Here is a 56,640-nt window from a genome sequence, read left to right on the forward strand (position 1 = left end):
CCGCTTCTAATTGCCGGGTGGTGTGGGGGGGTTTCTCGACGCCGCCACAGCGACGTGTTTCATCGACGCGTCGCTCAGAAGTACCTGCTGCGCGCGCGACGCGCGCAGCATTTTCACTCACCTCACGCGTCCGCTTCGGACCACAAACGCCCACCTGTTGCCCAGTTTTCGCGTTTAACGTCGGTGAGGATGATATCCACCGAGTTCGGCTCGACGCCCAGCGATTCGCAGGTCGTTTTGGTAATGGCTTCGACGAACTGGCGTTTCTGCTCCAGCGAGCGGCCTTCGAAGAGTTCGATATGAAACGTGGGCATTGCGTGACTCCGTGATGAGTGACGTTAAAAAGTGAATTTAATCGCGGTACGTACGGTCCAGACGATCAAGCTTGCGTAGCAAGGCGGGCCATTCCAGCGCGCCTTCGATCGCACCGCCGTCGTAGAGTTGGTCGGCTGTGCGTGCGGCTACGGCATCGCCCGGCACAACCAGTTCGCTGCCGCAAGCCTGCGCCTGCAACTGGATTTCGCAGGACTTGATCAGCGTTGCCATCAACACATAGGCTTCGGCGACGGTGCGACCGGCGGTGAGCGTGCCGTGATTGCGCAACAGCATGGCCGGTTTATCGGCGAGATGCGCGACGAGGCGCTCGCCTTCGGCCGGCGTAAAGGCGAGGCCTTCGTAATCGTGATACGCGAGGTGGCCGTAAAAACGCAACGCATGTTGCGACGCCGGCAGCAAACCGGCCGGCTGGGCGGAAACCGCTACGCCCGCCGTATTGTGCAAGTGCATTACGCAGAACGCGTCGGCGCGGGCCGCGTGCACGGCGGCGTGCAGCGCGAAACCGGTGGCGTTCACCGGATGTTCGCTTGTGCCGACGATATTGCCTTCGATATCGATCTTCACCAGGTTCGACGCACATACTTCGTCGAACGCGAGACCGAACGGATTGATCAGAAAGTGGCCGGGTTCGCCGGGAACGCTGGCCGAGATATGCGTATAGACCAGATCGTCCCAGCCATTGAGCGCGGCGAGGCGATAGGCGGCGGCCAGATCGACGCGCGTTAGCTGCTCGGCTTCGGACCTCGGTCCCGCGTCGGCGACACGGCCGGCGGGCGTGTGGGTGAACGACATGTGTGTCTCCTGAGATTGCCGGGTGGGTGGTGGTTGATGGCCCGGGCCTACGGACCGAACCCGTGGGCTACGTGCGTACCCGCACCTACGGCGTAAGCCTGCGGCCCAAATGTGCCGCCTAACCCACGCGCCTCGCCGACGCCGACGTGACGCGTCGTCCGGTTTCGGCAGGCTGAGCCGCTTCGGGCACTGCCGCACCGCGCGTGAGCCGGCCGGCGAACCACTGCATGCTCCACGTCGCAAGTACGAACGGTGCGGTCATGGCCGGTAGCGCATAGTAAGTGGCCAGCACCTGCAGCGCCACTGAAAGCACAATACCGCCCAGCGTTGCCGCGATGCCGAAATCGGCCAGTGCGATAGCGGTCAGCACGCCGTTGAATCCTAACAGGCCCGCATCGAGCGAGCTTGTACTCGCGCCGAACAGCAGATGCACGGAAGTCGCTAGGGCCGCGCCGATCGAGGCCCATAGCGCATGCCGTCTCGACGCTGCGGCAATGCCGATCAATACAAGCAAACCCGGCAATGCGCCGGACGCAAAACCGGTTTGCGCGAATCCGGCGAGTACGCCGCCGCTCAATTGTGCTGCGCCAGGCACGTGCTCAGCGAGGGGACTCGCTGGTTGCGCGGCCCGCGTCACGAGCGGCAGCCAAAGCCACGTGACGATCAAACAGGGGCTTGAAAAATAGCCGAACCCACGCGCGCGCAGCCAGCGCGACCACGGTTCCAGCAGCCATGCAGTGCCGGTCGCGGCCAGAATGGCCACAGCGGCAGCTGTTGCGTTGTCGGCGATGAAACTGAATGCGGCGAGACCGGCGAGCGCGCCGTTAAAGCCATGGAGTCCGGCCTGCGTGTCGTCTTCTGGATAGCCGGCCAACACCGCGCTCACGTTGGCCGCGATCGCACCCAACAGCGCCGCGCATGCGAGGCGCGGATCGCATAGCAGCCACGCGGCGAGGAGGCACGCGCCGGTGAGCGCATTCGGCTGCAGCACGATCTGGCCGAAACTGCGCAACAAGGTGCGCAAGGCGGCGGAGTGTGCTTCGGTTGCAGGAGCGTGCATGGTCTGGGATACGGCGAATTCGATGCGGCGCGACTTTGCCGCGTGCAGTTCGGGCGCACGCGGCGGGTCAGGTTGAGGGTGAACCGCGAGCATAGGCCACTTGTCCCGCGCCGGGCATTGCGAGGCGTTGATAGTGGCTATTTGCGACACACGCGCAGCATCGCTGCCATGAGCGAAAAAGCGGTGTGTCGGCAAACCGAAAGCTTTCGCGCTACGATAAGAACCCGGCGCGCTTGCCGTGCCGTTCCGTTTCGTTTCGTTCCAGAAGGAGACAGACTGATGCGTGAATTACGGTGGGCATCGGAAGAGGGCGACGGTTTCGAACATCTTATGTTCGACGCGCGCGCGGATGGCTTTGCGGTGGAAAGCGTGGTGGTCGGACAGCGCTACGGCAAGCCGTATGGTCTGCATTACAAGGTGCGCAGCGATGCGCAATGGCGCACGACCTATGCGTGGCTGAAGATCGTCGGCGGCGGTGAGGTGGAATTGCATGGCGACGGCGCGGGCCATTGGCATGATGGTCACGGTCACGTGCTGACGGCGGTCGAAGGATGCATCGATATCGATATCGCCGCTACGCCCTATACAAACACCTTGCCGATCCGTCGCCTGCAACTGGCCGAAGGCGAGCGCGAGCCGATTTCCGTGGCCTATATTTCGACGCCGGATTTGCAGGTCACGCGCGCCGAACAGGCGTATTCCTGCATCGAATTGAATCGCGTGTATCGCTACGAAGGCATCTTCCGCAATTTCACCGCGGATCTGACGGTGGATGAAGACGGCCTCGTGATCGACTACCCGACGCTGTTCACTCGCCTGCCGCTCGCGCGTTGACCGTCGAGGCGCCGGCGCCACCGCCTTCTGCCGGCCGCTGTGCCCGGTGCAGCTCGACAAAGCGCTCGATGTCCGCCGCGATACGTTTGGGGTCGCGCAATACGACCCAATGGCCGGCGTCGATTTCGCTGCGGCTAACCACACCGAGCCAGCCTTCGAGCCCGATGGAGAGTTCGGGCCCGACGTAGCGATCGCGCAGCGGCACGATGAACTGCACCGGCGCATGCGCATGGCGTGCGCGCGGGTGCAGCAACCTGTCGATGAAATTGGCGCGATAGAGATTCAGACCATTGATGGCGTTGCGCATTTGCGCGGGATCGCGTTCAGGGCGCACCCGTTCGGTCAGGCGCAGCCATAACGGCCACATGCGTGCGCCGCCGGCGCGCCATACGAGCTCCGGCAGCAACGGCAGGTGAAAGAAGACGATGTACCAGGATTTGAGCGTCTGCCGAAGACGACTGCCGAACGGACGCTTTGCTGCCTGACGGGCTAGTGGCTGTTCAACCAGATCGCCGTCGGCGGGGGCATCGGCGCCGCGTAGACCGAACGAAGCGTGATCGAGGCACGGCCCGGAGATCGACGTATACGATGCAATCCGGCCTTTGAAGGCCGGCTCGGTGACGGCTTCCCAGCTTTGAATCGACCCCCAGTCGTGACCGACCAGGTGAAACGGCCGCGCGCCGCACGTTGCCTCGGCGACGGCCGCGAGATCAGCGGCCAGCCGATCGAGCCGGTAAGCCGCGCGCGATTCCGGCGCGCCGGACGCTCCCGCGCCGCGCACGTCATAGCTGATCACACGGTAGCGCGCGTCGAGTTGCGCGCGTACCGGTTCCCACACTGCCGCCGAATCCGGATAACCGTGCACCAGCACGATCGGCGGCGCGTCGCGTGGTCCACTCACGTAGACCGCGAGCCGCACGTCGCCGGCGTCGACCGACAGCGTGTCGCGTATCACGCAGCCGCCTGCACGCCGCGTCGCGCGGCTTTGCGTGCGCTCGGCGTGGCCGCGTTGGTGGCGTCGACCGCGGCGACGAGGCCGTCGATACGCGACAGTTGCGCGCGATTGTCGTGATCCCACGGGTGGAAGCCGGGCCGGAAAAAGCTCAGCCATTCGCCGGCAATACGCGGAAACACGCCGTGACGCGGGCCGTACAGATACTTCACGACGCGCCACATGCCGCGAATATGGCCGCCGCGTTTGCGATCGGCGATGAGCAGACGCACGTGGAAGTCGAACACGATCAGCCAGAACATCAGCGTAGTGGTCAGCATCGTGCCGGTGCGCAGCAGGTAGCGGCCAAGGCCGGGCTTGAGCACGGCATTCCACACATCGTATGAAACCGATTTGTGTTCGGTTTCTTCCAGTGCGTGCCACGTCCACATCTGCGTATAGCCTTCGACCGAACCGCCGATGCGTGACGCGTCTTCCAGCAGCAAGCCGGCCAGCATCGCCGTGTAATGCTCGAGGCAGACGGTCATCGCGAGCTGATACGAATGAGGCAGAATCCTGCGGCTGAAGTTGAGAATCGCCCACAGCCGCTTGTCGAGCTTATGCGCGGGCAAGCCGGCTTCCCGCAGCAGATCGTTGTATTCGATGTGCTCGCGCGTATGCATCGCTTCCTGGCCGATGAAGCCGAGCACCTGCTTCTTGAGCACGGGGTCGTCGATCTGGTCGCGGTAGTTGCGCACGCTGTCCATGAAGAAACGCTCGCCTGCCGGGAACAGCAGCGAGAGCGCGTTGAAGAAGTGGGTCACGTGCGAACCCTGCACGTGCCAGTCGCAGGCACGTTCCTGCGGTAAGTTGAAGCGAAGGTCGCGGCGAACCGGCATCATGGCCTTTCTCCTTGTGATTCCCGATGTGCTGCTGCACTTGCTGATTGGACGGTCTGCATGGCGCGTTGCATGGTGCTAGATGACGGGCTGGGCATCAGGCACGCCGTGCGTCCACCTGGGCGGCGCGGCGCGCGCGCTTTTCCGCAATGCGCTTCATGCGGCGCGTTTGCATCACGACCAGCGCCTGGTAGGCCGCCGGCAACGTACGCGCCAGCCAGTCGGCGGCGCGGGCATCGCGGCCGATCAGCACACGCCGTTTGTTCTTGCGCACGCCGTCGAGAATCACACGTGCGGCTTCGTCGGCGGTGGTAATGAAAAACTTCTCGAAGTCGTCCTTGCCTTGCTGTTCGTTTTCCAGCATGAAGCCGACCATGTTCGACGAGATGCGGCTCGACTGCGCGATGCCCGTGCGAATGCCGCCCGGATGCACGCAGGTTGCCGACACGCCGCACTTCATCAGATCGAGTTCCTGGCGCAACGCCTCGGTGAAGCCGCGCACGGCGAATTTGGTCGCGTTGTAGCCGCTCATGCCGGGTTGCGAGAAAAGCCCGAACACGCTCGACGTATTGACGATGTGTCCCGCACCCGACGCCTTGATATACGGCAGAAACGCCTTCGTGCCGTGCACCACGCCCCAGAAATTGATGCCGACGATCCACTCGAGGTCGGCGTACTCCATCCCTTCGATGGTGCTCGACAGCGCCACGCCCGCGTTGTTGAACACGAGGTTTACGCGCTGATGCTGCGCGGCCGTTTCGGCGGCCCAGTCGAACATCGCGGCGCGATCCGACACGTCGAGCACACGCGTGGTGATACGCAGCGGCGAGCCGACGATATGCGGTGCGGCGGCCTGTGCGAGTTGTGCGGTTTCGGCGAGGCTCGCGGCGTTGCGGTCGGCAAGAGCGAGGTGGCAGCCTTCGCGCGCGAGCCGGATCGCAAGCGAACGGCCCATGCCTGAACCCGCGCCGGTGATGGCGGCCACTCTGTCGGTAAAGTTTTTCATTGCGTTGTCTCCGATCCTCTCTGAACGGTGCCTGTCGTTATGTTTTTCAGGTTATGTTTTCAGGTGGCTTCCGCGGACGTCGCGGCTGCGTTGCCATGCGCGTGCACCGGCTGCTGCGAGCCCGCATGGCCGCCCAGAGGCTGCGCCGTGGGCGAGTAGGCGAGGTAGTCGTCCATGCTGAAGGTGCGGGTCGCCTGGCGGAATTTGTAGGCGAATCCTGGCCACAGCGTGGTGTTCTTGCCGGTCTTCGGATCGAGATACCAGCTCTTGCAGCCACCCGTCGACCAGATCGCGCGGCCGAGTTTCTGCTGGATCTGTTCGTTATAGGCGCGCTCGACATGCGGACGCACCTCGATCGCATCGGCGCGCTCGGCGTTCATCGTTTTCAAGGCGCGCAGGACGTATTCGACCTGCGACTCGATCATGAACACCATCGAGTTGTGACCGAGGCCGGTATTGGGGCCAACGATCATGAAGAAGTTCGGATAACCAGGCAGTGCCGTACCGAGATACGCGTGCGCGCCATCGCGCCACGTATCGACGATATCGACGCCGCCGCGCCCGCGCACCACGCCCGCCGGAAACGGATCGGCCACCTGAAAGCCGGTGCCGAAGATCAGGCAGTCGGCCGGATGGCGGGTGCCGTCGGTCGTGATCACCGCGTCTTCTTCCACACGGGCGATGCCGGTGCTTGTCACCGACACATTCTGGCGCGACAGCGCGGGGAAGTAGTCGTTCGAGATCAGGATGCGCTTGCAGCCCATCGTGTAATTCGGTGTGAGCGTGGCGCGCAATTGCGGATCGGGCACCTGGCGGCGCAGATGCCGCTCAGCGACTTTCTGCGCGGTTTTCATGAGCGAAGGATGAATCGCGAAACCGAAGGCGCGTGATTCGAGCATGCAATAGAGCGCCGAACGCATGATTTTCTGCGTGAACGGCAGATGCTTGAACAACCACTGTTCAAACGGCTTCACCGCCCGGTCGGCCTTCGGCATGATCCATGGCGGCGTGCGCTGGAACAGGTTCAGATGCGAGACGCGCGGCGCGATCTGCGGCACGAACTGGATCGCGCTCGCCCCGGTGCCGATCACCGCGACGCGTTTGCCGTCGAGTGGATACGTGTGGTCCCAGTGCTGCGAGTGGAACGCCTTACCCTTGAATGTCTCGATGCCCGGAATGTTCGGAATGGCCGCGCGCGAAAGTCCGCCCATGCCCGAGATCAGCACGCGCGCCGACCACCGCTGGCCGTTTGCGAACGTCAGTTGCCAGCGGTGGCGGGCTTCGTCGTAGATTGCGGAGGCAAGTTCGTGGCCAAAACGCAGATGACGCTGGATACCGAACCGTTGCGTACACCCTTCCAGATACGCGCGAATTTCCGGCTGACGCGCGAACATGCGGGTCCAGCGCGGATTCGGGGCGAAGGAGAACGAATAGACGTGGGATTGCACGTCGCAGGCGCAACCGGGATAGTGGTTGTCGCGCCAGGTGCCGCCGACCGACTCGGCCTTTTCAGCAATGATGAAATCGGTCATGCCGGCTTGCCGCAGCCGGATCGCCATGCCGAGGCCGGCAAAGCCCGAGCCGATGATGGCGATATCAGTGTCGATGGGCGCGGATGCGTTGGGCGCCGCGTCGTCGAGGGGCATCATGCGTGCGTTCATCCGATCCGTCTCCTTTTTGTTCGCTCTTAACTGTTACATTGGTTGATGTAACAATAAGGGCTGTCAACGGATGACGCAAGCAGCGGGTTAGACGGGTAACTCTATGGCGCGGAGAAGGTCGTGGTGGAAGGTCCGAACGGCTATGCCGCTGGCCTGGGAGGGCTTCAAGACTGACGTGGAAGCGGATTTCATTCCATTATGTGAAAAATGCCGGGCGGATTCACGTTGCAACCCCGCTTCGCAAATCCGCCCGGTTGATGCCTGTCGCAGCGTTACTGCACTGAAGCTCGCGGCGCGGCAGTCACGTGAGCCGCTGCAGACTCGTCCGTACCGATGTTTTGCACGATATGCAGTTCACGTGTGCGAACCGGTAAGCCACATTGCGCGTTGTTGAGCGTTTGGCGCACCTGACGGGCGAGATCCCAGCGCATATCCCAGAACACGTCGATATTGGCCCACACGCGAATGTTCAGGACCACGGTGCTGTCGTCGAAACGGGCCACCATCACCTGCGGCGCCGGTTTATCCAGCGCACGCGGGTCGGCAGCGGCGAGCTTGCGCAAAGCGGCCAGCGCCGCGTCAACGTCGTCGCGCACCGAGATTTCCACTTCCAGATCGAGACGGCGGGTCGGATTACGGTTGTAATTGCGAATCGAATTGCTCCACAAGGCGCTGTTCGGCACGTATTCGCAGACGCCGTCGGACTTGGTGAGACGCGTCGTGAACAGGCTGATTTCATCGACGGTGCCCGAGACGCTGCCGGTGCCGGAGTCGATGTAGTCGCCTACCTTGAACGGTCGCAGCAGCAAAAGCATGATGCCGGCCGCGATGTTCTGCATCGTGCCCTGCAACGCGAGACCGATAGCGAGGCCGGCGGCGCCAAGCACGGCGACAATGCTTGCTGTCTGGATACCCAGTTGCGACAAGGCGCCGATGATCGAGACGACACGAATGCTCCACAGACAGGTGTCGCTGATGACCGGGCGCAGGGTGGCGTCCATGCGCGACTGGCTCGTGAGCAAGCGGTTGAGTGAACGTGCGGCGCGGCGGGCGACCCACCAGCCCACCACCAATATCAATGCGGCTGCGCACAAGTGCATCGTGATCGTGGTGAGTGCGTCCCAAAGGAAGGTCCACCGGGTGGGGTGAATCTCAGCGAGTAAATTCTGCATGGCCTTGACGGTCCTGATTGTTTCAGCGGCGGCGTGTTGTTCGCCGCATGGTTGATGAAAAGCATGAGACCCGCGCGGTCGTGCAACGCGGGTGACGAGCGGGTATCGGGAGAGTGACGCGAGTAAAGCGTGCAGAGAAGAGACTGTTTCGCAAAAAGAAAGTTCTACCGGTGCAAGCTTTTTGACAGATTGGCTTGCCGGATGCGAAAGGACGAGCGCTGCGAGATGGGGGCGAGAGGGGTGGGTTGTTGTGGCCCCGTCGCGGATTGAATGACGGGTGGCCAGTGAAATGTGACGTCGGCTTGAGAAATTATTCCTCAAGCCGACGTAGCATCATGATAGGTATTTGATGCGGATAACGAAGCAATACACCACGCTTCGTTTTCGAACTCCTGGCACCTATTTTTTCGCCAGACTGGCTGCCACGTCACGGTTCTGCCAGACGTTGTCTTTCACGGTGATCTTTTGCGGAATCAGATGCGCGCCGTAGAACGCATCGGCGACGATCTGCTGCGAGCGCACGATTTCGTCGGTAACGGCCGTTGTGCCGTACGGATAGCGGCGCACCCAGGTTTCGACCAGCTTCTGATCCAGCCCGACCTTCGGCGCGATCAGCGCGGCGGTTTCCACCGGATGGTCGTTCACCCACAGGCCGGTGATGCGCAATTGCCCGAGAATCGCGCCGATCACGTCGGGATGCTGCTGGGCGAAGTCGCGCGTGGCTTCATAGAAGTTATAGGGACTGTTGAGGTCCGAGTAATCGACCAGCGCGCGTGCCTTCAGCGTTTCTTGTGCTGAGGCGTAGTAAGGGTCCCAGATCACCCATGCATCGACGGTGCCGCTTTCGAAGGCGGCGCGCGCGTCGGCGGGCGCGAGGTACACCGGGCGAACGTCTTCGTAACGCAGGCCGGCTTTCTTCAGCGCTTCGAGCAGCAGATAGTTCGAGCTCGAGCCTTTTTGCAGCGCGACGCGCTTGCCCTTCAATTCCGCCACGCCATGCAGCGTCGAGTCGCTTCGGACCAGAATCGCTTCGGCATGACGTCCCGACGGCTCGGCGCCGACGTACACGAAGCGCACGCCGCCAGCCTGCGCGAACACAGGCGGCGGTGCGCCGGTGTAGCCGAAGTCGAGGCTATTGGCGTTCAGTGCCTCGAGCAATTGCGGGCCGGCCGGAAATTCGAACCATTTGATGCTGTAGCCGAGCGGCTTGAGCTTTTCGTCGAGCGAGCCTTGCGCCTTGAGTATCGCGAGCAGGCCCGACTTCTGATAACCAACGCGCAGCACGTTGGCCGGCTCGCTGCCATTGGCATTGCTGCTCTGCGCGGTCGCGCTCAAGGTGGTGAGCGCCGCCAGCAACGCGGCGGCGACGTGAAGCGAACCAGGGGTATGACGGGCCATCCTGCGAATCTCCATTGCGTTCGATCGGTCGACGATCGTCGCATGGACGTCGCGCCGATCAAACGAAGCAATGCAGATTTGAATATGACGCGTGCGCGAACCCGGCGTGACTACTTTCTGGATTTGTCTTTCTTTGCCGCAGCGCCTTCGGGAGGATGGCCGAGCTTCTTTTCCATGATCGCCGCGACGCGATCGCCGAGATAATCGCCGGAGGCTTCTTCCAGCGCACGGTTCATTTCGCTTTCGACCAGCACCATCGCCAACGGCCGCACACGCCAGATCGCGTCAACCAGGGCGGGCACGTCGGCGGGCGGCGGCAATGCGTCGGCGTCGTAACGGTCCAACTGGCGGACCACCAGATCGACCAGCGCCTTGGCGACCGCATTGAAATGCGGTCTTGCGATGCCCACGGCGTCGAGCAGGTCGGCGAGCGGAATGCCTTCCTTGGCCATGGTCGCGCCGGCGGCCAGCGCGGTGGGGTTGCCGGACACGAAGGAGAGCCCGTCGCGTTCCAGCAAACCGAGATCGACCGCTTTGCCGAGCGCGCTCGGCGAGGCTTTGTCGCCGAACATTTGCAGCAGTTCGAGCAGCGAGTATTTCTTCGGCCGTTCGCGCGACCAGCGCCCGCCGATCGCGGTTTCAAGGCCGAGGATCGAGCGCAGATCGTGGCCTTCGTCCACGGCCATGATCAGGTCCTGGATGTTCGCGAGCGTATAGCCGCGCGCGAGCAAATGGTTGATCAGCTTCAGACGCGACACATGCGTGTCGTCATACACGCCGACGCGGCCGCGCTTTTCCGGCGGCGCCAGCAGGCCGCGATCCTGATAGGCGCGCACGTTGCGCACGGTGGTATCGGTGACGCGCGCGAGTTCGTCGACCGTGTATTCGTTGCGCGGCGCGGCGCTCGAGGCGTCGGGCAAGGGCGGAAAGGGGGGCGGCGTATTGGGCATGGGGGGATTTTAACGCGGCTGGCCGCTTTATCCGCGTCCCGGCAGGATGTCGTCCGGCACGGATGAGTCGCCGAGCCCCAGGGTCCGCTGCATCAGCGTGGTGTCGAGCCAGCGGCCGTGCTTGAACCCGACCGCCTTTAACGTGCCGGTCAATTCGAAGCCTAGTTGTGCATGCAGGGACAGCGAACCGCCGCTGCCGCCGTCGGCGATCACGGCGACCATCTGGCGCCACGGCCCGGTTTCGCAGCGTTCGATCAGTGCCTGTAATAACACACGGCCCAGGCCGCGTCCGCGAAACGCGTCGCTCACGTAGATCGAATCTTCGATTGTGTTGCGATACGCGGCGCGCGGGCGGTACGGCGTTGCGTAGCAATAGCCGGCGACTGCGCCGTCGATCTCGGCCACCATGTACGGCAAGCCGTGACTGCGCACCGACGCGAGCCGCGCGCGCAGATCGTCGACGGAAGGCGGGATTTCTTCGAACGAAGCGACGCCGGTCAGTACGTGGTGGGCGTAGATCGTCTGGATCGCGGTCAGATCGGCTTCGGTGGCGTCGCGGATCAGTGGGGCGGTGAGCGGCGTCTGGGTGCTTGTGTCGACGGGATGGGGCGTGGAGGGGGCGGGGCGGGTGGTGCTCATACGTGTTCCTGTCGTGGCCAGTGAGTCTGCGGATACGTTTTACTATGCCCGCCGCGCGCGCGAATTTGAAGCGCGTCAAAAATCGGCACGATTTATAGGCGGTATTGGCGCATGGAGCGGTGATGGGTGCGAACGAGGCCTGGCGTGGCGCACCCGGCCATGCGACCGTGCCGGGCGCTACGGGTTTTCGTCGCGAAGACGCACGCGCGTGGCATGCGTTTCGCGATCAGATCAGTTGTGCGAGTACGTATCCGGCTGCTTCACATGCCCACGGTAATGCCGGTGATGCTTTGCCTTGTGCTTCGGCTTGGTTTTGGCTTTGGCCGGGGCATGCTCCGTAGGTTGCGGTTGCTGCTGCGCTTGCATCGGTTGGGGCTGTTGGGCCTGCGTACCAGGCGCGCCTGCCGGATGGGCATTGCCGGACGGCAGCGTGCTCTGGCCTTCGCCGAAGCGAAAGGTTTGTGAGGTTTGCGCGTACGCGGTGGCGGACAGCGTCAGGGCGGCGATTGCCACGCAAATCGAAAACTTCATGAATCCATCCTCCTTCTGAACGAGCCGGTGAGGATACCGCAATGCAGCCTCTGACTCCTTCGACACGGGCGTGGCCGGCGAGGCTGGACTAGTTGGTCGTTCTGCCCGGGGTATCACGCGCCCGCTTGCGCAAACACGGGTTCGCCAAGCGTGAGCATCAGCCGGTTGGCCCATGCAAAGATTGCGATAGCGTGAGTCAGGTCGAGAATCTCCGCGTGCGTCAGGCCATTCGCTTCGAGCCGCTTGATGGCGGCGGCGTCGACGTTTTCAGGGTGGTCGGTCAATTCGATCGCATACTGGATGATGGCGCGCTCACGTTGCGTGGTGCCGGCAGTCGACGGGTCGTCGAAAACCTGTTCGATCGCGTCGGTCCGTTTCGCGAGCTGGCCGAATCGTTGCGCATGCACCGAAGCGCAATACACGCAGCCGTTCACGCGCGATACCACGGTGCTGGCGAGCTCACGCTCGGCACGAGGCAGCCCGCCTGGCGCATACATGATTGCGTTGAAAACGCCGGAGCGTTGCCGCAGGATTTCCGCCTGCTGGACCAACAGCAGATAGTAGTCCGAGGTCCTGGCCTGCGGATGGCTCGCTTCGAGCACGGCGATCTGCTCGGGCGTGGCGTCGTCGAGGCTGACCGTGTCGAGCCACGCGCGCCAGCCGAGCGTATCGAAGGTGAAGCCGTTGAGCCGGTCAAGCGGCGATGCACTGGTATTCACTTGACTCATGCTGCCTCCTGGGCGGCGCGCAATGCTTTCAGGCCCGCTACCACGCGTAATTGATAAGTGACGAACGCAATCAACTGCGACAGCGCGACGATGCCGCGTGTCGTGATACCGGCTTGCTGCAGCGCTTGCAAATGTTCGGGGCGTGCTTCGACGGGCTGGAGAGTCAGCAGCTTGACGTGAGAGAGGATGGCGATCAGGCGCGCGTGGGTAGCGGGGTCGAGTGTGCCCGTTTCGATTTCGTCGAGCGTGACCGGCTGCGCACCGGCGGCGATGAGTTTCGCCGTATAGGCGTCGGCGAGATCGTCGGCCAGCGAGAGGCGCGCGGCATACCATGCGGCAAACAAACGCTCGTGCAGGGAAAGATCGGGCAACGCAGGATCGAACAATGCGTCTTCACTACGTTGCGTGTGCAGCACGACTTTGTCACGGGCGTGGCGGATGGCGGCGAGCGGGCTGCCGGCTGGCAGGCCGGCGAGGATGTCGACGGTATCGATGGTGTCGGCGTTTTCTTTAGCTGGAATAGCGGACGATTCTGTCAGTGGCGCGAGGTCGGTCATATCTGCTCCGGCGGGTTAATCGGTATTTTGGGCCGTGTTTTCAGCGGTATTTTCAGCGGTGTTCTCTGCTTGCAGGCGAACGCGCGAAGCGTCGGACAATGCATCCGCATCGGTCCATTCATCCCCACGCAGCTCCGCTGTATCGAAAGCGAGCAGCGCCTGATAGTGGCGCTCGCGATCCGCGTCGAACAGGCGGCTCGCGATACCTCGTGCAAGGCGCTGCGCGCCGTCGCTGATCGCCGGGATGTCGCCGGACAGCTTGCCATGGCTGAGGCTCGCCGCATGATTGAAGCAATGAATCTGCGTCAGCGCCGCACACGTGCCTGGCTCGCGCTCCTGAAACGCGAATGCGGCGCCGAGATCCGGCGACTCGGCCAGTTCGTGCGAAGGCAGCGACGGATCCGCCCGATAGCGGTCTTTCCAGCGCCGTACCAAGCGGGCGAATGGCGCGAATTCGGCGCGCGTGGCGAGATCCGAGTGAAAGCCGGTCGCGAAGATCAGAAAATCCACCACGTAGCGGCCTTTGGGTGTCGTTACCGCGAGCGCGCCGTCGAGTTCGTCGAGCGCCGTCACCGGACTGCCGACATGAAAACGCGCACTGGCATGGCGTGAAACCCGCAGCACGCTGTCGCGCGGCGGCGGCGTTTGCTCGCTCTGGGCGTAATGCAGGAAACGCCACCTGGACGAATCGTCGAGATCGGCGAAACCATGCACGAGCCCCGGACTGCCGATACCGGTCAGCTTGTTCACGCGTGGAATGTCGTCGCGGCGGATAAACAGATCGACACTGGCCGCACGCGCTTCGAGCGCGGTCGCGGCATTGTCGAAGGCGGACGCCCCTGCGCCGACGACACCGACGCGCCGGCCGGCCAAGGCGGCGAAATCGATTGCATCCGCGGAGTGCGCCCAGTAGCGGCGTGCAACCGTATTGGCGATCGCCGGTACGGACGGGCCGCCCAAACCGTCGCGCCCGGTGGCGAGCACGACGTGCCGCGCCAGCACCGTGCGTTGCGCATCTGCATTCGCACCTGCACCTGCACCTGCTGCTGCGAGATCGAGCAGGTCGAGTTCAAGCAGGCCGTCGTCGCGCGGGCGCAGCGAGCTCAGAGCGATGTCGTTTTGCACCGGCAGATCGAGCACCTTGCGATACCAGCGCAGATAGTCCATCCACTGCGTGCGGGGAATCTTGTAGAGCGTGTCCCATGCGGCGCTGCCGAATTGCGCTTCGTACCACGCGCGAAACGTGAGGGCCGGCATGCGCAACGCGGGACCCGTGAGTTGCTTGGGCGAGCGCAGCGTTTCCATGCGCGCGAACGATACCCACGGGCCTTCGCGCCCTGACGGCGCGCGATCGAACACCTGCAGATTGTCGATGCCGAGCCAGCGCAGTTCCGCCGCCGCGGCGAGTCCCGCCATGCCGCCGCCGATCACGGCGACATCGAGTACGCGTTCAGCAGCGGTGAAACGCGGCGGGACCCACGAGGGCGCGGGCAATTCCAGCCAGCGCAGATCCTCACGCAAGCGGGCTTCGAGTGCGGCAAGACGATTCATGCTGTGTGTTCCGGATGTTTGATGCGCGCACGGGGCACGCGCGTTTCGCGCTGCAACAGCGCGTCGTGTTGCTGGGCCGGATGCAGGACCACGCCGTCGAGCAGTTCGCGGGTCGCCTGTTCGATGGATTGCAGCAACGCGTCGACAGCCGCGCGGCGCGGTTTGCCCGCCGACGTCACCACACCGAAGAAAAACGGAATCGCGCAGTCGAGCGGCCGCGCCGTCACGCCGTCGATCGGCAGGCCGAGTCCGGTGGCGGGGTCCACGATCGCGACGCCGGCGCCCGCGCGAGCGGCCATCACGGCGTTCAACGATGCATTGGTTTCGAGAAACACGTCGGCGGCGATGCGCGCGGCCGCGAACGCCGCGTCGATCCGATGCCGCAGCCGAAAGCGATTGGCCACGGTCACAATGCGCCGGTTCGCCAGATCGCGCAGCGTGATGTGCGGCAGGCCGGCGAGCGGGTCGCCGCTCTGCACGAGCACGACGCAGGGCGCTTCGGCGATCCAGTGGATGTCGAGGCCCGCATGTCCGATCGGCAACGTGACCAGGCCGATATCCGCGGTACGGGTCAGGACTTCATGCACGACGTGTTCCGCGGACAGGCTGCGTAACTGGAATTGCGGTGTGTGGCCGAGCGGCGGCAGCGCGGCGATGGCGGGCGGCACGATCGACGCGGCCAGCGCGGGCGTGGCCGCCACGCGCAGCGGTTCCGCTTCGCCGAGACCGATGGCGCGCGCCCGTTGCTCGATGGTCCTCAGCCCGACCAGCGAACGCTCGACTTCTTCGTAAAGCAGAAACGCATGATGCGTCGGCGTGACACGCGGTCCATTGCGATTGAACAGGGCATAGCCGAGATCTGCTTCGAGCTCCTGAATCTGACGCGTGACGGCCGGCTGCGAGCGTTCGAGCAGACGACCCGCACCGGTGATGCTGCCGGCGGACATGACCGCCGAAAACGCTTCGAGTTGATGCAGCTCCATGGCGCGCCCTGGCAATTCGATTTGCGCATTGTAGGGTCGTCTGAATGCGTGATTTATATAATGAATTTCGATATCGACAGCGGAAAAAATGCGAAGCGAATCGGCGGGTGAGCACATGGCGTCTCGGGTTTTCTTCTGGCCGGGACCTCTCGAAAGAAGGAAAAATCAATTGCATCAATGAGATGCCTCGATGTGTCTGCGCGTGGCGATGAGCCCGGGCGAAGCATGTCGTCTTGCGCGAACAGAGGCATGCTCGTCAACGTGATAACCATATTCCCAAAACTTCGTTGGGTCGCCGGAATTCACCGTGGTTACATGGCTTCACTTTGAAGATGAGAGTCGGGGCAAACATGAAGCACGTATTCAAATCGTCGCGGACCGGCGGGTCACGCTGGCTGAAAACGCTGCCGGTGATCGCCGCAGTGATGGGTATCGCCGCAAGCTTGCCGGCCCATGCCGGCGCCGCGGCGGGCGAGCCGTATCTGATCGGTGTGAGCGGGCCGCTTACCGGACAGGATGCGCAATATGGCACGCAGTGGAAGCGCGGCTTCGATCTCGCGTTGGAGCAGATCAACAGCCAGGGCGGCATCAAGGGCCGCCCGCTCGCCTACGACTTCGAGGACAGCCGTGGCGACCCGCGCCAGGCGGTGTCGATCGCGCAGAAGTTCGTTGGCGACCCGCGCATCCTGCTGGAGTTAGGCGACCTGTCGAGTACGACATCGATGGCGGCCTCGCCGATTTATCAGCGCGGACAACTCGTGCAATTCGGCTTCACCAATTCGCACCCCGACTTCACGAAGGGGGGCGACTACATGTGGAGCACAGCGCTCAGCCAGGCTGAAGAGCAACCGCTGCTCGCGCACTACGCGACGAAAGAACTCGGCTTCAAGCGCATTGCCGTGCTCTATCTGAACACCGACTGGGGCCGCACCAGCAAGGACATTTTCGCGAAGGCTGCCGCGCAGGATGGCGCGCAGGTCGTTGCGGCGGAAGGCTATCAGCCGACTGAAAAAGATTTTCGCGCGACGCTGGTGCGCGTCAACGAAGCGAAACCCGATTCGCTTGTGCTGATCTCGTACTACGCGGACGGTGCGCAGATCGTGCGTCAGGCGCGTTCGTCGGGTTTGACGCAACCGATCGCGGCCGTGGGGTCGGTCTATTCACCGAAGTTTCTCGAACTGGGCGGCGAGGCCGTCAACGGCGTGTTCACCGAATCGAATTTCTTTCCGGGCGACAAGCGGCCGGAAGTGCAGGACTTCGTGCAGCGTTATCGCGCGAAGTACAACGGCGAGCCCGATACGTTCGCCGCGCGCGCTTACGACGCCATGATCGTCTCGGCGGAGGTCATGCGCCGCTACGGTGTGACCCGTCAGGCAGTGCACGACGGTCTGAAGCAGATCAAGGACGTGCCGAGCCTGATCTTCGGCAAGGTGCAGTTCGATCAGGCGACGCGCCGCGTGGCTGGCGCGCGCAGCGTGTACCTGGTCGTCAAGGACAATCAGTTCACGCAATGGGACGGTGCGAAGCCGCTGGTCGCTTCGAAATAACACTGCGGCAATGCACGAGCAACGTCTGAGCAACGCTTACGGGTCTGCTTTTGCGTTTGCCTTCGCCCCTGCTTTTGCGTCTGTTTCTCACCGGATCTGAATGTTATGGCTTCATGGCTCGACTACACGATCAACGGTCTGATCGTCGGCAATATCTATGCTTTGCTGGCGGTCGGCCTCGCGCTGATTTTCGGCGTGTCGCATCTGATCAACTTTGCGCACGGCTCGGTGTATATGATCGGCAGCTTCATCGGCTGGCTGTGCCTGACGCGGCTCGGCTTGCCGTTGCCGCTCGCCTTGCTGGCGGTGGTGCTCGGCTGCGGACTGCTGGGTATCGCGATCGAGCGCATCGGTTTGCGGCCGCTGCAAGGGGCCGCGCGCATCGCTCCGTTACTCGCCACGATCGGCATCAGTTTCGTGCTCGATCAGTGCGCGCAGTTGCTGTTCGGCGCCGATCCGCGGCCGGTGCCGAGCACGCTGCCCGATTGGCACTTTCGCCTGGGCGGCGCGACGATCGGCTCGCTGGACCTGCTGATTGCCGGCATCGGCGTGACGGCGGCGGCCGTGCTCTATGTGTTTTTGCGTTTCACGCGTTTGGGTTGGGCCGTACGCGCCACCGCGCAGGACCGGGACGCGGCGCAGCAGATGGGCGTCAACGTCAATGGCGTCAATCAGGCGGTGTTTGCGATCGCGTGCGCGCTCGGCGGCGTGAGCGGCCTGCTGGTCGGCATGTACTACAACAGCATCGATCCGGCGATGGGCTTCCAGGCCACGCTCAAGGGCGTGGTGGCCTTGCTGATCGGCGGTCTGGGTAATGTGCCGGGCGCGATTGTCGGCAGCCTGCTGCTGGGTCTGGTCGAGAGCTATGGCGTGGCGATCTTCGGCACCAGTTACCGCGATCTGTTTGCGTTCGTTCTGCTGCTTCTGTTTCTGGTGTGGCGTCCCAACGGACTCTTTAGTGGCAGCCGTCGTTTGCCGCCCGAGCCGATGACCGGCACGTTCCTGTCCGCCGGCAAGGCGGTGAAGGTGCCGCGCGCCGTGGTGATTGCACTGGCAGTGGCTGCGATCGCGCTGCCGTTCGTCGCCAGTTCGTCCTATCTCCTGCAAACACTCACCAATGCCTGGCTGTACGGAATGTTGGCGCTGAGCCTGACGCTGGTGGCGGGCACGGTCGGGCAGATTTCGCTCGGTCACGCCGCACTGCTGGTGATCGGCGCATATGCGTCCGCCTTGCTGTCGATGAACCTCGGCTGGTCGCCGGTCGTGACGATCTTTTGCGCCGGTCTGATCACTGCCGCGCTCGGCACGCTTCTGGTCTATCCGGCATTCCGTTTGCGCGGCCACTATGTGTCGATCGCGACGCTTGGCATCGGCGAAGTCGTGAGCCTCGTGATCCTCAACTGGGACAGCCTGACGCGGGGCCCGCTCGGCATCGCGGGCATTGCGCCGCTGTCGGTGTTCGGCTGGACGCCGGACAGCGCACGCGCAATTTACTGGTTCGCGTTGGGCGTGCTGATCGTGCTGGCGCTGCTGCAAACGCGGCTGTTGGGCTCGCACCTGGGCCGCACACTGCGCGCGATTCGCGAAGACGAGGTTGCCGCACGCTCGCATGGAATTCGCCCGAACCGCTACAAGGCGATCGCGTTTGCGTTCGGCGGTCTGGCCGCGGGTATCAGCGGTGGGATCGCGGCGCATCTGTATAGCTACATCAACAACCAGACCTTCGACTCGCAAGTGTCGATCCTTGCCTTGACGATGGTGATTCTCGGGGGGCTTGGCAACGTGCTGGGCGGCATCGTCGGCGCGGTTGCGCTGATCGGCCTGCCGGAGATTTTCCGCTGGGCCGCCGACTACCGGATGCTGATCTACGGGCTGGTGTTGCTGCTGCTGGTGCGATTCAGGCCGCAGGGTTTGCTGGGAACGGTATGACGGAGCGCACATGACACAGACTCTTCTCGACGTGCGCGGCGTGACGCGGCGCTTCGGCGGACTGACCGCAGTGAACGGAATCGATCTGTCGATTTCGGAAGGTGAACTTATCAGCGTGATCGGACCGAACGGCGCGGGCAAGTCGACGCTGTTCAATCTGATTACCGGGCTCGATACGCCGGACGCGGGCAGCGTGAGATTCGACGGTCGCGACATCACCGGCGTGCGCCCCGAAAAGCTGGCCGCGCTCGGGCTGGCGCGGACGTTTCAACATGGCCGGGTGTTCGGCAATCTGAGCGTGTTCGATAACGTGTTGCTCGGCGCGCACGCGCGTTTGCGCGTCACGCGCACGGGTTGGCCGATTGTCGGCGCCATCGCCGAAGTCGCGCGCGCGCTTATTGGACCGTCTTCGGTCCGGCGCGAAGATGCGGCGCTGCGCGACGAAGTGCGGGAGATTATTGCGGGGTTCGGCGAACGCCTGACGCCGCGCATCGATCATCCGGCGCATAGCCTGTCGTACGCGAACCGGCGACGGGTCGAGATTGCCCGCGCGCTCGCCTTGCATCCGCGCATCCTGCTGCTCGACGAGCCGACGGCTGGCATGAACGAATCAGAGACGGCAGAAATGCTGGTGCTGATTCAGCAACTGAAAGCGCGCGGGCTGACCATCCTGCTGATCGAACACAAACTCGACATGGTGATGCGCCTGTCGGACCGTGTGATCGTGCTCGACAACGGCGGAAAAATCGCGGAGGGATTGCCGCGCGAGGTGCGCAACGATCCACGTGTGATCGAAGCGTATCTGGGCCATCGCAATGTCGGCGGCGCGGCGACCGTGCGCGTCGCGGCCTGAACTTCTGGAACATCGACGATGAGCGACGCTTTACTGAAACTCGAACACATCGAGACGTTTTACGGCCCCGTCCAGGTGCATTTCGACGTCAATTTCCAGGTGCGGCGCGGGCAGATCGTCAGTCTGCTCGGCGGCAACGCGAGCGGCAAGTCGACCACGATGAAGCTGATTCTCGGTCTGCACAAGCCGCGCGCCGGGAGCATCACGTTCGAAGGCGAGCCGATCACCGGACTCAGCACGCCGCAGATCGTGCGGCGTGGCGTCGGCTCGGTGCCCGAAGCACGACGGTTGTTCGGTGATATGACGGTGCGTGAAAATCTGCTGATGGGCGCCTATACGCGGCGCGACCGCGTGGCCATCGACGAAGACTACGAGCGTGTGCTGGGCCTTTTCCCGCGCGTGAAAGAGCGTCTGACGCAAAAGGCCGGCACGCTCTCGGGCGGCGAACAGCAGATGCTGGCGATGGCGCGCGCGCTGATGAGCCGGCCGAAGCTGATCTGCATGGACGAACCCACGATGGGTTTGTCGCCGCTTTACGTCGACAAGGTGCTGGAACTGATCGAAACGATCAACCGGCAGGGCGTGACGTTTTTCATGGTCGAGCAGAATGCGAGCCTCGCGCTGGAGATTGCGCATTACGGCTATGTGTTGCAGACGGGCCGCGTCGTACTCGAAGGCACGGCCGAATCGCTGCTCGGCGACGAGCGGATCCGCGACGCTTATCTCGGCGGCGAAGCGGCGGCCACCACGGCGTCCTGACGCGACCGGCGCTCGCCGTCGCGCATGGCGGCCCGCGGGTGCCGTTGCCTACGACGTACGGAACCCGCGGCCTCAAAGGTCGAACTGGTCGAACTCGCTTTGCAGCTCACGGTTACGTGCGACGCGTTCGTCGATACCCGGGCCGAGCCGTTCGACAATCGCCGAGATCAGCAGATTGAACAGGCAGGTGAGCGGCGCCAGCGAATCCCAGAACTGACCGACATCGGTCTTCACCTGCAAGAGATCGCCGTCGAAATCGCGCGCCCACGGACAGTAAATATCGGTGACGAGCGCGAAGGGCAGGCCACGGCGCGTGGCGGCCTCGCAATAGCGGCGCGCGATCATCGAATAGGCGCGCGTATCGGTGACGATCAGATAGGGCGACTTGAACTCGGAGTTCAGCGAATCGACATACGAACCCGACATGCCGTCGGAATAGAACACACGCGGGCGGAGGTACTCGAGGTAGCTGTAGAACGCGTTGCTGATGCCGCGCGTCGACTGGATGCCGAGGATATAGACGGCGTCCGCATTCGAAATGCGTTCGGCCACGCGAGCGAACATCGGCGATTGCGCCAACTGGTAGACATGCTGGATTGCGCCGATTTCAAGTTCGAGCGAGTGGCCGAGAGCCGGATTGGGGGCAGGATGGGCGGCGTCAGGCCCGCTTGCTGCGGGTGCGGTTTCGTCGTGCGGGCCGGACGTGCGGCGAAACGCATCGAGCCGGTCGGTGATCAGCCACGGGCGCTCCTGCGCGCCGCGCAGTTCGCGCTTCAGGTCGTCGAGATTCTGGTAGCCGATACTGCGCAGGAACCGGCCCACCGAGATGCCGCTGGTGCCGGCTTGCTGGGCGATCTGATCGGCGGTTTCGAGACCGAGCCGTTCGAGATTCGCCAGCATGTAACTGGCGACACGCTTGGAGGTGGGCGTGAGTTCGGCAAAGCGGGCTTCGACGGTTTGGGCAAAAGCGGTCGGCATCGTAGTCGCGGTGCGAGTGGTGGATCGATCGTCGAGATCATGACATATTCAACTCGCATTCCGCTCGTATTCGACCCGCATTCGACCTGCATTCGACCTGCATTCAACCCGCACTTAATCGATACCGGGCCTCCGCGCGGTCCTGAAAATGAGGATGCGCATGCGCAAGAGCCACCGGCGAGGCGCCGTTCAGACGGCGGGCCGCGCCGGCGCGGCCCGCGAGAAGCGCCGGGCACCCGCCACGCACGCGACCACCACGACGGTCACCAGGATCATCGCGGGCGGCACCTCTTCGTGCAGCAGCAGGCCGGCGAGCAGCAGGCCGAAAAACGGCTGCAGCAACTGCAATTGCCCGACCCCCGCGATGCCGCCGAGCGCGAGACCGCGGTACCAGAACACGAAGCCGATCAGCATGCTGAAGAGCGACACATACGCGAGGCCCCACAGCGCGGCGTGGCTCACGCCTTCAAACGACGCCGGCCGGGTCCACCAGGCGAGCGGCAGCATCAACGGCAGCGACAGCACCAGCGCCCACGAAATCACCTGCCAGCCGCCGAGATGGCGCGATAGCCGCGCGCCTTCGGCATAGCCCAGGCCGCAGGCCACGATCGCCGCCAGCATCAGTGCGTCGCCGAGCGGCGACGCACTGATGCCGTGGCGCAAGGCGAACGCGACCACCGCGCCGCTGCCGAGTGCCGAGAACAGCCAGAAGGCCGGTTGCGGGCGCTCGCCGCCGCGCAGCACGCCGAAGATCGCGGTGGACAGCGGCAGGAGCCCGACGAACACGATGGCGTGCGCGGAGCTCACGTGGCGCAGCGCGAGGGCGGTCAGAAGCGGAAAGCCGACCACCACCCCGAGCGCGACCACCAGCAGTGGAATCAGATCACGCTTCGCGGGCCGGGACTCGCGAAACACCAGCAATAACAGCAGACCCAGCGTGCCCGCGATGGTCGCGCGGGCGACCGTCAGAAACACCGGATCGAGGCCTTGCACGGCGATGCGGGTGGCGGGCAGCGAGCCGCTGAAAATCAACACGCCCACCATGCCGCTCACCCAGCCGTTCGTTGTCTTGTCCATCGAAAGAGTCCATGCGGATTGAAAATGGTAGGCAGAGCATCCGCTTTTGGGCAACAAAGGGTAAGCTACGGATCAGTACAATTCGTACAAACTGTACCGAACATGGAGCAGTACAGATGGCGGAAAGCAATCGCAACCGGATGGCCCTGGGCGCGCAAGCCGGCACCCGGGTCGGCGCGGTCATGGACAGCTTGCGCGAGCGCATCGCGAGCCGTTCGCTGATGCCGGGCGCGCGCGTGCCGTCGATCCGTGTGATGACGGAGACGCTTGGCGTGTCGAAGTCGACGGTGGTGGAAGCGTACGACCGGCTGGTCGCCGAAGGAACGATCGTGGCGCGGCGCGGTTCCGGGTTTTTCGTGTCCGGCCATGCGCCGCCGCTCGCACTCGCCGATCTCGGGCCGCGGCTGGATCGCGAGGTCGATCCGTTGTGGCTCACGCGACAATCGCTGGAGGCCGGTGCGAAGGTGTTCAAGCCAGGCTGCGGCTGGATGCCGTCTTCGTGGCTGCCGGAAGACGGCATACGCCGCGCGTTGCGTGCCGTGGCGCGCGATCCGCAAGCACCGCTCGCCGACTATGCGAGCCCGCTCGGTCTGCCCGCGCTGCGTCAGCAACTCGCCTGGCGGCTCGCGCAGCATGGCGTGGAAGCGCCGCCTGAGCAGATCGTGCTGACCGACGGCGGCACGCACGCGCTCGATCTCGTCTGCCGTTTTCTGCTGGAACCGGGCGATACGGTCCTGATCGACGACCCGTGCTACTTCAACTTTCAGGCGCTGCTGCGCGCGCATCGCGCCCGCATCGTCGGTGTGCCTTATACCCCGAACGGGCCCGATCTGGCGGCTTTCGAGCGGGCGCTGATCGAGCATCGTCCGCGTCTCTACGTGACTAATTCCGCGATCCACAATCCGACCGGCGCCACGCTTGCGCCGGCTATCGCGCATCGGCTGCTGAAACTGGCAGGCGAACACAATCTGCTGATCGTCGAAGACGATATCTTCGCCGACTTCGAGGACGAACCGGCTCCGCGTCTCGCGGCGTTCGACGGTCTCGCGCGGGTGGTCTCGATCGGCAGTTTTTCCAAGACCTTGTCCGCGGCCGTGCGCTGCGGCTACATCGCGGCGCGCCGCGAGTGGGTCGAGCCGCTGGTCGACCTGAAGCTGGCCACCTCGTTCGGCAACGGCCAACTTGCGGCGAGCGTGGTGCATCGTCTGCTGGTGGACGGCACGTACCGGCGGCATCTCGAATCGATGCGCGCGAAGCTCGCGGACGCCATGGGGGAAACGATCAGGCGGCTGGGTTATGCAGGTCTTGAGGTATGGACGCGGCCACGCGGCGGTATTTTCGTGTGGGCGTGCCTGCCGGATGCGCTCGACGCCGCCGACGTCGCGCGTCACGCGTTAGCCGAGGGCGTGGTATTCGCACCCGGCAATGTGTTCAGCGCCACGCAATCGGCGGCGGGTTTCCTGCGCTTTAACGTGTCGCAATGTAACCGGCCGAAGGTGTACGAGGCGCTGCAACGGGCGATGGACGTGTCGGCCGTATCGAAGGAGCACGCATGAACGCGCGGGCCTCGCTATTCCTCGCCGCCGTCACGCGCCTTACTTGCACAGCAAAAGCAGACGCTCCTGATCCGTGCAGACGGCGCGTGGTTTTTGCGCGGCTTGCGCCGCCGTCGCGCTGATCGCCGCGCTCCTGTTCGCGAGACATGCGCGCAAATGTTTCTCCACCGGACCGTAGTATTTCCATCCGCGCACGAGTGTGGGCAATTCGAGTTTGACCTGCTTCCACTTCGGATGCCCGTGCTCCTGAAGATTGTCGAAGTTGGCGCACAGCGAGTCGGCAAAATGATTCAGATTGCCGACGGTGTCGCGCAGACCGTAATCGTAGGTGACGAGAAAGGCCTTCACCGTCAACGTGGGGACGTCTTCCTTCAGCCAGTCCGGATAGCTGGTCGCGCGGATCGTGGCGGGAAAATAGGTCTGTTTGGCACGGGCGGTTTCAGGCGCGGCAGGATCGGCCTTCAGAAGGCGGAGCTGTTGCAGCAATTCGGGGTTCATCTGGTTGAACAGATTGGCCGGCTGCCCGACCACGATGATCGCAACATCCACCTTCTTGACGATCAACGCGGCCAGCGCGTCTTCGTTACTCAGGTGCTGGATGTTCTGCTCGGGAATGGCCTGTCCGAACATCAGGTGGTAGAGGGTCGTGGCCGATTGAGCGGTGCCGCTGCCGATCAGGCCCACACTGATGCTCTTGTCCTTGATATCCGCGAGGGTCTTCATCGGCGAGTCCGCACGGACCACGACGTTAATTTCCTCGTCGTAGAGCGGCATGATGAGCCGTAGCGGCCGGATTGCCGTGCCGGCGTCGGCATTGCCCGCGTTGGCCATATCGATGTAGGCCTGATACACGTCGGACTGCACCAGCGCGAGCTTCACACCCGGCTCGAAGCGCATGCGCTGCACGTTCTCGGCCGAACCCTTCGACGCGAGCACTTCCAGATCGATGCCGGCCGGTTGCGCCACCCATTTCGACAGATCCTGGCCGATCTGAATATACGTGCCCCGTTCCGGTCCCGTGACGATCTTGTAATGCGCAGGCTCGGCGCTTGCCAACGAAGACATGAGCGTCAGCACCAGCCCCAGCCATCCCGCCAAAAGTCTCTTCAGCATGGTCTATCTACCTATCGGTCAGGGTTGAATTGCCTCTCCCGCCGGCGCGCATCGAGCACCGGTGAGCCGGGCTGCCATCACATGTTCGATGCGCTGCGCGTGCCGTGTCCGTCTGTTGCCGCTCAGAGAGCACGCAATCGTCATTGCAATCGGGCTTGCCATGCTTCAGGCGGTCTCGCAAACGGCTATGAAATTCGGTATCCAAACGATTTATCGCTGACCGGACTGTCCAGCGCGGCGTGCGGCTTGAGCGGCGCCCAACCCGTCTCGCGAATCACGCGTTCGAGGATCGTCTTCGCGGTGTCGTTGCCGGTGTCAATGGCGAGCACCTCGTTGGCGTGCTGACGCGCGCAGTTCCATGATTGCTGCGCGGCACATGCTTGTGCTGCCTGCAACGCGGCGTCGCGGCGTGCTGCGAGTGGCTTTAATTCCGTCGCCAGATCTTGTGCGTCGGCGTTACCGGGTTGCAGCGTTTGCACAGAGCCAAGCGCGGCTTGTGCAGCGGACAGATCGTTGGCCCGGAACGCCAGACGCGCTGCCTGCAGCGCTTGCGCGGCATCGCGGAACTGCGGCACCGCCGGTTTTGCCGGCGCGGCCACCGGCGGCGCGATAGGCGTGGCTGGAATCGCAGGTGCGGTTTTGGCGGGATTGGCCGGATTGGTAATAGCAGTGGGCTTGTTTACGCTCGCCTGGTTCGCCGACGGAGCGGGTGTGTACAGCGCAATCGTGCCGGTCGCCGTTCTGGCGTCCTGAGGATTGTCCGCCGTTTGCTCGGTGTTGCCATTCTGCGATTCGTGGTTGTCGCTGAATAGTGCATAGGCGACATACGCTAGTCCGATTGCGCCAATGACCGCGATCGCGATCAGCACCCGGCGTAGCGGGAACACGGTGCGAGCGTCAGGCTGCGGTGGATTGGCGAGCGGCGGATCAGCACGCGGGGGCAGCGACGCGAGTACCGGCAGTTGAATCGGAGGTTCGGTTGGAACGGCTTCGCCAGTGCCAGTAATTGCAGTCTTCGAGGTGAGGTCGGTTTCGCTCGGCCGCGCCGGATCGAAGCCGATTTTTTGCGCGGTCTTGCTCATCGCGCTGGCGCGGCTGCCCGGAATCACTGCGCGTTTGTGTGGGTCGCGCTCGAGTGGATGCACCGCGCCGCAATACGGACAATAGTCGACTTGCCGGTACAGAGCGCCGCCACAGCGTCTGCAGGGCATCGGGAAATCATGGCCGAGTATTGTCTGGGTGGACATGCTGTGGACCCACCTGTGGAAAACAACATCGTTACGGCATGCTCCAGACCGTATTCAGACAGGTGTAACGCCTGCGAAAATACGATCCACATGCGCTGGAGAGCCTTGCGACGCAAGTCCTCGCTTGCGGTGCCGCTGCTTGCAATATGTGGCGTTTCGCTGAGAACGTCAATCGACGTTCTCACCTACTTCAGATGCGGGCGAGCGCATTTGTGGGTACGACGAAACACTTCATATGTCGGCAGAACGAATAGGCAGTGGGTTTTTTTCATACCGCGCGCGAGGTCACGGCGCGCAGGCGATGGCGCGATGGCGGAATTGGCAGAAGAGAAGGGTGGCGAGGAAGTAGAACGAGGTCGAAGCCCATGGCGTTCGACCTCGTTATCAAGCGCTTGTAGAAAACGCTTGCAGAAAACGCGTGCAGCGGCCGTGATACGGGATCAGCGCTTGCGCAGCGGATGATCCTTCAGAAGCCACGCGAGTACGAAGGCCAGCACCACCACACAGGCCGCCGACAGATACACCGTGTGCAACGCGCCGGCAAACGCCTGCAGATAATCGTCGCGCAATGCTTCGGGTAACTGATGGATGGCCGTCGGCCCGAGCGCGTGCGGCAATTCGGTGTTCGGCGGAATCAGCGTTGCGAGGCGCGCGGCGAGGCCGTTCGAAAACACTGCACCGAAACTGGCTACACCGATCGAGCCACCGATAGACCGGAACAGTGTCGCGCCCGAGGTGGCGACACCCATGTGTTTGAACTCGACCGTATTCTGCACGGCGAGAATCAGCACCTGCATCACCATACCGAGGCCGCAACCAAGAATCCCCATGTCGACATACATCACATGAATTGGCGTGCTGATCTGCAAACGCGCGAGCAGGAGCATCGCCACGGCCACGAGGAACGTGCCGGCGATCGGGAACATGCGGTACTTGCCGATCTTGCTGATCAAGCGGCCGGTCACCATCGACATCACGAACAGGCCGCCCATCATCGGCAGCATTTGCATGCCGGCTTGCGACGGCGTCGAACCTTTAACCACCTGCAAATACAGCGGCAGGAACGTGACCGAGCCGAACAGCGACACACCGATGATGAAGCCGATCAGGCTGCTCAGCAAAAACGTGCGCTGTTTGAAGAGTTCGAGCGGCATGATCGGTTCGACGGCAGTGCGCTCTTCGTGGATGAAACCCCAGATCGCCACGAGCCCCATCCCTAACGTGAACCACAACTGCGGCGACGACCACGGCAGGATCGTGCCGCCCTGGCTGGTGAACAGGATGATGCAGGTGAGCGCGCCGGCGAGAAACGCGGCGCCCATGTAGTCGATGGTGTGCTTCACGTGCCGCACGTGCGGTTTGAAGACAGCGCCGATCACGACCAGCGAAATGATGCCGAGCGGCAGGTTGATGTAGAAAATCCAGCGCCATGACAGGTGCTCGACAAGAAAGCCGCCCAGCAGCGGCCCGATCACCGTTGCGAGGCCGAACACGCCGCCGAATACACCCTGGTAACGGCCGCGTTCAGCAGGCGGAATCACATCCGCAATGGCGGCCATGGTCACGACCAGCAGGCCGCCGCCGCCGAGCCCTTGCAGCGCGCGCAGCAGGATCAGCTGGGTCATGTCCTGGGCGATGCCGCACAGCGCGGAGCCGACGAGGAACACTACGATTGCGGTCTGCAGCACGATCTTGCGGCCGAACAGATCGCCGAATTTGCCGTACAGCGGCACGACGATGGTCGAGGTGAGCAGGTAGGCGGTTACCACCCACGACAGGTTGTTGAGCCCGCCCAGTTCTCCGACGATGGTCGGCAGCGCGGTCGAGACGATCGTCTGGTCGAGCGCGGCGAGCAGCATGACCAGCAGCAACGCCGGAAACAGCAGGCGGATCGGCGGGTGGTCGGCTGCCTGCGCGCCGGGTTGCAGGCCCGGCTGAACCTCAGGCTGCATGAGCACGGCGGGTTGAGTCGTTGTCGTTTGGTCCATGGCGCCACGGTGTTGAAATTAATTAATTCGGAGATTAATATATGCGACATCGAGTCACCAGTCAAATTGAATGCAATGGCAAGGATTTCGTCGGATGAACAGGAAGTGAAGCGCGCACCGCGTAGCACCACCGCTGCGAAGGCGCGAAAGCTTTCGCAGCCTGGGGTCTCGGCCGCCGTGGGCGAACCCGCGAAGGTTGAACCCGCGCGGCGGCCCGGCAGACCTTCTGGCTCGGCGCGTGGTCCGGAGCAGCGCAGCCGCCTGCTGGACGCCGCGCTTGCCCTGTTCGCGCGGCAGGGCATCGTCGACACCACGCTTGGGGAGATTGCCCGTGAAGCGGGTTTCACGCCGGCGATGATGCATTACTACTTCAAGACGCGCGATCAACTGCTCGACGTGCTGATCGACGAGCGCTTCGCTCCGCTACGCGCGACATTCGGCGTACCGTTTCAGGAAAATCCCGACGACCCGGTGGCGGCAATCACGCAGCTCGCGCAGCGTTTGGTGCTGGTGGCGCGCGACCATCCGTGGTTTCCGTCGCTGTGGGTGCGCGAAGTGATCAGCGACGGCGGCCTGCTGCGCCAACGCATGCATGAACGGTTCGGCGACACGCATCAGAAGGCGTCGCTGTCTGCCATCGCGCGCTGGCAGAAGGAAGGGCGCCTGAATGCGGGGCTGGAGCCGTCGCTGGTATTTGTTTCGCTGTTAGGTCTGACGATTCTGCCGCTGGCCGCCTCGAAGCTGTGGCGTAACGATCCCGTGCGGCGCAATATCGGCGGCGAGGAGATTGCCCGGCACGTCGTGGCCTTGCTGATGCACGGCGTCGGTCCCGGCAAAGCGGACTGACACGCCAACCGGCTCAATCAGATGACGCTTGTTGCAGTGGCTGAACGCAGCCGCTGCGATTTCGCACACGTGATGCCGGCGTTGCTGTCAATCGCGTATCGAGCGTATGTCACCAAGCCGCTGCGACGACGAAACGGGTGCGCCCGATGAAAGCGTTGAGGCACGCAACGTGCTACCTGAGGGGTGGACGTGAACCCCGCGCGCGAAACGCAACAACGACACAACAACGGCACAACAACGGCACAACAACGCGAGCGTCGCAAGAAACACGAATATGTCAGGTAAGACGCCGGGCGGCCGACGCGGTGCACACGGGTTGGCACCAGCGGCCACGGCGAATCGGGTATCGGCATCTATCTGCCGGAGCAGGGGTGTCGAGGGTGCTTTTTTCATCGGCGTGCAATTTTGGCGCGTTACCGTGCGCACGCGTTGCGCTCAGCTCACGTTTTACAATCGCGGGCCTGGATGCAACTCGACGCGCGAAATCGAGTCGGAGCCATGGACAGCAATACCGCAGCCGCGAAAATCGGCGGCACACAGCAGGACGATACGTCGGCCGCATCTAACGGCCTAACCGGTTTTATTGAGCAACAACAGAACATGAACGGAGCATTGAGACTCGATCAGGCCACGATCGTGCTCGTCGAAGACGACCCGGACAGCCGGGAATCGCTGACCTTGCTACTCGAGGCGGAAGGGGCGCATGTCGTCGCGGTGGCGGATGCGGAAGCGGGTGTCGAGGCGGCGCTGCGGCTTTCGCCTGATGCCGTGGTGTGCGACCTGGAATTGCCGGCTATGGACGGTTTTTACCTGATCCAGCGGCTGCGCGATCACGAAATTCGCGGCGACCATGCGCCTTCCGTGGCCGTGGCGCTCACGGGCCATACCGACGATGCTTACCGCTTGCGCAGCATCGGCGAAGGCTTCCAGCATTTCATGACCAAGCCGGCGTTGCCGGAAGACCTCGTGACCCTGTTGCACGACGCGATCCACGCTCGCGCGGCGGGTTGATCGATCTCGGGAGCGCGTGGCGGGTGGCCGGTTGCTGGCCATGCCGCCGGATCTTCGGCGGCAGGTTTTCGCGCGGCGACAAACTGTGCAGTCAGGTGACAAATCCGCCTGCCGCCGGTGCTGCTCGTTTCCGCTATTTCGCGGCGGCGACTGGTGCTGCGGCACCGGCATTGGCCGCCTCCACTGCCTGACAGGCGGAACACAGTCCTTTCAATTCGATCTCGTCGCTGGCGAGGCGGTAGCCTGCGTCTTCGATTTGTGCGACGAGTGCCTGACGCAGTTTAGGCTGATGCAGTTCGGTGACGTTGCCGCATTGCTGGCAGACCACCAGAATGCCGTGCTGGCACTGTGTGAGGTCGTGGCAGACGGTGAACGCATTGATCGATTCGATGCGGTGGACGAGCCCTGCGGAGAGCAGAAAATCGAGCGCCCGATAAACCGTGGGCGGCGCCGAGCCGGGGTGGATCTGGCGCATATCGTCCAGCAACGAATACGCCTTGGTGGCGCGCCCGGAATTTAACAGCAATTCGAGCACTTTACGGCGGATTGGCGTGAGTTTCTCGCCGCGTTCGCGGCAATATTCTTCCGCGAGAGTCAGGGCGGCTTCCTGCGATGCACCGTGGTCGCCATGCGTGTGCCCCGGCTCATGATGATGAGCGGATGCGGCAAGGGTGGCTTTTTCGGCGGTCGCGGCGGGCTTGGCGGTCTTCATGCGTCGATTATAAAGGCCATTGTGCTTCGCTGTGCCGGCGTGCGGTGCGCCTGCCGGTCCAGGCCAGGCGCCGCCGCGAGGCACGGGCCCGCGGGATGGTCGCCGGCCGGTCTAGGTCAGCGGAAAATCGATGTATTTCCTGAAGCCCGCGCGCGTCGCAATCCGCGAATACCAGCGTTCCAGATTCGGCAGCGGGGGACGTTCGACGCCGTCCAGCCCGAACCAGCGTTTCGCGTACGCACCGATCACGATATCGGCGAGCGTGAATTTCTCGCCTTCGAGGAAGAAGCGGCCTTGCAGATGGTTATCCAGCAGGCGCCACAGCAACGTGACCGCGCCGATGTCGGTGATAAGTCTGGCAGCGTCGCGCTGGTCGGCGGGCGTGCGCACGAGGGCCCAGAACACCGGCTTTTCCGTGGGTTGCAGCGTGGTGAGCGACCAGTCGAGCCAGCGGTCGATACTTGCGCGCAGTTTCGGCTCGGACGGATACAGCAGGCTCGATTCGCCGTATTGCAGCACCAGATAGCGCAGGATCGAGTTCGATTCCCACAGCACGAAGTCGTCGTCGACCAGCGTCGGAATCTTGCCGGTCGGGTTCATTGCCAGATAGTCAGGCTCGTTGTTGCGGCCGAATTGCAATCCCGCGTCGATGCGTTCGTACGGCAGCACCAGTTCGTCGCAACACCACAAGACTTTCTGTACGTTGACCGAGTTGGCGCGTCCCCAGATCGTAATCATCCGGTAAATCCTTTTTGACATTGGCAATTGGCAAGCCGCGCAGGACGCGCGGCGTTCAGCCAGTAACGATACACGATGCGGGCAGGTTTGCGCGCCGGCAACGCGTAGGCGTTGCGTACAATGGGCGCTTCCGAATACGACGAGGCACCGCATGGCCCGCATTGTCCCCGACGACTGGAAGAGCCTCGCCGCCACCGGCGCGGCGGCACGCGAACGCGAAACCCTCGCGTTACTGGAACAAACGCTGCCTGACGGCTACACCGTCTATCACGGCGTGCATTGGACCCGCCTGAACCAGAACTTTTCGGTATTCGGCGAGGCCGATTTCGTGATCGTCAGCCCGGCCGGGCGCGTGATGATCGTCGAACAGAAAACCGGTTTCCTGCGCGAAACGCCGAAGGGTCTCGTCAAGGTCTATCTCCAGACGGAGCGCAACGTGGCGATCGCGCTCGCGCACACCGTCGAAGCGCTGCACCGGCGCTTCACCGCGGCCTTCGGCGCGGGCACCTATTTCATCGAAGAACTGCTGTATTGCCCGGACCACATCGTCAAGGACGCCGCGATTGCCGGCGTGAATCCCGCGCGGATCGTCGATGCGACGCGTAAAGACCGGCTTGCCGCGATCATTCGCGAAGCCTTGCCGGCCGACGAAACGCGCCTCGCTTGCGCCCCGAAAATCCACCACTTTTTCGCCGACGAACTCGCGCTTACGCCCGACGCCAGCGCGTTGGTCGGCCAGGCCGGCACGCTCGTGACGCGCCTCGCGGGTGGCCTCGCGAGCTGGGCGCGGCGGCTCGAGTTTGCGCCGTTCCGGCTGCGCGTGATCGGCACGGCAGGCTCCGGTAAAACGCAACTGGCGGTGCAGGTGATGAAAGACGCGGTGGCGCGCGGGCAGCGGCCTTTGTATGTGTGTTTCAACCGGCCGCTCGCGGATCACATCGCGCGGGTCGCACCGCCCGAGGCGAAGGTGGCGAACTATCATCAGCTATGCGACTGGGTCGCGCGCGACGCGGGCCGCGAACCGGATTTCCAGTCCGGCGACGTGTTCAACCAGCTTGAAACGACTTTCGCCGAAACGCCGATCGACGCGCGCTGGCAATTCGACGTGCTGATCGTCGACGAAGGGCAGGATTTCCAGCAGCCGTGGGTGGCCGCGCTCGAGCGCCTGTTGCGGCCGGGCGCCGCGTGGTGGTGGCTCGAAGACCCGCTGCAGAATCTGTATATGCGCGAGCCGGTTGAGTTGTCCGGCTGGACCACGCTGAAGGAAACGACCAACTACCGCAGTCCGCGCGACATTCTCGACTATGTGCGCGACGTGGTCGGCGCTTCGGTGCCGGTCGCGGCGGGTCTGGCGTCGGGTAGTCCGTTTGACGGCTCCGATATTTCGCTCTCCGTCTACGACGAAGCGAATGCCGCCGAAGGCAGCATCGAAGCCACCAAGCGGGCGATCACGCAGGCGTTGTCGCTTGGCTTTCGCAAGCAGGATATTGCGGTGCTCTCGTTTCGCGGCCGCGAAGGCTCGGCCATGACCGCACAGGACCATCTCGGCCCACACCGGTTGCGCAGTTTTACGGGCAAGTACGATCTGTTCGGCAACCCGGCGTACCGCGAAGGGGACGTGCTATTCGAGTCGATCTATCGCTTCAAGGGGCAAGCGGCGCCGTGCGTGATTCTCACCGAAGTCGACTTCGAATCGTTCGATGAGCGTATTGCTCGCAAGCTGTTCGTCGGCGCCACGCGCGCGACGATGAAGCTGATCATCGTCGCCTCGCAGCGGGCCGCGCGGCATCTGCATCTGCGCGAAGGCAGAGAGCTCAGGGAAGCGAAAGAGGTGAAAGAAGCAAAAGAAGTGTGAGAGAAGCGCCGGCGCGCCATCAGGTCCACGCGCGCGCGCCGACCAGCATGCCAGTTTGCGTGAGCGCGTCCCACCAGATCACGCGCAGCAACGGCGCCTGCTGCGCGATCAGCAACGCTTGCACCGGATCGCTTTCGACAAAATGCGTGACGCCGCCGCGCAATGCGGCGGCAGCCTTGTGAGCGGCAGCGCCGGCGGGACTTTCGTCGTGCGTGCCGGGCGTGCGCATCACCAGTTGCATATGACCGAAGCCATGCCGCGCGAGCCACGCCTCGGTGCGCGCGCGATCCGCTTCCGGCCGGCCGGTGATGATCGTACGCACGCGTTGCAGATCGATGCCCGGCAGCACCTCGAACGGCAGCAGTGCGTCGCGTTCGGTGAGCGCCGCGTCGAGATCCTCGTCGTAGCGCGCGAGCGGCACGTCGGGTAGCAGAATGCCGTCGAGATCGATTGCGTAGGTGGTGTATTCGTGATCGTCGGCCATGGCGGGCGCGGCGCCCGTTTCAACGCGCTCCCAGTCTTCGCGATAACGCTCGGTGTAAGCCTGGCGCTCCCACGGAAACAGCGCGAAGTAGCCGCGGGCGTCGATCGCGTAATCGGGTTGCGTGCGGCTCAAATCGTCGACCGCGCCGGTCAGTGTCCTGACGTCGAGGCCATGTTGCTGAAGGAAGGCGATGCAATCGGTCAGCGTAAAGCCGCGCCCCGCGATGTCTTCGCACAGCAGCACTTTCGAACCGGCGGGCGGGATCGGCAGCGTCGAATCCCAGGCGACCTTGCGCGACTGGCGGTCGTAACGCAGAAAGGCGACCGGCGTGCCGACCGCATGCGAAACCATCAGCGCAAGCGGCGCGCCGCCGCGCAGAATGCCGATCGCCATCGTGAACCGCTCCGCCAGCAAGGCGGGTTGCAGCGATTCGATCCAGTGATCGAGCTGTTCGTACGTCAGGGGCAAAACCGGCTTGTTCATGACTCTCAGGGCGTCGCGTTGCGCGCGTAGGGCGAGTGTCCCGTAGACGGGGAGCGGCGCGCGGCGCAGCGCGGCGGCAGGCTCCCGTTTTTGAGACGAAGAATTTTGGCGATATTATGCATGCGGATCAAAGATCGCGCGTCGGGGTGACGCGCGTCGCCGGGCGGGGCGTCGCAAGAACCATCGTCGCGGGCGGGAAAAAAGGGTGAAGATTCGCAGGTTTGCTGGCAGGTTGAGCCGGCGCTGCGCGGAGCCGCCCGGGAAAATAACAAACGATGGAAAAGCCAGGCAAATGACCAAGGTGAGTGGCAGCAACGGTGGGTACAGGAGCGCATGGTGGGGGCTGGGTCTATTCCTCGCTTTCGCCGTGTGGAGCATGCAGGCCCAGGCACAGGCGGCGTCGTTGCCGCTGTCGCTCGACGTCACGGGCAAAATCAGCAAGACCAACGACGCGGCGCACACGTCGTATCACTTCACTGAGGCGCAACTGCTGGCGCTACCGGTCCATTCGATTACGACCGCCACCACCTGGACCCCGCGTTCCACCTTCACAGGACCGCTGCTGGCGGATATCCTGAAGATAGTCGGCGCATCCGGCAGCGCCGTCGAGATCCATACGCTCGACGACTATACGTACACCGTTCCGGTGTCGGACAGCGCGCGCTACGGCGTGGTCGTTGCGTACAGCATGAACGGCCGGCGCCTGAAGATCAGCGACTTCGGGCCGCTGTTTCTTATCTATCCGCGCGACGCATTCCCCGATGAACTCACGGGTGCGGCGGGCGACTCGAAATTCGTATGGCAGATCAAGGCACTCATCGTCAAATAACGCGCCGCCCCTGGCGTCGTGTCCTCTATGTGCTGATCTGGCTGACCGCGCTCGCGGCGCCGGCCGGCGCAATCGGCTATCTGTTGTACGCGAACCTGCTCAATCCGCGTGCGACCGAGCCGCTGACCGGACAGTACGACGGTTTCTATTGGGACGCCGCGCAACTGCAGATCGCCTACGCCCGTTTCGAGAATCAGTTGCTGCTGTATCAGTCCGGTGTCGACGACGACTATTCGCGGCTCATGCTGCGCTATCAGTTGCTGCAATCGAAGCTGCATGTGATGGCCGGTTCGACACGCAGGCTGACCACGCAGCTCGCGCTGCTGCAGCGGCAAATGGACGAGATCCAGTCGATCGATCATTTGCTGGACGGCATTCAGCCTGAGGTCGACGCGTTGCCGAAGGACCGCAGCCGCGCCAATCAGATCGTCGAGGAGTTGCGCCAGCATTGGAACGAGGTCAACGATCTCGCGTTGAGCCGCCGGTTCGCCGACGTGGCCGACCGTGAGGCGATGAACCGCGATTTCATCGACAAGCGCCGCATGCTGTTCGCGGGTGGCCTGTTGCTGCTGTTGCTCTCGGCGGCCGCGACCACGCTGCTGGTGTTCAATGGCCGGCGCCGCACGCGCCTGATGCGTCAGCAGCATGCGGCGCTCGAAGCGGAGCATCAGGCGAGCCGCGCGGCGCGCGAGGCGAGTCTCGCGAAAGATGCGTTTCTCGGCATGATCAGCCACGAACTGCGCACGCCCTTGCATGCGATCGTGTCGTCGATCGAGTTGCTCGGTTTCAACTATCACTCCGAGGCCGATCGCAAGGTTATCCAGCGGCTCGAAACGGCAGGGCGGCATCTGGAAGCACAGATGAAGGACCTGACCGACTACGCGCGCCTCGGCGCCGGCAAGCTCGAGTTGCGTCATGAGCATTTCGAGCCGCGCGAACTGCTGGCTTCGATCGTCGACGAACACGCCATGTCGGCCGCCGCGCGCGGCCTCACGCTGGAAAGCGAAGTGAGCGGCATGAGTGGCCTTGTCGATTCCGATCCCCATCGCATTCGCCAGATCGTCAACAACCTGGTCACCAATGCGATCCGCTACACCGAAACCGGCACGGTACGCGTGCAACTGAGGCAGCGGCCGGCGCTGCTGATCTTCGTCGTCAGCGATACGGGGCCGGGCGTGCCGCATGCGCAGATTCCACTGATCTTCCAGGAGTTCACGCAGCTCGATGCGTCGCGCACGCGCCGCTTCGAGGGCGCGGGGATGGGACTCACGATCGTGCAGGGGCTGGTGCGACTGTTCGGCGGCACCGTCGAGGTGGCGAGCACGGTGGGCAAGGGCACCACCTTTACGGTGACGATTCCGGTCACACCCGTCGCGGCAAGCGCGCCGTCCGGCGTGGCGGCACATGCCGACCCGGGCGGCGCGCGCCCGTGCGTGCTGATTGTCGACGACAACCGGCTGATTCGCGAATCGCTCAGCGAAATGATCGCGCATATGGATTTCGACGCGCACGCTGTCTCCAATGCCGACGATGCGCTCGCGTGGCTCGACGCGCATCGCTGTGACGTGGTGCTGCTCGATCTGCATATGCCGGATCGCGACGGTTATACGTTCCTCGCGGATTTCGCGGCACGCGGGGGGCCGTCGGCGGGTGTTCCGGTGATCGTGGTGAGCGCGTACGCGCCGGAAGCGGCGAGTGCGAGTCATGCGGAAAATATGGGTGGCGCGGCAGGGGAAACAGGGGAAGCGGGTTCGCAGCCGTTTTTCGATGCGTTATTAAAGCCGGTACATTACGAGGAACTGCGCAGTGCGTTGCAGCGTGCTTTGGCTTCGCGGCATACGGTGTGACGTAATACGTGGCAAGACACAGAGGGAGGAGGGCTCAACCTGAGCACACACCTTCAGCTGCTTGCCGGCAAATCAGGGCCGGTTCAGACGTTTGGACAGATCGGCGACCAGGATTGCCATACGCGCGGGCTTTTCATAGCACGCGACGTCGTAATTGCGGATCACCTGGCTGATCTCCGATTCGCTGGCTTTGCCGGTCAGCAGTTCGCCGGTCAGCACGAAAATCGGCGCATCCGGATTTTCCGACGCCCGCACCGCGCGGATCGCCCCGGCCGAGGTCTGCGAGCCGAATAGCCAGTCGATCACGACGCCGTCGAAGACCTGGGTTTGCAGTTGCTCGGCGAATGCGGCGAGGCCGTAGATCGCCACTGCCGCGAAACCGCTGCGTTCGAGATATTCGCGCAGGTTGTCGGCGGAGGCCTGATCGTCGTCCACCACGGCGATGGTCGGCTTGTCGGTTTCTGCGCGGCGCGGATAGATCTCGATCTTGTGGACTTCGTACGCGCTTTGGTAAAGCGTGCCGTCGTGACGCGCGACGCGCCACTGGCCGAGCTTCGGGTACGCCACGAATTCAGGGCGGCTGCCCGGTTCGAGCGCGGCGCCGACCCATGCGGTGCAGGCCAGTTCGATCGCACCGATGCTGAACACCGCTTCCTGGGCGATGGCGCCGACCATGCCCGGATCGAGCGACTGTGCGCCGAATAGCTGAGCGGCAGGTTCGCCGAACACCTCGGCAACCTTCTTGATCTGCGACAGGGTCCATGGGCTGTTGCCGCGCAGCTTGCGGTGTCCCTGCGAAAAACTCAGATCGAGGATGCGGCATAGCTCGGTGGTTTGCTGGCGTTTGCCGATTCCATGCCGGCTCATCAACTCGCGCACGCGCTCGGCAACTGCGATGGCGTCAGGTGAGTGTGTTTCGTTGGTCATACTGCGTGAGAATCTGCCTTCTTGAAAGGTGGCTGTAGGGCGTGCGATGCGGCCCGCTCAGCGCGGCCATGCGCATGAATGCGCAGAGGATGCGCGTTGACGCGGCAACGCAGGGGGACAGCAAATGTACCGTAAAAACTATCGCGGCCCGTTTTTGTATGACCGCTGCCGGGTGTGTCAGCTCGGGAGTGAAAACGGAAAAATTCGGCAGTCTGTTTATGCTTTTGGCATCAAGTCAGTCTATTTTACCGATGAAATCGCACGATATCTGTAAAGAAATATCACCGGGTGGGGTATTACCGCTGTGAGCCTATGCTGGCGGCATGGCGTCGAGCCTGGCGGCCGAGTTTTTCAGGCCTTTGAAAATCCGCTCGGCGACCTTGCCCGGAAACCGCTCGGGCAATTCGGCCGAGACCCGCGCGATAACGTCGGGCGTCTGTTCGATCAGACGCTGGATCAACGGTTCCGCGCTCGCGCCGTACGAGCACCGCAGCGCCATTGCGTTGAAGTGGCGCCGCTGTACTTCGCGGAAGGCGTCGTGTTTGCTGCGCGACCACATTGCCATGGCGAGTTTGGCCTTGAACCACGACCATTGATTCAGGCCGTTGCCTTCCACCGGCCAGATGGACATCACGTCGTAAAGCGGTGTGAGACGGTACTGGCCGCCCGCCAACAGGCGAATGCTGAAGTTCTTGGCGTGGCCGTCCGGCGCCGCCAGCATCCAGAACAGGATCTGGCTTGCCAGCAGCGTCTCGATGTCCTGCTGCGCCGACACCGATTGCTGGAGAATTCGCGCGAGGTCCAGCACGCCCGGGCCCCCCTGGTTTTCATACTTGCGATGCGACGGCACACCGTACACCTGGCAGAAATCTTCCTGCGGCAGGCGCAGCAGCCATTGCCCGCCCGAATGCAGTTGCCGGTCGAAGCGTTCGACGCTCAGCACCCGCTGCCTGCCGAAGGTCACGATCTCGGTGCTCGCCACCGGCAGGCCATAGGCTCGCAGGATCCGCAGACACAGCCATTCGTTTTCGACCGAGGTGCTGAGGTCGGCGAGTTTGTTGCCGACCAGCCCGAGCGGCAGCTTGAAGATATGCGTGGTGGGGGTGGCGCCATGCGGGCGTTGCCATTTGCCGTCGTGCCACAGCAGCGCGGTTTTCTCCTGCGCGCCGGCGAGCGAGATGCGGAAATCGTCCGTATCGTCACGCGTGCCGAGGATCGGATTGCTGACGGTGCGCGCCAGCATGGCCTCGATCTCGCTGTCGGAGAGCGGTGTGCCATCGATGCGATCGACGCTGGCCGGTGCGTCGTCTTCGGCCAGCAACTGGACGGCGCCCACGCAATCGCGGCCGATGGCTTGCAGCAGGTCGAACGCATCGAGCGTATCGGTCTGGTAGCGCTGGGCGATGCGCTTTCTGATCGCCTCGCTATCGGGCAGCAGGTTGTCGAAATAGTTGAGCACTCGAGGCCCTTTGTGCGCCACGTTGCCCGGTGCGAACGGCAGCGAGAGCGAAAGGGGCCGCGCTGCGGACGAGGCAATCCATGCCGGGTCGTAAGCGAACTCCATGGGGCCGCGGGTGGGCAGGCGCCAGACGCCGACGCGCCCGCCGTTGGCCCACACCGAAAGTGCCCGTGAATGCGTCTGGCGGCCCATGCTTACCACTCGACCAAAGGCGCCGGCTCAGGCACCGGCTGGTTCTTGTCGCGCACCTGCAATTGCAGGCCGTAGGCGCCGCACAGCGCCAGCAATTGTGCGAGAGTGAGGGCGGTGGCGTCGGTCTCGAGCGCCGAGATGCGGCTTTGGCTGACGCCGATGCGCGCGGCGGCGTCAGCCTGGGTGAGGCCGGCCTGGCGCCGACCGGCCGCGAGCAGTTGGGCCATCTGGTTTGGTGCGGCAATGAGGTGGATCATGGCGAATTATCCGCAAGACGAATAAATGCACTTTATGCGTCACACGAATATTTGTCAAATATTCGTGTGACGCATATTCGGCAAATATCTGTCTGGCGAATAAACAACAAATATCTGTGTGACGAATAAATTCCATCTGCCTGTATTTCCGCCTGTATTCCTGCCGGGATGGCCGTGTAGCATGCGGTGAAAACATCTTCTACCGACTCCGTGCGACTCATGAACTCATCGACCCTGCGCCACACCGACGTGCCGTACTACACGCAATGGGGCAGCCCCGACTGGGTGCGCCACATCGTCGAACACCAGGCCGACCCGTGCGACGACCCACACTGGCAACGCAGCGGTTTCGCCGACCCGGAGCGTTACCGTTTCTGGGCCAGGCGCCTGTGCGGTCTGACCTGCCTCGAATCCGCGCTCGACTATTGGGGCATCGAACACGTCCCGCGCGCCGCGCTGCTCGATGAAGCGTTGCACCACGGCGTGTACCGGCTGCGCGATGACGGCGGCGTCGACGGTCTGATCTACCGGCCGTTCGCCGATTGGGTCGGCGAGGCATTCGGCATCCAGGTCGACGTGTTGCCGCAGGCGTCGCTCGAACAGATCGCCGTGCGCATCGACGGCGATACGCTGGCGATCGCCTCCGTGAGCCCCGAGATCCGCTATCCGGAGCGGCCGAATCAGCATCAGGGCGGACATCTGATCCTGCTGCACGGACGCGATCGCGATGGCGTATGGTTTCATAATCCATCGGGCATAGCGCCTCACCAGGCGGATGTGTACCTGCCGTTCGCAACGATGGCGCGCTTCTACGCAGGGCGCGGCATGACGCTCACTCGCAGCGTGCGCCAACCAGGGCAGCAGACAAGCCCTACGCGAGCGCACTGATCGGGCCCGTTTTCTGCTGAGGAGCTTTACACCGACCTTAGCGATACTGGAACGCGTCATGAATCGAACCTTCGCCTTGCTCGCCGCCGCCCTTACCGCGCTCAGCGCCTTCAGCGCGGCGAACGCAGCCAACGCAGCCACCAGGGACGACCAGGCCAAAGCCTGTCGAGGCGACGCGATGCATTTCTGCGCCGCTGAAATTCCGAACAGGGAAAAAATAACCGCCTGCATGAAGCAACATGTCGACGAACTCAGTCCGGCGTGCCGCGCGATGTTCAAGGGCGGCAAGAAAGACGACGCCAAGGCTAACGCCGCTTCGCAGTGAACCCGGCGGTGATCCCGGAGATCGAAGGCGACGGGCATGTGACTGGTTTTGCAAACTGGATCGCCGACGAACGCGATCCGCCGACTTATGGTTTTCTGCTGCGCTGAATCGAACCTACCAACTTGCCAGGACTGGGAAAGCCCGCTCATGACCCGCCCGACCATGCAGATTTTCGACGCCGCCGCCACCGCGCGGCTGATTCCGTACGCGTCGCTCGTCGACGCGTTGAAGCGCGCGAGCATCGACTACGCGCAGCAACGCATCGCGAGTCCTGAGCGGCTCGTCGTGCCGCTCAACGAAGGCGGCATCATGCTGTCGATGCCGGCCACCGCTTCCGATCTCGCGATCCACAAGCTGGTCAACGTATGCGCGAGCAATGGGCCGCGCGGCATCCCAACGATTCACGGCCAGGTGATGACCTTCGACGCCGACACCGGCGAGACACTTTTCATCCTCGACGGCCCGACGGTGACCGGGCGTCGCACGGCGGCGATGTCGATGCTCGGCGCGCGCACTTTCGCGCCGGCGAGGCCGCGCGAATTCCTGCTGATCGGCACCGGCACGCAGGCAGCGAACCATCTGGAAGCGATTGGCGAACTGTTCCCCGACGCGCGCGTGTGGGTGAAGGGCAGTGCCCCGGCGCGGGCCGCGGCGTTCTGTGCCGCCCATCGTGCCCAGGGCGGCAAGGTGCGCGAACTGCAGCCGCTGGCCGACCCTGACGCGGCTATCCCCGCCTCGATCGACGTGGTGATCGCGCTGACCACCAGCAGGCAGGCCGTCTACGACGAAGCGGCACGCGCGAACCGGCTCGTGATCGGCGTAGGCGCGTTCACGCCGGCCATGGTCGAGATCGGCGCGCGCACGATCGCGGGCAGCGCACTGTTCGTCGACGACGAAGCCGGCGCGCGGCACGAAGCCGGTGATTTCATTCAGGCCGGCGTCGATTGGGCGCAGGTCGGCGGAATTGCCGCCGTGGTGGAGAACGCCACCTGGTTGCCGTCCGGACAGCCGATTGTTTTTAAAAGTGTCGGCTGCGCAGCGTGGGATCTGGCGGCCTGCCGGGTAGCACGCGAAGCCTTGTCGGGCGGCTGATTGCAGACCGTTTGCCGGGCCCGGCGCATGGCGGTTGGCAGGACCCGGTTGGCATCTTGCGCCAACCTGCGGCACATGTTGCCGTGCAAACAATCTCAAAACGTTGCACCATAGGCGTTTGCCAGAAAAAAGGCGCCGGCCGCCGGCGCCTTTTTGCCCCTTTGTCCATTGACTTGACGCCTATCACGACGCTGCGACCGCGCTATGACGATCCAACACGCTTCAGCTACTCCCGACCTGCCGCTCGACATGATCATCTTCGGCGGCACCGGCGACCTGTCATTTCGCAAGCTGCTGCCCGCGCTCTACATGGCGCATTTGCACTGCAATCTGCCGCCGGATACCCGCATTCTCACGATTGGCCGCAAGCCGTGGTCGCGTGAGGAGTACATCACCGAATTCATGGAAGCGAAGGCGAAGCCCTTCATCGAAAAGAAGGCGTTCGACGCTGCCGCCTGGGATAAATTTCTGGCGCTGTTCGAGTACGTGCGCATGGACGTCGATTCGATCGAGGACTACCAGCGCCTGAAGCAGACGTCGCGCGAAGGCGTGCGGCGCGTGTTCTATCTCGCGACCTCGCCGGATCTGTTCACGAACATTTGCGACAACCTTTCGGCAGCCGGATTGATCGACGAGAACTCGCGCGTTGTGCTCGAAAAACCGCTGGGCCACGATCTGGCGTCCGCGCAGGAGATCAACACGGCGGTCGGCAAGCATTTCAGCGAAGCGCAGATCTACCGGATCGACCACTACCTCGGCAAGGAAACCGTGCAGAACCTGATGGTGCTGCGCTTCGGCAATGCGATTTTCGGTCCGCTGTGGCAAGCGCCGTATATCAAGCGCGTGCAGATCACGGTGGCCGAAGAGGTCGGCGTAGGCAGCCGCGCGGGCTTCTACGACAAGACCGGCGCGTTGCGCGACATGGTGCAGAACCACTTGCTGCAACTGCTGTGCATCGTGGCGATGGAGCCCCCGGTGTCGCTCGATCCGGACGCCGTGCGTGACGAAAAGCTCAAGGTGCTGCGCTCGCTGCGCCCCATGACACCCGAGGATATCGCTCGCGATACCGTGCGCGGTCAGTACACGGCCGGCGCGGTGGCAGGCGAGCCGGTGAAGGGCTACCTGGAGGAAGACAACGTGCCGCCGGGCAGCCGTGCTGAGACGTTCGTCGCGTTGCGCGCGCATATCAACAACTGGCGCTGGGCCAATGTGCCGTTCTACCTGCGCACGGGCAAGCGCATGCAGAAGAAGGTGTCGGAAATTGTTATCGAGTTTTCCGAATTGCCGTTCTCGATCATTCCAAGCGGTGGGCGCAACTACGGCAACCGTCTCGTGATCCAGTTGCAGCCGGAAGAATCGATCCAGTTGCAGATGCTCGCGAAGGAACCCGGCAGCGGCATGCACATGCTGCCGGTCAATCTGAACCTGGATCTGCAGCAGGCTTTCACCGAGCGTCGCGCGGAAGCGTACGAGCGTCTGCTGATCGACGTCATTCGCGGACGCCTCACGCACTTCATGCGCCGCGACGAACTCGAAGCGGCATGGGCGTGGGCCGAGCCGATTCTGGAAGGCTGGGCCAAGTCGGGCGACAAGCCGCGCGGCTATACGGCCGGCACGTTCGGACCGGCTGCGTCGACGGCACTGATGGCGCGTGAAAACGCCGTGTGGGCGGAGGAATCGCAGTAAGCGCAGGGGTGAAGCGTCGGCGGCACGTCGGCGCTTTGAAGTACCGGATTGAAAAAAGGCGGCCCGTTTTTGCGGGCCGCCTTTTTTGTTAGATGCGAATAATTCAGTGACCCGTTCTGCGACCCGCCCTGATTTATGGCAACGAAATCGTCAACGTGGCCGATTGCGGGCCGAGCTTGACCACCTGCGAATACGGCGCGAGCGTGCGCAACGTCTGATCGCGCAGATAGGTGTTCAGGCCGAGATAAGCGAGCAGACCGACCAGCGCGAATACCGCGCCGATCGACCACAACGGCACCTCGCGCTTGAGGCGGTGAGCGACCTGATCCGGCAGCGGCCAATGCGGCGCGAACGGTGCGCGCTTGCCCTTCATATGCGCGATTTCGTCGCCGATGCGCGCGGTCAGGTAGGCGAGCTTCTCCGGTCCTTCGAGCAGATACTTGCCCTGAAAACCGAGCAGCAGACACATATGGAACACTTCGAGCGACTGCAAACGCGCGGCACCCTGCGCGCGGCATTCCTCCAGATACTGGAAGAATTTCTCGCCTGCCAGTTGCTCGCCGAATAGCACCAGTTGCAACGGGCGCCGTTCCCACTCCGTGCGGATCTTGAATGTCGACGACAACACCGATTCGTCGATGGCCGCGCAGAACGCAAACTTGGATGCGTAGACATCTTCCGCCGACGCATTGAGTTTTTTTGCGCCGCGCTCGAAGTCACCGAGAAACTGCTGGATCCGCTGGCTGAACTCGTTTGCGTCGCCGGGCTCGCGGCCGTTCTTCAGCAAAAACAGCATGAAGAAGCCGTCGTATAGCAGGTCGAGCAGCGAGCGGACCTGGTAGCTCGGCTCGGTCATGGGGGCGGGCGGCGCGGCAGGCGTGCTGCCGCCAAACAGGGAAGGCGCGTAGCTCATGATGTGACGGCGATCAGTTCGAGTTGAAGATCGTTGATGCCCGACGGCGCGTAGATCATTGCCGATTGGGCCTGCAACATGCGGTCATACAATGCCCCGCGCGATTCGCACGAGAAGTAGCACGCGCCCGGACGCACTGGAATGGCCGGCGGCACCTGCGGCGTGTAGACGAGGCGCACGCCCGGCATGGCCGAGAGCACCAGTTTGTCGACGTCGTCCGGTGCGCCGACCTTGAAGCGGGCCGGTACGGCCTCGACGAGTTCGGCGGTCGGCATGTCCGCGGAGACGGCGATGTAGAACTGGGTCTTGTCGTCGATCTTGCCCGAGTCGAGGCGGCCCGCATGGAACGACGGACGCACTTCTTCGAGCGCGATCGCGAAGTAGCGCGTGGAGATCACGGTTTCGAGCAGATCGCGCAGGATCGTGTCGAGGCGCGCAAAGCCGGGGCCCGGATCGTCGTGCCGGTAAGCCGGCAGATCGGACAAGGCATAGCCCTTTGAAAATGTCATCAATTGGCCGGCCAGGCGCAGCAATTCCTGAAACAGACGTTCCGGGTGCAGTGCCGAATGCTGGTACAGATGCGCCAGCGAGGCAAACGCGGCGCTCGCGGTGTGCAGCAGCCAGAACGAAGCGATGTCGCCCGAACGGAACTCGATGATGTTCTTGGTCGGCTCGCGGTGAAAGCCATACAGCGCGTTGACCTTGGCCTGCAGCGCGTCGATCAGCTGACGCAGCCGTTGATGCAGAATCGGTGAAGCGTCGATCGCGAGGCAGGGCGGCACGAACGTGTCGTCGATTTCGAAACCCGAGGTGGCGGTGCGGCGCACGCGCGCAAGCGGCACCGACAGCAACTGGTCGCGCGGTTCGCTATGCGCAATGAGTTTGACGCTGGTTTTCAGGAACGTGATGTCCGCTTCGGCGGCGTCCGTGAAATGATCGGCTACCGGCGTTTGCTCGCTGACGTAACGCGACACGAAACCCGCGTTGCTATCCTGCGAATAGTTCGCGCCGGTTTCGCGCAGCGGATGCAGCGCCAGATAAAACGTGAATTCATTGATGCCGTCGGGCAGCGTGTCGAGCGCAATCGGCGGCGGCAGGTCGTCGGCTTGCGGCGCGGAGTAGAGCGCCCCGTCCGGAAACACCAGCGAGAGTTCGCTCACGCGCAGCACGTTGCTGCCGAGCGCATCGCGGTCCAGGCGCGCCGAGCGCACGCCCCAGTTGTATGGCTGGATCGCCTGGATCGATTCGAACAGGCGCGCCTCGTGATAGGCGTCCTGACGCTGAAAATGCTGCGGCCTCAGAAACAGGCCTTCCCCCCAAAGCACTTTTGCGGAATAACTCATCTCAAACCTGTTATATGCGTTCAGCGTGTGGCGCGCCCGGAGATAACCGATTCGAGCGCCGCATTGTTAATTCTCTAAAAAATGTTAAATCGTATATGCACGGCATCTTTAACCACAACTTACCGAAGAAAGCATATTCAGCGGTTGGGCCGGCAATCCCTGTTCAGGCGGGATGACAGTGCCGTTAGTCACCGTCATTGCGCAGTTATGCAGGCCGATCATTATGCCGGATTTCTCCGACTTCGCCGGGTCGAAGGCGAATTTCCAACGCTGCATGGCCGGGTCGCGAAATAGCGCGACGATACCGAATGCCTGTGCTTCACGCGAGACTTTTTCGGTAACGACGTAACGTTGACCGGGGATCAGCGTCACTTCGCGCACGCCCAGCAGATCGCCGCCCAGTACGGTCTTTTCCTTGGCCGGATCGGTAAAGGCGTCGAATGGCGCCTGCTGGAATGAAGTGGGGTCTTTCAGCACGTAAAGCCGCACGACCAGCGCCAATGGGCGCTGGTCATTGGCGGCATTGAGATTCTGTGCGGCATATAACGTGAGGCCGACATTACGTGGCGGCTTTTGCGCGTCCGGTACGTCGGGCTTGCCTAGGCCGCTCGCCTGCAACACCGCGTTGGCAGCGGCTCCCAGCGCCGGCACGGCGGCTGCGCAGCCGCCCAGCAGCGCGCACATGGCGGCGCTTGCAATCAATAGCGATGCATAGCGAACAAGACGCGAATTCATATACATCGACCGGCTCGGCGCCGTCCCCCGTCAAAACATCAATAACGAAATCAATCCGGTAAATTTGCAGTCACGCTTTACCGTGTAATGCAACTTGATGCAAAGCGCATTGCGCTTGCGCACTCACGCGTTCGCTTGCCTCACACACGGAAATTTTTTCCGCTTCTCACTTTTCCGCTATTGCATCAGGAAACAATTTCTGCATGTTTCGTTTAAATCATCCACATGCATTTTTTTTGTGCAATGCTTCTTCACACGAAAGTTGAATTATCGAAAATTGGCCTGTACTATACCCGCGCAGTTGAAGCAAAGCAAAACTCGGTTTCTCCTTGAATTAAAAAAATCGCACGTCGGTGAAAAACGATGAATCAGCGTCTGTTAGTAAAATTATCTGGGGTAGTGTTGGCATGCGGCGTGATTGCCGGTTGCGCGACACAGGGCAACAACACAGCGACCACACCGGAGGCTTTTAATAAGCAACTCGCGGACGCGGACACCGTCGCGAAGGGTGGTGATCAGGACCGCGCCATCTCGCTTTACCAGCAACTGGCCAAATCCGATCCGACGCGTGAGGAACCGTGGTCGCGCATTGCGCAGATCCAGTTCACGCAGGGTCATTACGGTCAGGCTATTGTCGCCGCGCAAGAAGCGCTGCAGCGCGATCAGACCGATCGTCAGGCAAAGAGCGTGCTGGCTGTAGCCGGTCTGCGCGTGGCCACGCAGTCGCTCGGCGAGCTGCGTCAGGACGCGTCGCTCGCGGGTGATGCGAAGTCGGACGCGCAAGCGCTCGCCAAACAGTTGCGCGACACGCTCGGCGAAGCCACGTTGTTCCCGCCTGATCCGAACGACAAGCCTGTCGTGAAGAAGAAGCGCATCATTCGCCACGTCGCCAAGGGCAAGACCACGGATACGCCGGAAGCAACCCCCGGCGCCGCGGCCCCGGCCGCCACGGCGGCAGCTCCCGCCGCCCCGGCACCGGCGCCTGCCGCACCCGCCAAAGCTGCCCAAAGTGGCGGCGCGTCCGATCCGTTCAGCGCGCTGCGCTGATCCACACGCCTGATCTATCTGCATTCGGGAGCCGACGATGGCGAAGAAAGAAAGTATTCAAAAACGTTTGCAAAAAGTGCGGCCGCCGCGCGTTCAACTGACGTACGAGGTTGAGCGCGGCGATGCGATCGAGGTGAAGGAACTGCCGTTCGTCGTCGGCGTGGTTGCCGATCTGGCGGGGCAGTCCGAAGTCGAACAGCCGAAGCTGCGAGATCGCAAGTTCGTCAACATCGATCGTGACAATTTTGACGACGTGATGAAAGCGATCGAGCCGCGCGCCGCGTTTCAGGTGGAAAACCGCCTGAGCGAAGCGGGTGGAAAATTTGCCGTCGATCTGCGTTTCAAGTCGATGGCCGATTTCAATCCGGATGAGGTGGTCGCGCAGATCGAACCGCTGCGCCGTCTGCTCGACGCACGCTCGAAGCTGGCCGATCTGCGCAACAAGCTGGCCGGCAACGACAAACTCGAAGACCTGTTGAGCGAAGTGCTCAACAACACGCAGCAGTTGCAGACGCTGGCGAAAGACCAGGGCAACGCAGCAGACCAGCACGCCGGCGCGCCGGATCACGACAAGCAGGGCGAATAAGTACGCACGGGGTGTGAGATGAATCAGCAAACGGCAGCAGCCCAACTCGCCACCGCGCAGAGCGGCACGGAATCCACGCTGCTCGACGAAATCGTCGAGAAAAGCCGCGTGGCCAAATCCGAGTCGGAACATGCGCGCGCGAAAGACCTGATCGGCGAACTTGTACACCAGGTGCTCGACGGTACGGTGGTGGTGTCCGACAACCTGTCGGCCACCATCGACGCGCGCGTCGCGGAACTCGACCGTCTGATCTCCGCGCAACTGAGCGCGGTGATGCATGCGCCGCAATTCCAGCGCATGGAAAGCACGTGGCGCGGTCTCGACTATCTGTGCAAGGAAAGCAATACCGGCTCCACGGTCAAGATCAAGGCGCTGCACGCGCCGAAGCGCGACCTCGTGCGCGACTTCAAGAACGCGATTGAATTCGATCAAAGCGCGCTCTTCAAGAAGGTTTATGAGGAAGAGTTCGGTACTTTCGGCGGTGCACCGTTCGGCACGATCATTGGCGACTTCGAAGTGACGCGTCAGCCTGAAGACGTGTACTTCATCGAACAGATGGCGCATGTCGCGGCTGCGGCACACGCACCGTTTATTGCATCGGCGTCGCCTGAACTGATGGGGCTCGAAACGTTTGCCGATCTTGGCAAGCCGCGCGACCTCGGCAAGGTGTTCGATACCGTCGAATACGCGAAGTGGAAGTCGTTCCGCGATTCCGAAGACTCGCGTTATGTCGGTCTGACCTTGCCGCGTTTTCTCGGCCGCCTGCCTTTTAATCCGAAAGACGGCGCCACCGCGGAAGGCTTCAACTTCGTTGAAGACGTGGATGGCACCGATCACAGCAAATACCTGTGGTGTAACGCAGCGTGGGCCTTTGCCGCCCGCCTGACAGCCGCATTCGACGACTTCGGCTGGTGCGCGGCGATTCGCGGCGTGGAAGGCGGCGGTCTGGTAGAAGACCTGCCCACCCACACGTTCAAGACCGACGACGGCGAAGTCGCGCTGAAATGCCCGACGGAAATCGCGATTACCGATCGCCGCGAAAAGGAACTGAGCGACCTGGGTTTCATTCCGCTCGTGCACTGCAAGAATTCGGATTACGCCGCGTTCTTCGCCGCGCAATCGGTGCAAAAACCCAAGAAATACAGTACCGATAGCGCGAATGCGAACGCCGTGCTGTCCGCGCAGTTGCAGTACATCTTCTCGGTGTCGCGCGTGGCGCACTACCTGAAGGCGATGATGCGCGACAAGATCGGCAGCTTCGCATCGGCACAGAACGTCGAAGTATTCCTGAACCGTTGGATCTCGCAGTACGTGCTGCTGGACGACAACGCAACTCAGGAGCAGAAAGCGCAGTTCCCGCTGCGTGAGGCGTCGATACAGGTCTCGGAGATTCCGGGTAAGCCTGGTTCGTATCGTTCGGTCGCGTTCCTGCGCCCGCACTTTCAACTGGATGAGCTGTCGATCTCGTTGCGGCTTGTCGCCGACCTGCCGAAACCGGCAAATTCATAAACCAAGTCAGAAAACCCGTGCCGGCCGCACGGGTTAGCTGTTAAAACCACCTCTTTGGGGAGTCGATGAGTTATGAAGGACATCTATTTAAAATTCGGCAATCCGGCGATCAAAGGCGAGTCTGCCGATAAGGATCATGCTGGTTGGATCGAAATCGATTCATGGAGCCACTCGATTACGCAACCGCGTTCGGCAACGGCTTCGACGGCGGGCGGTCATACGTCCGAGCGTTGCGAGCACGCTGACATGCAGTTCACGAAAGACATCGACGTGGTCAGCCCGCTGATCTATCAACACGCATCGGGCGGCACCACGTTCGACGAAGTGACGATCGACTTCATGCGTTCGGACGGTGAAGGCAACCGCATCAAGTACCTGGAAGTGAAGCTCAAGTACGTGATCATCTCGAGCGCTACGCCGAGCGTGGTGGGCGAAGGCCTGCCGAGCGAACAGTTCTCGCTGAAGTACGCTGCCGTCCAGTGGAAGTACACACAGCAGAAGATCGGCGGCAACCAGGGCGGCAACGCGCAAGGCGCGTGGAGCCTGACGAAGAACGACAAGACGTACGCAGTCTGATGCCGGGGCGCACGCGGCGCGCGGCCTGAGAGGGCTGACGCATGCCGCGCGTGCCTCGCATCGAACCGTTTTTCGGACGCTGATGAAACGCTTCGAACCCAGCTTTCTCGACAAGCTGTTCGACGACGAACCGCATCTGCCGGCTTCTCCGGCGATGCGGCAATTGTCGTTGGACGAGTTGAAGGCCACTGTCGCGCGCGACGTCGAGGCGATCCTGAACACCCGGATCGCTCTCGCCGAGCACGAACTGGCGGCGCTGCCGGAATGTCAGCGCTCGTTGCTGACGTATGGCCTGAACGATTTCGCGGGCTTGAGCCTCGCGAGTCACTACGACCGCACGTTTATCTGCAAATCGATTCAACAGGCAATCGCACGGCATGAGCCGCGCTTGCAGCAGGTGGCGGTTACGCTCGAATTGAACGAACAATCCACCAACGCGCTGAACTTTGCGATTCAGGCGTTGCTGGTTGTGCACCCGGCGGAAGAACCGGTGAGTTTCGACGCGATGCTGCAGCCTTCCACGCTGCAATACTCAGTGACGCGCGCACGCGCGAAGCTTTAGTGCCTGATTTTTGATGGCTGAATTTTAGGTCCTGTGTTTTAGTATCGTGAGTACCGCTTTGCCGCCGCTTACGCGCAACGGTGGCGATGAAGTGAGCGGAGAGGGTTCAGGTCCGGGGATAGATTGATGGAAGAATTGCTGCCGTATTACGAGCGCGAATTATCATTTCTGCGGCGCTATTCACGCGATTTCGCTGAACGCTACCCGAAAATCGCGGCGCGCCTGGCGATGTCCGGCGAGCACTGCGAGGATCCGCACGTCGAGCGGATGATCGAATCGTTCGCGCTATTGGGCGCGCGTATCAACAAGAAGCTCGATGACGATTACCCCGAATTCACTGAAGCGCTGCTGGAAGTGCTGTATCCGCACTACCTGCGGCCATTTCCGTCGTGTTCGATCGCGCAGATGGGCACCTCGGCCGCGCTCAGTCACTTGACCGAACCGGTTCTGATCGAGCGCGGCACAGAGCTCAAGTCGCGTCCGATTCGCGGCGTGCAATGCCGTTTTCGAAGCGCCTATGATGTGACACTCGCGCCGATCCGCATTTCGGAGGCGAAGTACACGTCGGTGGCCATGGCGCCGAGCGCGACCGTGCTGCCGGGTAACGCCACGGCGATCGTGTCGATCACATTCGAATCGACGGCGGCGCAACTCGATCTGTCCGCTCTGAAAGTCGGTACATTGCGCACCCACCTGCACGGCGAGCAATCGTTTATCGCGGCGCTGGCCGATTGCCTGTTCGTCAACGGAATGGCTACGTATGTCGAAGCCGACCGCCGCGGCGTGTGGAAGCAACTGCGTGAATCACCCGTCGTACAAGCCGGTTTCGACGAAGACGATGCGCTGATCGACTATCCGGCCAAATCGCATCCGGCGTACCGGTTGCTGACCGAATACTTCGCGTTCCCCGAAAAATTCAATTTCGCCGATTTCGATCTGGCGGCGATGACGCGCGCGAGTGGCCGCTGTCAGCGTCTGACGTTACACGTCGTGCTCAAGGAAGTGCGTAGCGATTCGCACATCGCACGCTTGCTGGATTCGTTGTCGGCGCATCATTTCCGCTTGTTTTGCACGCCGGTCGTCAATCTGTTCGAGCAGCACGGCGAGCCGATCCGCGTGAGCCATCAGGCAATTTCGTATCCGGTGATTGCCGAAGCGCGCCGCGCGTTCGCGTACGAGGTCTATTCGATCGACTCGGTGAAACTCGTGCGGCAGCAGGCGCATGAAGAATCGGTGATCGAGTTTCGCCCGTTCTATTCGCTGCATCACGGTGAAGCGGCGCGTGCGGGCCACTACTGGTTTGCGCGGCGCAACGACTGGGTTGCGCAGAAGAGCCCGGGATATGAAACCGAAATCTCGATTGTCGACATCGACTTCGCGCCGGCTGCGCCGCAAACCGACACGCTGAGTCTCGATCTCACGTGTACCAATCGCGATTTGCCGGCCGGCCTCGCGGTGGGTCTCGAGGGCGGCGATCTGTTTCTCGAAGGCGGCTCGCTCACCGGCAGCATTTCGATGCTGCGCCGGCCGACGCCCAGTGTGCGTTTTGAGCGTGGGCGCGCTTCGCACTGGCGGCTGATTTCACATCTGGCATTGAATCATGTGTCGCTCGCCAATAGCGGCCTGTCGGCGCTCAAGGAAATGCTGGTGCTTTACGATTTGCGGCGCACGGCAGTGTCGGCGCGGCATATCGACGGGCTCGTCGGCATCGAACAGCGTGCAGCGGTGCAATGGCTGCCGGGCAAGCCGTTCGCGACTTTCGTGCGCGGTATCGAGATTCGTTTGACGATCGACGAAGAACATTTTGTCGGCACGAGTCTCGCGTCGTTCGTGCGGGTGATCGATACGTTTTTCGGGCTGTACGTGCATCTGAACAGCTTTGTGCAACTGGTCGTCGTGTCGAAGCGCACGGGCGAGGAGATCTTGCGATGCAAACCGCGCAGCGGCGAATCGATCCTGGCGTAGTCGAGCAGCTTCTCGACGAACCGCATCGCTTTGAATTTTTTCAGGCGGTGCGCATTCTCGAGAAGTGGTTCGCGCAGCAAACGCCTTCGAGCAACGGACGTCCCGGTGAAATCGTCGCGCAGCGGATTGCCTTTCGCAATTCGCTGTCGATGTCGTTTCCGCCCAGTGAAATTCACAGCGCGCAATCTTACGACGATGAAGGCGTGGCGCTGAAAGAGAAGGCGCAGCGCACCGCCGCGCTCAAAGCGGGTTCGCTTCACAAGGTCGATATCACGCCGGCGTTTTTCGGTTTGCTCGGCGGCCAAGGCGCCTTGCCGCTGCATTACACCGAGCAGATCATCGCGCGTGAGCAGATCAAGCGTGACCGCGCGGCGCGCGAATTCTTCGACGTGTTTTCGAGTCGCGCGACGGCACTCTTCTACGCGGCCTGGAAGAAATACAGGCTGCCGCTTCATTACGAACTGGATCGCGACGAACGTTATCTGCCGCTGTTGCTCGCGCTGGCAGGCGTTGCCGACGACGACACGCGCAACAGTCTGCAAAGCGGCGACGGCGCGCTATTCGACGAAGCGATCGCCGGGTATGCATTGGCCGCGCGGCACCGGCCGGTTTCAGCGGCCTATTTGCAACGCACGCTCTCTGAATACTTCAAGGTGCGGGTGCGTGTCGAACAGTTCGTCGGCAAATGGTACGACGTGCCGCGCGACCAATTGACCGTGCTCGGCGGTGTCAACGCAACGCTCGGCGCCACGGCGCTGGCGGGTGAGCGGGTCTGGCAGCGCGACATGCGCGCGCGGCTCGTGATCGGACCGCTCGACAAGGCCGACTACGAAGCATTTTTGCCCGGTGCCGACCGCGCCTTGGCGCTCGAACGCATGCTGACGCTGCTGGCCGGCGTGACGCTCGAATATGAGGTTTCGCTGGTGCTGCGCCGCGCGGAAGTGGGGCCAAGCATGTTGAGCGGTGGCGCACGCCTCGGTTGGGACGCATTTCTGTGCACCCGGGAAGCCGACCGCGACCGAGCGGATGCCCGCTACGAATTGCACGTGATTCACTGACCATAACGATAGAACCAGGACCCGGATCGCACGACATGAGCACGTCCCTCAATACCCTGATCGCCAAACTGAACCCGACCTGCAGGCAGGCGGCTTTGCTCGCGGCGAACAACTGCCTCGCGCGTGGTCACTACGAGGTCGATCTCGAGCATCTGTTGCTGGCGCTGCTGGAGGAGCCGGCGAGCGACGTCACGCTGGCGCTGCGCGCGAGCAGGGTCGATGCACATGCTTTGCGCGCGGATATCGAGCGCGAATTGCAACGCCTGAAGACCGGCAATACGCGTACGCCGGTATTCTCGAAGCATCTGATCGATCTGCTCGAACAGGCGTGGTTGATCGCGTCGCTCGATTCGCGGATTGGCAGGATTCGCTCGGGGCATTTGCTGCTCGCGTTGCTGACGGCGCCGGACCTCGCGCAGTTTGCCGAGCGAATGTCGCCGCTGCTGCGCGACGTGCGGGTGACGGATCTGAAGCACAAGTTCGACGAATTGACCGCGGGGTCGCGGGAAGCCGAACGGAGTAATGCCTCGGACAACGAAGCAGACGGCGCGAGCGATGCAGTGGCTGCCGACGCGGTAGCCGGTGCGCCTTCCAGAACGCCCGCGCTGGATACCTACACCAGCAATCTCACGCAGCGTGCACGCGAAGGCAAGATCGATCCGGTGATCGGCCGCGAAGGCGAAATTCGCCAGACGATCGATATTCTGATGCGTCGCCGGCAGAACAATCCGATCATGACGGGCGAGGCGGGTGTGGGTAAAACGGCCGTGGTGGAAGGTCTCGCGCTGCGCATTGCGGCGGATGACGTTCCCGCGCCGCTGAAGGGCGTCGCGCTGCACGTACTCGATATGGGCTTGTTGCAAGCCGGGGCGAGCGTCAAAGGCGAGTTCGAGAACCGCCTGAAGAATGTGATCGACGAGGTGAAGAAGAGCCCGCATCCGATCATTCTGTTTATCGACGAAGCACATACGATCATCGGCGCCGGTGGCCAGGCCGGGCAGAACGACGCAGCGAATCTGTTGAAGCCGGCTCTCGCGCGCGGAGAATTGCGCACCATCGCGGCGACCACGTGGAGCGAATACAAGAAATACTTCGAGAAGGATGCGGCGCTTGCGCGACGCTTCCAGGTCGTAAAGATCGAAGAGCCTGGCGAGACGCTCGCAGCGGCGATGTTGCGCGGCATGGCCGCGCTGATGGAAAAGCATTTCAACGTTCGCGTGCTGGACGACGCGATCACCGAAGCGGTGCGTCTGTCGCATCGCTACATCAGCGGGCGTCAACTGCCGGACAAGGCGATCAGCGTGCTCGACACCGCTTGCGCGAAAGTCGCGCTCGCGCATAGTTCGACGCCCGCCGCGATCGACGACACGAAGAAACGGCTTGAACGTATCGACGCTGAAATTTCCGCACTGGAGCGCGAAGTGGCGAGCGGTGCGCTGCATGACGAGCGACTCGCTGCGCTGCGCGAGCTGCGCGAAGAAGACGTGAAAGACCTCGCGGAAGATGAAGCACGTTACGACAAGGAACGCGCCCTGGTGACGGAGATCGTCGGCTTGCGCGCTGAAATCGACGCCGCGCGTGTGAGCAGCGCGGACGCCGGGCAAGCCGACAAGGCGCAGCAGGCACGCGAAACGCTGGCC

The 56,640-nt window shown here is 62.8% G+C and carries 52 protein-coding genes and 1 pseudogene (1 of these 53 only partly in view); 23 read left to right on the forward strand and 30 right to left on the reverse strand.

All coding sequences use genetic code 11. From position 1 onward, the window contains the following. Window positions 1–122: 122 nt before the first annotated feature. From PQR67_RS18535 to PQR67_RS18545, 3 genes and pseudogenes are all read right to left on the reverse strand, one after another. A pseudogene (locus tag PQR67_RS18535) lies at window positions 123–317 on the reverse strand (4-oxalocrotonate tautomerase); the annotation flags it as partial. Between the two features lie 34 nt (window positions 318–351). After that, window positions 352–1,128 (reverse strand): class II aldolase/adducin family protein, encoded by a 777-nt coding sequence (locus tag PQR67_RS18540; protein WP_408462182.1) that lies wholly within the window; start codon window positions 1,126–1,128, stop codon window positions 352–354. A gap of 118 nt (window positions 1,129–1,246) precedes the next feature. Further along, entirely contained in the window at window positions 1,247–2,188 is a 942-nt protein-coding gene (locus PQR67_RS18545) for an urea transporter (protein ID WP_408462543.1), read from the reverse strand. Window positions 2,189–2,467: 279 nt separating this feature from the next. Between PQR67_RS18545 and PQR67_RS18550 the strand changes: the two genes are divergently transcribed. Then, a complete protein-coding gene (locus tag PQR67_RS18550; RefSeq protein ID WP_408462185.1) occupies window positions 2,468–3,022 on the forward strand; it encodes a putative glycolipid-binding domain-containing protein in 555 nt (184 codons plus the stop codon). Here the strand turns inward: PQR67_RS18550 and PQR67_RS18555 are convergent. The 13 genes from PQR67_RS18555 to PQR67_RS18615 form a co-directional block, all read right to left on the reverse strand. Next, window positions 2,997–3,977 carry an alpha/beta fold hydrolase gene (locus PQR67_RS18555; protein ID WP_408462188.1) on the reverse strand — a complete coding sequence of 327 codons (981 nt, stop codon included), beginning with the start codon at window positions 3,975–3,977 and terminating at the stop codon, window positions 2,997–2,999. The two genes, PQR67_RS18550 and PQR67_RS18555, sit on opposite strands and share 26 nt — an antisense overlap. Next, window positions 3,974–4,855 carry a metal-dependent hydrolase gene (locus PQR67_RS18560; RefSeq protein WP_408462191.1) on the reverse strand — a complete coding sequence of 294 codons (882 nt, stop codon included), beginning with the start codon at window positions 4,853–4,855 and terminating at the stop codon, window positions 3,974–3,976. Before PQR67_RS18560 ends, PQR67_RS18555 begins: the two co-directional genes overlap by 4 nt. A gap of 94 nt (window positions 4,856–4,949) precedes the next feature. After that, window positions 4,950–5,858 (reverse strand): SDR family NAD(P)-dependent oxidoreductase, encoded by a 909-nt coding sequence (locus PQR67_RS18565; protein WP_408462194.1) that lies wholly within the window; start codon window positions 5,856–5,858, stop codon window positions 4,950–4,952. 59 nt (window positions 5,859–5,917) lie between these two features. After that, on the reverse strand, window positions 5,918–7,519 hold the full coding sequence (locus tag PQR67_RS18570; protein ID WP_408462197.1) for a flavin-containing monooxygenase: 1,602 nt from the start codon (window positions 7,517–7,519) through the stop codon (window positions 5,918–5,920). 272 nt (window positions 7,520–7,791) lie between these two features. Next, window positions 7,792–8,691 carry a mechanosensitive ion channel family protein gene (locus PQR67_RS18575; protein WP_408462200.1) on the reverse strand — a complete coding sequence of 300 codons (900 nt, stop codon included), beginning with the start codon at window positions 8,689–8,691 and terminating at the stop codon, window positions 7,792–7,794. A gap of 399 nt (window positions 8,692–9,090) precedes the next feature. Then, complete coding sequence (locus tag PQR67_RS18580; RefSeq protein WP_408462203.1) at window positions 9,091–10,089, reverse strand: sulfonate ABC transporter substrate-binding protein; 999 nt, start codon at window positions 10,087–10,089, stop codon at window positions 9,091–9,093. Between the two features lie 110 nt (window positions 10,090–10,199). Next, window positions 10,200–11,039, reverse strand: a complete 840-nt coding sequence (locus PQR67_RS18585; protein ID WP_408462206.1) for a MerR family transcriptional regulator — start codon at window positions 11,037–11,039, stop codon at window positions 10,200–10,202. A gap of 27 nt (window positions 11,040–11,066) precedes the next feature. Then, a complete protein-coding gene (locus PQR67_RS18590; RefSeq protein ID WP_408462209.1) occupies window positions 11,067–11,678 on the reverse strand; it encodes a GNAT family N-acetyltransferase in 612 nt (203 codons plus the stop codon). Between the two features lie 231 nt (window positions 11,679–11,909). Next, window positions 11,910–12,209 carry a hypothetical protein gene (locus PQR67_RS18595; RefSeq protein WP_408462212.1) on the reverse strand — a complete coding sequence of 100 codons (300 nt, stop codon included), beginning with the start codon at window positions 12,207–12,209 and terminating at the stop codon, window positions 11,910–11,912. Window positions 12,210–12,322: 113 nt separating this feature from the next. Next, complete coding sequence (locus PQR67_RS18600) at window positions 12,323–12,937, reverse strand: peroxidase-related enzyme (RefSeq protein ID WP_408462215.1); 615 nt, start codon at window positions 12,935–12,937, stop codon at window positions 12,323–12,325. Beyond that, the gene (locus PQR67_RS18605) at window positions 12,934–13,494 is read right to left on the reverse strand and encodes a CMD domain protein (RefSeq protein WP_408462218.1); all 561 of its coding nucleotides are present in this window, start codon (window positions 13,492–13,494) and stop codon (window positions 12,934–12,936) included. The genes PQR67_RS18600 and PQR67_RS18605 overlap by 4 nt, the downstream gene beginning before the upstream one ends. Before the next feature lie 15 nt (window positions 13,495–13,509). Beyond that, window positions 13,510–15,045: a SidA/IucD/PvdA family monooxygenase gene (locus PQR67_RS18610; RefSeq protein ID WP_408462221.1), complete on the reverse strand. Its 1,536-nt coding sequence runs from the start codon at window positions 15,043–15,045 to the stop codon at window positions 13,510–13,512. Then, on the reverse strand, window positions 15,042–16,028 hold the full coding sequence (locus PQR67_RS18615; RefSeq protein WP_408462224.1) for a LysR family transcriptional regulator: 987 nt from the start codon (window positions 16,026–16,028) through the stop codon (window positions 15,042–15,044). Before PQR67_RS18615 ends, PQR67_RS18610 begins: the two co-directional genes overlap by 4 nt. Window positions 16,029–16,453: 425 nt before the next feature. On the opposite strand from PQR67_RS18615, the gene PQR67_RS18620 reads away from it, so the two are divergent. The 4 genes from PQR67_RS18620 (at window position 16,454) to PQR67_RS18635 (ending at window position 21,116) form a co-directional block, all read left to right on the forward strand. Next, window positions 16,454–17,575: an ABC transporter substrate-binding protein gene (locus PQR67_RS18620; protein ID WP_408462546.1), complete on the forward strand. Its 1,122-nt coding sequence runs from the start codon at window positions 16,454–16,456 to the stop codon at window positions 17,573–17,575. A 105-nt stretch (window positions 17,576–17,680) separates the two neighbouring features. Next, entirely contained in the window at window positions 17,681–19,504 is a 1,824-nt protein-coding gene (locus tag PQR67_RS18625; RefSeq protein WP_408462227.1) for an ABC transporter permease, read from the forward strand. 10 nt (window positions 19,505–19,514) lie between these two features. Next, a complete protein-coding gene (locus PQR67_RS18630) occupies window positions 19,515–20,357 on the forward strand; it encodes an ABC transporter ATP-binding protein (protein ID WP_408462230.1) in 843 nt (280 codons plus the stop codon). Window positions 20,358–20,375: 18 nt separating this feature from the next. After that, a complete protein-coding gene (locus tag PQR67_RS18635; RefSeq protein ID WP_408462233.1) occupies window positions 20,376–21,116 on the forward strand; it encodes an ABC transporter ATP-binding protein in 741 nt (246 codons plus the stop codon). Between the two features lie 72 nt (window positions 21,117–21,188). Here PQR67_RS18635 and sapR read toward each other — a convergent pair whose 3' ends face one another. Next, window positions 21,189–22,094, reverse strand: coding sequence for a sap1 transcriptional regulator SapR (sapR, locus tag PQR67_RS18640; protein WP_408462236.1), 906 nt, complete (start codon window positions 22,092–22,094; stop codon window positions 21,189–21,191). A 189-nt stretch (window positions 22,095–22,283) separates the two neighbouring features. Next, window positions 22,284–23,171: a DMT family transporter gene (locus PQR67_RS18645; protein WP_408462239.1), complete on the reverse strand. Its 888-nt coding sequence runs from the start codon at window positions 23,169–23,171 to the stop codon at window positions 22,284–22,286. Window positions 23,172–23,287: 116 nt separating this feature from the next. Here PQR67_RS18645 and PQR67_RS18650 point away from each other — a divergent pair, with 116 nt between their 5' ends. Then, entirely contained in the window at window positions 23,288–24,727 is a 1,440-nt protein-coding gene (locus PQR67_RS18650; protein WP_408462241.1) for an aminotransferase-like domain-containing protein, read from the forward strand. A gap of 39 nt (window positions 24,728–24,766) precedes the next feature. On the opposite strand, the gene PQR67_RS18655 is transcribed toward PQR67_RS18650, so the two are convergent. The 3 genes from PQR67_RS18655 to PQR67_RS18665 form a co-directional block, all read right to left on the reverse strand. Then, window positions 24,767–25,840: a TAXI family TRAP transporter solute-binding subunit gene (locus PQR67_RS18655; protein WP_408462244.1), complete on the reverse strand. Its 1,074-nt coding sequence runs from the start codon at window positions 25,838–25,840 to the stop codon at window positions 24,767–24,769. Window positions 25,841–26,025: 185 nt separating this feature from the next. After that, complete coding sequence (locus PQR67_RS18660; protein WP_408462247.1) at window positions 26,026–27,087, reverse strand: zinc ribbon domain-containing protein; 1,062 nt, start codon at window positions 27,085–27,087, stop codon at window positions 26,026–26,028. Between the two features lie 440 nt (window positions 27,088–27,527). Continuing rightward, window positions 27,528–29,039, reverse strand: a complete 1,512-nt coding sequence (locus tag PQR67_RS18665) for an MDR family MFS transporter (protein ID WP_408462549.1) — start codon at window positions 29,037–29,039, stop codon at window positions 27,528–27,530. 111 nt (window positions 29,040–29,150) lie between these two features. On the opposite strand from PQR67_RS18665, the gene PQR67_RS18670 reads away from it, so the two are divergent. Beyond that, window positions 29,151–29,921 (forward strand): TetR/AcrR family transcriptional regulator, encoded by a 771-nt coding sequence (locus PQR67_RS18670; RefSeq protein ID WP_408462250.1) that lies wholly within the window; start codon window positions 29,151–29,153, stop codon window positions 29,919–29,921. Window positions 29,922–30,419: 498 nt separating this feature from the next. After that, window positions 30,420–30,932: a response regulator gene (locus tag PQR67_RS18675; RefSeq protein ID WP_408462252.1), complete on the forward strand. Its 513-nt coding sequence runs from the start codon at window positions 30,420–30,422 to the stop codon at window positions 30,930–30,932. A 133-nt stretch (window positions 30,933–31,065) separates the two neighbouring features. On the opposite strand, the gene PQR67_RS18680 is transcribed toward PQR67_RS18675, so the two are convergent. Then, the gene (locus PQR67_RS18680; protein ID WP_408462255.1) at window positions 31,066–31,644 is read right to left on the reverse strand and encodes a Fur family transcriptional regulator; all 579 of its coding nucleotides are present in this window, start codon (window positions 31,642–31,644) and stop codon (window positions 31,066–31,068) included. 111 nt (window positions 31,645–31,755) lie between these two features. Beyond that, entirely contained in the window at window positions 31,756–32,382 is a 627-nt protein-coding gene (locus PQR67_RS18685) for a glutathione S-transferase family protein (RefSeq protein ID WP_408462258.1), read from the reverse strand. Between the two features lie 151 nt (window positions 32,383–32,533). On the opposite strand from PQR67_RS18685, the gene PQR67_RS18690 reads away from it, so the two are divergent. Then, window positions 32,534–34,237 carry an ATP-binding domain-containing protein gene (locus PQR67_RS18690; protein ID WP_408462261.1) on the forward strand — a complete coding sequence of 568 codons (1,704 nt, stop codon included), beginning with the start codon at window positions 32,534–32,536 and terminating at the stop codon, window positions 34,235–34,237. Between the two features lie 19 nt (window positions 34,238–34,256). On the opposite strand, the gene PQR67_RS18695 is transcribed toward PQR67_RS18690, so the two are convergent. After that, window positions 34,257–35,204, reverse strand: coding sequence for a phosphoribosyltransferase (locus tag PQR67_RS18695; protein WP_408462264.1), 948 nt, complete (start codon window positions 35,202–35,204; stop codon window positions 34,257–34,259). 292 nt (window positions 35,205–35,496) lie between these two features. Between PQR67_RS18695 and PQR67_RS18700 the strand changes: the two genes are divergently transcribed. Beyond that, entirely contained in the window at window positions 35,497–36,033 is a 537-nt protein-coding gene (locus tag PQR67_RS18700) for a putative pterin-binding protein (RefSeq protein WP_408462267.1), read from the forward strand. After that, window positions 36,003–37,880, forward strand: coding sequence for an ATP-binding response regulator (locus tag PQR67_RS18705; protein ID WP_408462270.1), 1,878 nt, complete (start codon window positions 36,003–36,005; stop codon window positions 37,878–37,880). Before PQR67_RS18700 ends, PQR67_RS18705 begins: the two co-directional genes overlap by 31 nt. 72 nt (window positions 37,881–37,952) lie before the next feature. On the opposite strand, the gene PQR67_RS18710 is transcribed toward PQR67_RS18705, so the two are convergent. The 3 genes from PQR67_RS18710 to PQR67_RS18720 form a co-directional block, all read right to left on the reverse strand. Continuing rightward, entirely contained in the window at window positions 37,953–38,807 is an 855-nt protein-coding gene (locus tag PQR67_RS18710; RefSeq protein ID WP_408462273.1) for a helix-turn-helix domain-containing protein, read from the reverse strand. Window positions 38,808–39,117: 310 nt separating this feature from the next. Further along, window positions 39,118–40,458, reverse strand: coding sequence for a type II toxin-antitoxin system HipA family toxin (locus PQR67_RS18715; protein WP_408462276.1), 1,341 nt, complete (start codon window positions 40,456–40,458; stop codon window positions 39,118–39,120). A gap of 2 nt (window positions 40,459–40,460) precedes the next feature. After that, window positions 40,461–40,715 carry a helix-turn-helix domain-containing protein gene (locus PQR67_RS18720; protein WP_408462279.1) on the reverse strand — a complete coding sequence of 85 codons (255 nt, stop codon included), beginning with the start codon at window positions 40,713–40,715 and terminating at the stop codon, window positions 40,461–40,463. A 219-nt stretch (window positions 40,716–40,934) separates the two neighbouring features. On the opposite strand from PQR67_RS18720, the gene PQR67_RS18725 reads away from it, so the two are divergent. From PQR67_RS18725 to zwf, 4 genes are all read left to right on the forward strand, one after another. Further along, window positions 40,935–41,603 (forward strand): cysteine peptidase family C39 domain-containing protein, encoded by a 669-nt coding sequence (locus PQR67_RS18725; RefSeq protein WP_408462281.1) that lies wholly within the window; start codon window positions 40,935–40,937, stop codon window positions 41,601–41,603. A 58-nt stretch (window positions 41,604–41,661) separates the two neighbouring features. Continuing rightward, window positions 41,662–41,928 carry a hypothetical protein gene (locus tag PQR67_RS18730; RefSeq protein WP_408462284.1) on the forward strand — a complete coding sequence of 89 codons (267 nt, stop codon included), beginning with the start codon at window positions 41,662–41,664 and terminating at the stop codon, window positions 41,926–41,928. A gap of 147 nt (window positions 41,929–42,075) precedes the next feature. Further along, the gene (lhpI, locus tag PQR67_RS18735; protein WP_408462287.1) at window positions 42,076–43,020 is read left to right on the forward strand and encodes a bifunctional Delta(1)-pyrroline-2-carboxylate/Delta(1)-piperideine-2-carboxylate reductase; all 945 of its coding nucleotides are present in this window, start codon (window positions 42,076–42,078) and stop codon (window positions 43,018–43,020) included. Between the two features lie 204 nt (window positions 43,021–43,224). Next, the gene (zwf, locus tag PQR67_RS18740) at window positions 43,225–44,706 is read left to right on the forward strand and encodes a glucose-6-phosphate dehydrogenase (protein WP_408462290.1); all 1,482 of its coding nucleotides are present in this window, start codon (window positions 43,225–43,227) and stop codon (window positions 44,704–44,706) included. A 133-nt stretch (window positions 44,707–44,839) separates the two neighbouring features. Here the strand turns inward: zwf and icmH are convergent, their stop codons facing one another. From icmH to tssJ, 3 genes are all read right to left on the reverse strand, one after another. Then, window positions 44,840–45,619 carry a type IVB secretion system protein IcmH/DotU gene (icmH, locus tag PQR67_RS18745; protein ID WP_408462293.1) on the reverse strand — a complete coding sequence of 260 codons (780 nt, stop codon included), beginning with the start codon at window positions 45,617–45,619 and terminating at the stop codon, window positions 44,840–44,842. Beyond that, window positions 45,616–46,962 (reverse strand): type VI secretion system baseplate subunit TssK, encoded by a 1,347-nt coding sequence (gene tssK / locus PQR67_RS18750; protein ID WP_408462296.1) that lies wholly within the window; start codon window positions 46,960–46,962, stop codon window positions 45,616–45,618. The genes icmH and tssK overlap by 4 nt, the downstream gene beginning before the upstream one ends. A 108-nt stretch (window positions 46,963–47,070) precedes the next feature. Next, a complete protein-coding gene (gene tssJ, locus PQR67_RS18755) occupies window positions 47,071–47,697 on the reverse strand; it encodes a type VI secretion system lipoprotein TssJ (protein WP_408462552.1) in 627 nt (208 codons plus the stop codon). Between the two features lie 363 nt (window positions 47,698–48,060). On the opposite strand from tssJ, the gene PQR67_RS18760 reads away from it, so the two are divergent. The 8 genes from PQR67_RS18760 to tssH form a co-directional block, all read left to right on the forward strand. Beyond that, window positions 48,061–48,744 (forward strand): tetratricopeptide repeat protein, encoded by a 684-nt coding sequence (locus PQR67_RS18760; RefSeq protein WP_408462299.1) that lies wholly within the window; start codon window positions 48,061–48,063, stop codon window positions 48,742–48,744. A 37-nt stretch (window positions 48,745–48,781) separates the two neighbouring features. Further along, complete coding sequence (gene tssB, locus PQR67_RS18765; RefSeq protein ID WP_408462302.1) at window positions 48,782–49,330, forward strand: type VI secretion system contractile sheath small subunit; 549 nt, start codon at window positions 48,782–48,784, stop codon at window positions 49,328–49,330. Between the two features lie 18 nt (window positions 49,331–49,348). Then, window positions 49,349–50,839 carry a type VI secretion system contractile sheath large subunit gene (tssC, locus tag PQR67_RS18770; RefSeq protein WP_408457269.1) on the forward strand — a complete coding sequence of 497 codons (1,491 nt, stop codon included), beginning with the start codon at window positions 49,349–49,351 and terminating at the stop codon, window positions 50,837–50,839. A gap of 72 nt (window positions 50,840–50,911) precedes the next feature. Further along, a complete protein-coding gene (locus tag PQR67_RS18775) occupies window positions 50,912–51,415 on the forward strand; it encodes an Hcp family type VI secretion system effector (protein WP_074287739.1) in 504 nt (167 codons plus the stop codon). 82 nt (window positions 51,416–51,497) lie between these two features. Further along, complete coding sequence (tssE, locus tag PQR67_RS18780) at window positions 51,498–51,977, forward strand: type VI secretion system baseplate subunit TssE (protein ID WP_120347070.1); 480 nt, start codon at window positions 51,498–51,500, stop codon at window positions 51,975–51,977. A gap of 126 nt (window positions 51,978–52,103) precedes the next feature. After that, complete coding sequence (gene tssF / locus PQR67_RS18785; protein ID WP_408462307.1) at window positions 52,104–53,942, forward strand: type VI secretion system baseplate subunit TssF; 1,839 nt, start codon at window positions 52,104–52,106, stop codon at window positions 53,940–53,942. Beyond that, the gene (gene tssG, locus PQR67_RS18790; protein WP_408462310.1) at window positions 53,906–55,000 is read left to right on the forward strand and encodes a type VI secretion system baseplate subunit TssG; all 1,095 of its coding nucleotides are present in this window, start codon (window positions 53,906–53,908) and stop codon (window positions 54,998–55,000) included. The genes tssF and tssG overlap by 37 nt, the downstream gene beginning before the upstream one ends. A 35-nt stretch (window positions 55,001–55,035) precedes the next feature. Beyond that, a protein-coding gene (tssH, locus tag PQR67_RS18795) for a type VI secretion system ATPase TssH (RefSeq protein WP_408462313.1) crosses the window boundary here: on the forward strand, window positions 55,036–56,640 show its 5' portion. 1,071 nt of this gene lie beyond the right edge of the window; only the first 1,605 of its 2,676 coding nucleotides appear in the window; its start codon is at window positions 55,036–55,038; the stop codon falls past the right edge of the window.

Origin of the sequence: Paraburkholderia fungorum (assembly GCF_046026025.1) — a bacterium.
Classification (GTDB): domain Bacteria; phylum Pseudomonadota; class Gammaproteobacteria; order Burkholderiales; family Burkholderiaceae; genus Paraburkholderia; species Paraburkholderia fungorum_E.

Excerpts from the sequence above, each read along its gene's own strand:
- PQR67_RS18540 (WP_408462182.1), bottom strand. The coding sequence starts at position 1,128 with ATGTCGTTCACCCACACGCCCGCCGGCCGTGTCGCCGACGCGGGACCG.
- PQR67_RS18545 (WP_408462543.1), bottom strand. The coding sequence starts at position 2,188 with ATGCACGCTCCTGCAACCGAAGCACACTCCGCCGCCTTGCGCACCTTG.
- PQR67_RS18550 (WP_408462185.1), top strand. The coding sequence starts at position 2,468 with ATGCGTGAATTACGGTGGGCATCGGAAGAGGGCGACGGTTTCGAACAT.
- PQR67_RS18560 (WP_408462191.1), bottom strand. The coding sequence starts at position 4,855 with ATGATGCCGGTTCGCCGCGACCTTCGCTTCAACTTACCGCAGGAACGT.
- PQR67_RS18565 (WP_408462194.1), bottom strand. The coding sequence starts at position 5,858 with ATGAAAAACTTTACCGACAGAGTGGCCGCCATCACCGGCGCGGGTTCA.
- PQR67_RS18570 (WP_408462197.1), bottom strand. The coding sequence starts at position 7,519 with ATGAACGCACGCATGATGCCCCTCGACGACGCGGCGCCCAACGCATCC.
- PQR67_RS18575 (WP_408462200.1), bottom strand. The coding sequence starts at position 8,691 with ATGCAGAATTTACTCGCTGAGATTCACCCCACCCGGTGGACCTTCCTT.
- PQR67_RS18580 (WP_408462203.1), bottom strand. The coding sequence starts at position 10,089 with ATGGCCCGTCATACCCCTGGTTCGCTTCACGTCGCCGCCGCGTTGCTG.
- PQR67_RS18585 (WP_408462206.1), bottom strand. The coding sequence starts at position 11,039 with ATGCCCAATACGCCGCCCCCCTTTCCGCCCTTGCCCGACGCCTCGAGC.
- PQR67_RS18590 (WP_408462209.1), bottom strand. The coding sequence starts at position 11,678 with ATGAGCACCACCCGCCCCGCCCCCTCCACGCCCCATCCCGTCGACACA.
- PQR67_RS18595 (WP_408462212.1), bottom strand. The coding sequence starts at position 12,209 with ATGAAGTTTTCGATTTGCGTGGCAATCGCCGCCCTGACGCTGTCCGCC.
- PQR67_RS18600 (WP_408462215.1), bottom strand. The coding sequence starts at position 12,937 with ATGAGTCAAGTGAATACCAGTGCATCGCCGCTTGACCGGCTCAACGGC.
- PQR67_RS18605 (WP_408462218.1), bottom strand. The coding sequence starts at position 13,494 with ATGACCGACCTCGCGCCACTGACAGAATCGTCCGCTATTCCAGCTAAA.
- PQR67_RS18610 (WP_408462221.1), bottom strand. The coding sequence starts at position 15,045 with ATGAATCGTCTTGCCGCACTCGAAGCCCGCTTGCGTGAGGATCTGCGC.
- PQR67_RS18615 (WP_408462224.1), bottom strand. The coding sequence starts at position 16,028 with ATGGAGCTGCATCAACTCGAAGCGTTTTCGGCGGTCATGTCCGCCGGC.
- PQR67_RS18620 (WP_408462546.1), top strand. The coding sequence starts at position 16,454 with ATGGGTATCGCCGCAAGCTTGCCGGCCCATGCCGGCGCCGCGGCGGGC.
- PQR67_RS18625 (WP_408462227.1), top strand. The coding sequence starts at position 17,681 with ATGGCTTCATGGCTCGACTACACGATCAACGGTCTGATCGTCGGCAAT.
- PQR67_RS18630 (WP_408462230.1), top strand. The coding sequence starts at position 19,515 with ATGACACAGACTCTTCTCGACGTGCGCGGCGTGACGCGGCGCTTCGGC.
- PQR67_RS18635 (WP_408462233.1), top strand. The coding sequence starts at position 20,376 with ATGAGCGACGCTTTACTGAAACTCGAACACATCGAGACGTTTTACGGC.
- sapR (WP_408462236.1), bottom strand. The coding sequence starts at position 22,094 with ATGCCGACCGCTTTTGCCCAAACCGTCGAAGCCCGCTTTGCCGAACTC.
- PQR67_RS18645 (WP_408462239.1), bottom strand. The coding sequence starts at position 23,171 with ATGGACAAGACAACGAACGGCTGGGTGAGCGGCATGGTGGGCGTGTTG.
- PQR67_RS18650 (WP_408462241.1), top strand. The coding sequence starts at position 23,288 with ATGGCGGAAAGCAATCGCAACCGGATGGCCCTGGGCGCGCAAGCCGGC.
- PQR67_RS18655 (WP_408462244.1), bottom strand. The coding sequence starts at position 25,840 with ATGCTGAAGAGACTTTTGGCGGGATGGCTGGGGCTGGTGCTGACGCTC.
- PQR67_RS18660 (WP_408462247.1), bottom strand. The coding sequence starts at position 27,087 with ATGTCCACCCAGACAATACTCGGCCATGATTTCCCGATGCCCTGCAGA.
- PQR67_RS18665 (WP_408462549.1), bottom strand. The coding sequence starts at position 29,039 with ATGCAGCCTGAGGTTCAGCCGGGCCTGCAACCCGGCGCGCAGGCAGCC.
- PQR67_RS18670 (WP_408462250.1), top strand. The coding sequence starts at position 29,151 with ATGGCAAGGATTTCGTCGGATGAACAGGAAGTGAAGCGCGCACCGCGT.
- PQR67_RS18675 (WP_408462252.1), top strand. The coding sequence starts at position 30,420 with ATGGACAGCAATACCGCAGCCGCGAAAATCGGCGGCACACAGCAGGAC.
- PQR67_RS18680 (WP_408462255.1), bottom strand. The coding sequence starts at position 31,644 with ATGAAGACCGCCAAGCCCGCCGCGACCGCCGAAAAAGCCACCCTTGCC.
- PQR67_RS18685 (WP_408462258.1), bottom strand. The coding sequence starts at position 32,382 with ATGATTACGATCTGGGGACGCGCCAACTCGGTCAACGTACAGAAAGTC.
- PQR67_RS18690 (WP_408462261.1), top strand. The coding sequence starts at position 32,534 with ATGGCCCGCATTGTCCCCGACGACTGGAAGAGCCTCGCCGCCACCGGC.
- PQR67_RS18695 (WP_408462264.1), bottom strand. The coding sequence starts at position 35,204 with ATGAACAAGCCGGTTTTGCCCCTGACGTACGAACAGCTCGATCACTGG.
- PQR67_RS18700 (WP_408462267.1), top strand. The coding sequence starts at position 35,497 with ATGACCAAGGTGAGTGGCAGCAACGGTGGGTACAGGAGCGCATGGTGG.
- PQR67_RS18705 (WP_408462270.1), top strand. The coding sequence starts at position 36,003 with ATGGCAGATCAAGGCACTCATCGTCAAATAACGCGCCGCCCCTGGCGT.
- PQR67_RS18710 (WP_408462273.1), bottom strand. The coding sequence starts at position 38,807 with ATGACCAACGAAACACACTCACCTGACGCCATCGCAGTTGCCGAGCGC.
- PQR67_RS18715 (WP_408462276.1), bottom strand. The coding sequence starts at position 40,458 with ATGGGCCGCCAGACGCATTCACGGGCACTTTCGGTGTGGGCCAACGGC.
- PQR67_RS18720 (WP_408462279.1), bottom strand. The coding sequence starts at position 40,715 with ATGATCCACCTCATTGCCGCACCAAACCAGATGGCCCAACTGCTCGCG.
- PQR67_RS18725 (WP_408462281.1), top strand. The coding sequence starts at position 40,935 with ATGAACTCATCGACCCTGCGCCACACCGACGTGCCGTACTACACGCAA.
- PQR67_RS18730 (WP_408462284.1), top strand. The coding sequence starts at position 41,662 with ATGAATCGAACCTTCGCCTTGCTCGCCGCCGCCCTTACCGCGCTCAGC.
- lhpI (WP_408462287.1), top strand. The coding sequence starts at position 42,076 with ATGACCCGCCCGACCATGCAGATTTTCGACGCCGCCGCCACCGCGCGG.
- zwf (WP_408462290.1), top strand. The coding sequence starts at position 43,225 with ATGACGATCCAACACGCTTCAGCTACTCCCGACCTGCCGCTCGACATG.
- icmH (WP_408462293.1), bottom strand. The coding sequence starts at position 45,619 with ATGAGCTACGCGCCTTCCCTGTTTGGCGGCAGCACGCCTGCCGCGCCG.
- tssK (WP_408462296.1), bottom strand. The coding sequence starts at position 46,962 with ATGAGTTATTCCGCAAAAGTGCTTTGGGGGGAAGGCCTGTTTCTGAGG.
- tssJ (WP_408462552.1), bottom strand. The coding sequence starts at position 47,697 with ATGAATTCGCGTCTTGTTCGCTATGCATCGCTATTGATTGCAAGCGCC.
- PQR67_RS18760 (WP_408462299.1), top strand. The coding sequence starts at position 48,061 with ATGAATCAGCGTCTGTTAGTAAAATTATCTGGGGTAGTGTTGGCATGC.
- tssB (WP_408462302.1), top strand. The coding sequence starts at position 48,782 with ATGGCGAAGAAAGAAAGTATTCAAAAACGTTTGCAAAAAGTGCGGCCG.
- tssC (WP_408457269.1), top strand. The coding sequence starts at position 49,349 with ATGAATCAGCAAACGGCAGCAGCCCAACTCGCCACCGCGCAGAGCGGC.
- PQR67_RS18775 (WP_074287739.1), top strand. The coding sequence starts at position 50,912 with ATGAAGGACATCTATTTAAAATTCGGCAATCCGGCGATCAAAGGCGAG.
- tssE (WP_120347070.1), top strand. The coding sequence starts at position 51,498 with ATGAAACGCTTCGAACCCAGCTTTCTCGACAAGCTGTTCGACGACGAA.
- tssF (WP_408462307.1), top strand. The coding sequence starts at position 52,104 with ATGGAAGAATTGCTGCCGTATTACGAGCGCGAATTATCATTTCTGCGG.
- tssG (WP_408462310.1), top strand. The coding sequence starts at position 53,906 with ATGCAAACCGCGCAGCGGCGAATCGATCCTGGCGTAGTCGAGCAGCTT.